This is a genomic window from Actinomadura sp. 3N407 (assembly GCF_052245875.1).
Classification (GTDB): Bacteria; Actinomycetota; Actinomycetes; order Streptosporangiales; family Streptosporangiaceae; genus Spirillospora.
In genome coordinates, this window is record NZ_JBQQBP010000003.1 from 283161 (window position 1) to 339271 (window position 56111).

The window sequence follows — 56111 nt, forward strand, 5'->3', positions numbered from 1 at the left end:
GCGAAGGTTGTGATTGGGCGGAGACGAGCACACGGGGAGGACACCGATGGCGAGCAGCGACGTGATGCGGGGCCGGATGCGGCCACTGGTCACCGAGGTGGGGCTGCTGGCGGTCCTGTTCGCCTTCTACAAGTGGGGGCGGGCGCTGTTCGACCACGGTCCCGCCGAGGCGATGGCGAACGCGGCGCGCCTGTGGGAGTTCCAGCGGTCGTGGCTGCCGAGCGAAGTGGATTTCCAGCAGTGGGCCCTCGGATGGGACCAGACGGCGTTCCTGGCGAATGTGTATTACGTGGGCATGCACTTTCCCGGGACGGCGTTGCTGCTGGTCTGGCTCTATGTTCGGCACCGGCCGTCCTACGGCAGGGTGCGGAACCAGCTGGTGGCGCTGACGGCGGCCGGGCTGGTGGTGCATGTGCTGTTCCCCTTGGCGCCGCCGCGGCTGGCGCACATCGGTGCCGTGGACACGATGCTGACCGTGGGGCCGTCCGCGTATCCACCGGAGGCCGACGGGATCGCCAACCAGTACGCGGCGATGCCGTCGCTGCACATCGGCTGGGCGATTCTCGTCGCCGTCACGGTGGTGCGGGTGTCGCGGAGCCGGTGGCGGTGGGTCATCGCCATGCACGCGCCGGTCACGGTGCTGGTGGTGGTCGTGACGGCGAACCACTACTGGACGGACGGGCTCGTCGCGGCCGCCCTGCTGGCGGGCGCGATGGCGCTGGTCTCGGTCGCCGAGCAGGTGCGGCGAGGTGACGTTCTCGCCGCCGGCGCACACGCGCCGCGGAGCTCCGGTCGTCCCGGCGGCCCGGTGCCACGAGCGGCGCGGCCCGTGCAAGCCGCGGGCGACGGGCGCCTTGATCACCTGCACGAGCGCGATGGAGATCGCGAATACGCACCCGGTGCGGACGCCCCCGCCCGTGAAGATCTCGTGCCCGCCTGACCGCGCGCCGACCGGCTCGGGAAGGCGCCGCGCCGCACCGGGTGACGGCCCGGACGCCGGCGGCCGGCGTCGACTCCGACCGGCTCCACCCGCTGCCGCAGCAGGCCGGGCCGGCGTCCGGCGTTCCGGGCTCGGACCGCCTGCGGGTGATCGAGTCGTCCAGCGGGCACGACGGCTTCCTCACCGAGACCGGCCAGGTCGGCGCCCTCGTCCGAGAACTGCCGGACGGCTGAGCCCGCCCGGTCCGGGGCGGGATGCGGCAGAGTGTGGGCATGTTGCCGATGCACACGAGTTCCGAGGAACCGGACGTCCCGGTGGCGGTCCTGCCGATCGGGAGCCACGAGCAGCACGGCCCCTTCCTGCCGCTCGCGACGGACACGGTGATCGCCTGCACGATCGCGCGTGAGGTCGCGAAGGCTCATCCGGTTCGGACGCTCCCGCCCGTGACGATCTCGTGCTCGCACGAGCACGCGGCCTGGCCCGGGACGGTGAGCATCTCGGCGGCGACCCTGCACGCGGTGGTCCGGGACATCGCCGAGTCGCTGCGCAGGTCCGGTGTGCCGAAACTGGTGCTGGTGAACGGGCACGGCGGCAACTACGTGCTGGGCAACGTCGTCCAGGAGGCGCACGGCGACATGGCGCTGTTCCCCGGCCCCGACGAGTGGACCGAGGCGCGGAAGGCGGCGGGCATCGAGACGTCGAACGACGGCGACATGCACGCCGGGGAGCTGGAAACGTCGATCCTGCTGCACGCCCACCCGGAACTCGTGCGGGACGGGTACGAGACCGCCGATCACCTGGCCGACGACCGGCGGCACCTGCTGACGGCGGGGATGGCCCCCTACACCGCGTCGGGCGTCATCGGGCGGCCGTCACTGGGCGGCGCCGGCAAGGGCCGGGACGCTCTGCGGAGCCTGGTCGCGGCCTTCGGGGACTGCCTCGCGGCGCTTCAGCAGCAGGGTGGCGGCGCCGGGCAGGCACGCGACGAACGTGAGCACCCCGTACACGACGGAGACGGTCAGGCCCTGCGCTGACCCGAGCCCGGCGGCGCCGAACGCGACGGCGAGGACGGCCTCGCGGGGACCCCAGCCGCCGACGTTCACCGGCAGCACCATCACGAGCAGTGCCAGCAGGAGCAGCGGCACCAGGGTGACGAGGGGCGCCGCCGCGCCGACGAGGCGGGCGGCGACCACGAACAGGGTCAGATGCCCGGCCAGGGCGGCGACGGACAGCACCACGACGGCGGGCCAGATGTCGAGGACGGCGCGCGCGTCGGCGACCATGGCCGCCAGGGCGCGGTGGCGCCAGCGCGCCAGGACGAGCAGCACGCTCAGGACGACCGCGATCGTGACCAGGGCCGGGGTCATGACCGGCGCCATGGCCGACAGCACGGCCGGCTGGGTGAACAGGACGGCGACGCCCACGACGACCGGGACGACCTGGCCCGTCACCCTTTCGAGGAACACGGCCCTCACCCCGCGGGCGACGTCACCGGACCGATGACCGTGGCTGACCGCGCGGTGGACGTCGCCGAGAACCCCCGCGGGCAGCACCGCGTTGAGGAACTGGGCCTTGTAGTAGTTCGAGACGGCCTCGGTCATGGGCAGCCGCAGGCCGAGGCGCCGGGCGACCAGGCACCACCGGGCCGCGCTGAGCGCGGTCGTCAGCAGCCCGATGGCGAGGGCGATGACGACGGACCGGGCGTCGATGGCCTGGAACGCGTCCACGAACGCGTCGGTGCTGTGCCACCACAGGAGCCCGGCGAGGATGCCGACCCCGGACAGCAGGCGCAGCCAGGGCCACAGCTTCTTCACGATGAACCCCCGGGGAGAGCGAGCAGGTCGACGTGGTGGATCTCGACGGTGAGCCCGCCGGCGGCGCATTCGGCGAGCCGCCGGCGCAGGTAGCCGCCGGCGACCCGGTCCAGGCCGGGACGCTGCTCGGCGGCGGCCGCGACCCAGCCCCGCAGCCACTCGGCGGTCAGCGCGGCCTGGTCGGGGCCGAGCCGCCACGGGCTCGGGCGCGTCCGGACCGACGCGCCGCGCCGCCCGAACGCCGCGGTCGCGGCGGTGACGGCGTCCGGCCCGAGGAGGCCGTCGCGGCGCTGGTGGGCGTCGAACGCGGCGGCGATCTCGGCGTCGAGCGGGTCTGCCGGCGACAGCCGGACCCGTCCGACGACCGACAGGGTCAGCAGCGCCGGGCAGGCCGTCGCGGCGGCGAGGGCCTCGACCTCGGCGGCGGTCAGCACGTCCAGCAGCGCGGACGCGGTGACCAGCGACGCGCCGACGAGGTCGGACGCGCGCAGCGATCCGAGGTCGCCCTTGCGGGTCTCGATCGTCGCGGGCAGCCCGTCCGCGGTGACGTAGACGTTGTCGCGGGCCCGGTCGAGCAGTTCGGGATCGTGGTCGTACAGGATCCAATGCTGCGGTCCGCGCAGCCGGCCCGACAGCCAGCGTCCCAGGGAGCCGGTGCCGCAGCCGAGATCCCAGATGACCAGCGGCTCACCCGGCGGGAGCGCGTCCCGGAGCGGGTCGAGCAGCTCGGAGGCGCGGGCGGCGGCGTCGGCGCCCTCCCGCAGCGCCAGCCATGAGGGATCGAAACTCATCGGGTCTCCCTGCGCAGGCGGGACAGGACGGTGGCCATGCCGCGGGCGGTGTCGTCCCAGCCGGGCAGCATGCCGCGGCGCAGCCGGGCGGCGGCGCGCAGCCGGCTCCGCAGCTCGGGTTCCACCAGCCAGCGGCGCAGCGCCGCGGCCAGCGCCGCGGGATCGTCCGGCGGGACGAGGAGCCCCGGGACGGCGCCCGTGGGGTCCCAGCCGAGCGTGTCGGGGACGCCGTCCACCGACGTCGCGACGACGGGGACGCCGCGCGCGAGGGCCTCGGTCACGACCATCCCGTACGTCTCGGCGCGGGACGCGAGGACGGCGAGGTCGGCGCCGGCGTAGGCGTCGTCAAGCCGCTTGCCGGTCAGCGGCCCCTCAAGGTGGATCCGCTCGCCGAGGCGGTGCCGGGCGATCAGGCGGTGCAGGCGCGTCACGTACTCCGGGTCGCGGCGCAGCGGCCCGACGAACTCGCAGTGCCACGGCAGGTGCGCGAGAGTGGCGAGGGCCTCGACGAGGACGTCGTGGCCCTTGCGCGGCGTCACCGACGCGACGCACAGCAGGCGGGTCGTCCCGTCGGTGCCGGCCGCGAGCGACGCGGGGTCGGTCCCGGGGGTGACGGCGTGGACGCGGGACGCTTCGAGGCCGTGGTGGGAGATGAGGTGCTCCTTGGCCCACGGGCTCGTCGCCACGACGGCCCCGGCCGCCTCCAGCACCCTGCGCTCGCCCGCGTTCAGGTCGTCCTGCCCCGGTTCGTCCGCCAGCGGGAGGTGGACGAGGACGGCGAGCCTGAGCCGGCTCGCCTCCGGGACGACGATCTCCGGGACGCCGCACGCCACCAGGCCGTCCAGCAGGACGACGGCGCCGTCCGGCAGCGCCGCGAGCGACCGGGCGAGACCGGTCCGGGCCGCGGCGTCGGGGCGCGGCCACGCCCCCGGCATCGCCATCTCCCGGACGGTGCGCCCCGACGCCGTGAGCCCGTCGCGCAGCCGCCGGTCGTAGTGGTTGCCGCCGCTCGGCACGTCGGCGTCGTCGATGTCGCCCGGGACGACGAAGCGGATCTCGTGACCGCTCACAGCGCACGCTCGTAGTCGGCCCACGCGACGTGCGACTCGTGCAGTGCCACTTTGATGCCGGCCAGGCCGCGGGCGTTCTCGCCGAGCGCGCCCGCGTGGACCCGTTCGGCGAGCCGGTCGGCGATGACCTTGGCGAGGAACTCCGTCGAGGTGTTGACGCCCGCGAAGTCCGGCTCGTCGTCCAGGTTGCGGTAGTTCAGCCCGCCCAGGACCTCGCCGAGCTCGCGGGTGGCGAGCCCGATGTCGACGACGAGGCCGTCGGGGTCGAGGCCGCCCCGGCGGAACGTCGCGTCCACCACGTACGTCGCGCCGTGCAGCCGCTGCGCCGGGCCGAAGACCTCGCCGCGGAAACTATGGGCGATCATGACGTGGTCGCGGACGGTGATGCCGAACAAGGTCGTCCTCCAGGTGGTCGGGTTCGAAAGGACTCAGTAGGTGATTCGGTGGCAGAGGGCCGGAAGTTCACCGCTCGCCAGGCGCGGCATGATCCGCGGCAGGTCGCCGAAGGCGCTCTCGCCGGTGATCAGCGCGTCGAACGCGGGGTCCGAAAGCAGCCGCAGCGCCAGCGCCAGCCGGTCGGCGAAGCTCCGCCGCGCCCGGCGGGCCGGCGGCACGGCCCCGACCTGGCTGCCCCGGACGGTCAGCCGCCGCGAGTGGAAGAACTCGCCCAGCGGGACGCTGATCCGCCGGTCGCCGTACCAGCTCAGCTCCACGACCTCCCCCTCCGGCGCGAGCAGTTCCAGTGACCGGGCCAGCCCCGCCTCGGTGGCGCTGGCGTGGACCACCAGGTCGCAGCCGCTCTCGGCCTCGTCCGGGAGGACGAACCGGACACCGAGCGCCCGCGCGACACCGGCGCGGGACGGGTCGGTGTCGACCAGCTGGACGTCGGCGCCCGGGAACCCGGCGAGGACCCCGGCGACCGAGCAGCCGACCATCCCGGCGCCCACCACGGCGATGCGGTCGCCGACGAGCGGCGCCGCGTCCCACAGCGCGTTCACGGCGGTCTCCACCGTCCCGGCCAGGACGGCCCGCTCCGGCGGCACCCCGTCCGGGACCGGGCAGACCGCGCCCGCCGGGACGACGTACCGGGTCTGGTGCGGGTAGAGGCAGAACACATGCCGGCCGGCCAGCCCGGACGGGCCGTGCTCGACCACGCCGACGTTCAGGTACCCGTACTTGACCGGGCCCGGGAACGTCCCGTCCTGGAACGGCGCCCGCATGATCGCGTGCTGGTTCGGGGGGACGCCGCCGCGGAAGACGATCGACTCCGTCCCCCGGCTCACCCCCGAGCGGACCGTCCGGACCAGCACCTCACCCGGCCCCGGCTCCGGCAGGACGACGTCACGGATCTCCCCCTCACCGGGCGACCGGATCCAGAAGGCGCGGGCGTCGCGCTCCATCCGTGCTCCTCCCCCGACTCGACCGGGCCCCCGGCCGGCTCGTGTGCCGCCGCGTGAACAGCCACGCGACGTCCCGTCCGAACGACCACAGCAGCAGCGCGAGCGCCGCCGCCGCCAGCAGACCCGCGTACGGGACGACGCCCGCCGCGGCCACCGTCAGCGCCACGCCCTGCACCACCGCGACGCCCTTGCGCGCGACGCTCGGCCGCAGGTCCGCACGCAGCCACGGCGCCGCCCACGCGGCCGCGCCGAACACGTACCGCATGGCCCCGATCGCCAGCACCCACGCCCCGGCGGACCACGCGACCTGCACGCTCAGCACCAGCACGAGGAAGGCGTCGACCTCCATGTCGAACCGGGCGCCGAGCTTCGACGCCGTCCCGGTGCGCCGGGCGACCTGCCCGTCCACCCCGTCCAGGACGAGCGCCACCGACGCGACCGCGACCAGCGTCCACGTGTGTCCGTCACCCATCAGATGCCCCGCCACCAGGGCCGCGACACCGCCCGTGAGCACAACGCGCCCCAGCGTGACGTGATCGGCGGGCCCCAGCGTCCGCCGCCCGCGGAACGCCGCGCTGAGGACGCCCCACGACGCCAGCGCGTACACGACGCCCACGGCCACGCCCGCGATCCCGGGCCGCAGCAGCGCCAGCAGCGCGAACTGCAGGCCGGCCGCGGCCGCCAGCTCGACGTTCCGGGTCGGCGGGAACCGCTTCGCGCGCGGTGACCCGAAGGTGTACCGGGCGGGCGGCGGGGCGGTACGGATCGGCCGCGTCACCGGCTGCGGCCGCGTGACCGCCATCGGCCGCGTCATCCGTGGACCTCGCTGACCGGTGCCTCACCGAGCGCGGCGGCGTCGAGCCGGGGGCCGTCCAGCTGCGGGAGGTCGTGGCCGAGGCGGTCGCGTTTGGCGGTGAGGTAGCGCACGTTGTCGTCGCTGACCGGGACGAGGAGCGGCACGCGCGCCGCGACGGCGACGCCGTAGGACTCCAGCGCGCTCACCTTGACCGGGTTGTTCGACAGCAGCAGCACGGACCGGACCCCGAGATACCCGAGGATGCGCGCCGCCGGCCCGTAGTCGCGGACGTCCACCGGCAGGCCGATGGCCGTGGCGGAGTCCACGGTGTCGAGCCCCTGGTCGTCCTGCAGGATGTGGGTGCGAACCTTCGCCACCAGCCCGATCCCGCGCCCCTCGTGCCCGCGCAGGTACACCAGGACACCGGCGCCCTCGCGGACGATCGCGTCCAGCGCCGCGCCGAGCTGGTCCCCGCACTCGCAGCGCGTGGCGGCGAAGATGTCGCCGGTCATGCACTCGGAGTGCGTTCGCACGAGCACGTTCTCCCGGCCCCGGATGTCGCCCCGGAAGAGCGCCATGTGCTCGTGCCCGTCGACCGGGTCCCGGAACGCGACGGCGCGGAACACGCCCCGCCGGGTTCTGAGATCCGCCTCCGCGATGTCCTTCTGGTCGATGCCCTGGTCCCGCATCGCTCCCCTTCCTCGGCTCCGCAATCACCCGTGGTACGTGGCGGACGCACCAGGTGGTTGCGTTGAACAGTCCGTATATCCCAGTGGCACGGAGGGGAGACGCCGCAAGGTTCAGCGTAGGCGCGTTCGGACCACGAGGTCGTGCAAGGCACGGAAGTTCGCGGTGTGTTCTGGGAGGTCGCTGCGGTCGCGTTCCTCTTTGAGGCGTGCGGTGAGCGCGGCCGTGTCGGCCTGGAGGCGGGACGGGGCGGGCGCGTCCCCGGGCAGCGCGCCGTGCTCGGCGGCGCGCTTGGCCTCGATCAGGTCGGGCAGGTAGGCCGGCCCGTCGCCGGCGAGGCGCGTCAGGTCGGCCTCGATCTCGCCCGCCCGCATCAGGTGGATGCCCGTCAGCAGGACGCGGAACGTGTAGAGGAGCGGCTTCAGCTCGTTCGTCTTCTCGAACGCCTTCCACTGGGTTCGGGCGAAGCCCAGGTAGTGGTGCGCGTGGTGGAAGGTGAGAAGTCCCGGGACGAGTTCCTTCAGTTCTTCGTGCACCGGCGACGTGGTGACGACGAGCGGCGACATGACCTGTTCCAGGACGTACCCGTTGCGCCGCAGGAGGAGGCCGCAGAACTTGCCCAGGTCGTGAGTGACGGCGTCGGCCTCCACGCCCGCGTGGTCCCACATGAGGGTGACGGTCTCGTCTCCCGTCTTCAGGCCGACGATCTCTTCGAGGGGCAGCAGGTGCACGCCGCGCAGGTCGACGTCGGAGTCCTCCGAGGGGAACCCGTACAGGTGGGCGCCGCTGACCGTGACGAACGCGCGGGGATAGGGGTGGCCGGCCGCGAGACGGTCGAGCATGCCTTCGGGGAGGTTCACCGGTCGACGCTCCTGCGTCGTACGGAGATCAGCAGTTCCTCGACCTCCGCGCGGCCGGGTTCGGGGGGCAGCGGGCTGCCGTCCAGGGCCTGGTCCAGGTCGGCGGCGAGGGCGGCGCGCCAGGCCTGGATCTCGTCCCAGCCGACCTCGCCGCGCCGGACGGCGAGGAGCCGGTCGCGCTGGTCGCCGACGTCGACGCGCGGCTCGCCGTGCCGGACGAGGTCCAGGCCGCTGATGAGCAGCCGCAGCATGTGCATGACGTGCTTCCAGCGCGGCAGGCCGCCGTTGCGCAAGTCGCCTTCGAGCTTGCGGAACTGCGCCTCGGCGTAGCGGCGGAAGGTGCGGTGCGCGTGCCGGGACAGGAAGGCGGGCCGGACGGCGAGAAGCTCCTCGCCGACCGGGGTGACCTTCTCGACCAGCGGCGACCACAGGCACTCCAGGACGGTCGGGTTGGCGGCCAGGGCCAGCTCGCAGAACCTTTCCAGCTCCCAGGAGAACTGCTCGGGCAGCGGGCCGTCCAGGTGGGTGGGCGGCTTAATGAAACGCCAGAACAGCGGGGCGGGCGCCGCGTAGACGCCGCGCCGGTCGACGTCACTGTCATCGGTCGCCAGCCCGTAGGCTCGCGACCCGGTCACGACCGACAGGACCGTGTGGTCGCGGACGAGGTCGAGTGCGCTGTCGTTCACGGGGGCAGCCTGGCGCAGGCGCCGCGGCATGTCGACCCGGTTTGCCCGGAGCCGTTGTAAAGAGTTACAGATCGGCCACGGACTTGCTGAAAGTTTCTGCAAGGTGTTTACGAGACTGAAACGCGTTGCTAACGTCCCGCTCCAGCCACCCCAATCCCCGACCTGCGGGACGACGGCCCCCGAAGGGGCGTCCCGCTAAGGAGGACACCATGCGGCGCATCCCCCAGATCGGCGGCGCCCCTCTCGTCGGCACCGTCGTCTGCGCCGCCCTCGCGCTCTCGCTCACCGCCTGCGGCGGCGATGACGACGGCGGCTCGCAGGGCGGTACGAGCGCGGAGAGCCTGCGGGGCCGCGGGCCGATCACGTTCGTGACCGGCAAGGACCGGTCCGGCAACCTGCAGAAGCAGGTGGACGGCTGGAACGCCGACCACCCGGAGGAGCAGGTCCGCGTCATCGAGCTGCCGGACGAGCCGAACGACCAGCGTCAGCAGATGATCCAGAACGCCACGACGAAGTCGGACGCCTACTCGGTGCTGAACCTCGACGTCGTGTGGACCGCCGAGTTCGCCGCCAACCGGTGGCTGACCGAGCTTCCCAAGGACAGGATCGACCTGGCGGCGATGCTGCCGGCGACGATCAAGACCGGGCAGTACCGGGGCCGGCTCTACGCGGTGCCGTCCACGTCGGACGCCGGGATGCTGTACTACCGCGAGGACCTCCTCGACAAGGCCGGGATCTCCGAGCCGCCGAAGACCTACGACGAGATGTGGGACGCCTGCGACAAGGTGCGGGAGCTGCCCGAGGGCGAGGACGTCGACTGCTACTTCACCGAGGTCAACAAGACCGAGAGCATGACGATCAGCGCGGTCGAGGCGATCGCCGCCGCGGGCGGCTCGATCATCGGCGAGGACGGCAAGCCGACGCTGAACACCCCGCAGGCCGAGCAGGGCGTCGAGTTCCTGGTGAACGCCAAGAAGACCCGGATGCCGGACGAGGCCGTCACGCTCGACACCGAGGGCGGGCGCCGCTACTTCCAGTCAGGGAAGCTGCTGTTCCAGCGGCAGTGGCCCTACCAGTACGCGCTGGCCGACTCCGACGACGGCTCGTCGGAGGTGGCGGGCGACTTCGCGGTCGCGCCGCTGCCCGGACCGGACGGCCCCGGCGTCGCGAACCTCGGCGGGCACAACCTCGCGATCTCCGCGTTCGCGAAGAACAAGGCCACCTCGCTCGACTTCATCCGGTACCTGACCGGCGAGGCGGCGCAGCGCGCCAACCTGCTCGCGACCTCGCAGGCCCCGACGATCGCCGCGCTCTACGACGACCCGGAGATGGTGAAGAGGTTCCCGTACCTGCCGGTCCTCAAGCAGGCCATCACGACCGCCAGGCCGCGTCCCGTCGCGGTGAAGTACGGCGACGTGACCGCCGCGATCCAGGGCGAGATGTACGACGCCGTCACCGGTGAGAAGACCGCCGAGCAGGCACTCTCCGACCTGCAGGCGAAGCTCCGGCCGCTGACCGCGCAGTGAGCGGCATGACCGCGACCCACGACGAGAAGCCGTCCGCCGCGGGAGCCCCCGCGGCGGACGCGCCGCGCGGACGCCGCGCCAAGGGCGACGTGCAGGGGACGAGGCGGCTCGCGGCACTGCTGCTGTCCCCGACGCTGCTCGTCCTCGCGCTGGTCATCGGCTACCCGGTCCTCGCCGGCTTCCGCGAGTCGCTCTACGCGCGGGGCGAGGGCCTCGACGCCCAGGGGTTCGTCGTGGAAGGCGACCGGTTCGTCGGCCTCGGCAACTACACCGCGATCTTCCAGGGCGACCGGGCCGAAGCGTTCTGGAACGCCTTCGGCAACACGACGTTCTTCACCGTCACCACCGTCGTCCTGGAGACCGTGATCGGCGTCGCGATGGCGCTGATCATGCACCAGATGTTCCGGGGACGGTCCGTGGTGCGCGCCAGCATCCTCGTCCCGTGGGCGATCCCGACCGCGATCTCCGGCCTGCTGTGGCGGTGGATCTTCCAGGCGGACGGCGCCGCGAACGCGCTGCTGCGCGAGCAGATCCTGTGGACCGCCGACGGGTTCCCCGCCAAGATGGCCGTCGTCGTCGCCGAGGTGTGGAAGACCTCCCCGTTCATCGGGCTGCTGGTCCTCGCCGGGCTGCAGATGATCCCCCGGGACGTCTACGAGGCGGCGCGGGTGGACGGCGCCGGCGCGGTCCAGCAGTTCTGGCGGATCACGCTGCCGCTGGTCAAGCCCGCGCTGCTGGTCGCCGTGCTGTTCCGCATGCTGGACGTGCTGCGCATGTTCGACCTGCCCGCCGTCCTGATCGGCGTCAACCAGAAGTCCGTGGAGACCCTGACGATGATCGCCTGGTTCGAGGCGTCCAACCTGCGGTACGGGTCGGCGGCGGCGTACGCGACCGTCCTGTTCCTGTACATCGCGCTGATCGCGTACCTGTTCGTGAAGCTGCTCGGCGCCGACATCATCGGCGAGGCGCGCCGGCACCCCGGACGCGGCGGCAGGCGGAAGAAGGTGGCCGCGTGAACGGCTCCCTCACCCGCCGGACGCTGTCCTACCTCGGGTTCGCACTGGTGGCGGTCTACTGCCTCGCGCCGTTCTACTGGATGACGATCTCGGCGTTCCGCCGGCCGCAGGACCAGTTCGACAACACGATCATCCCGGTGCGGTGGTCGTGGGAGAACTTCTCCGCGGTGTTCTCCGGCGACAACGGGTTCGGCCGCGCGCTTGTGAACAGCCTCATCGTGGCCGGCAGCACGACCGTGCTGACGCTGCTCATCGGCACGTTCACCGCGTACGCGCTGGCCCGGCTGGACTTCCGGTTCAAGAACGCGGTCCTCGGCCTGATCATCGCGACCACGATGTTCCCGGGAATCTCCCAGCTGGTTCCGTTGCTGAAGCTCTTCACCGACATCAAGTGGATCAATACCTACCAGGCGATGGTGCTGCCGAGCCTCGGGTTCGCGCTGCCGCTGTCGGTCTGGCTGCTCACGGCGTTCTTCCGGCAGCTGCCGTTCGAGCTGGAGCAGGCGGCGATGGTGGACGGCTGCACCCGCGGCCAGGCGTTCCGCAAGATCATCATTCCGCTGGCGGCGCCCGGGGTGTTCACCACGGCGATCCTGACCTTCATCGCCGCGTGGAACGAGTTCCTCATCGCGCTGTCCATGGTCAACAAGAAGGAGATGCAGACCGCCACGGTCGCGATCTCCAAGTTCACCGGCGTCTCCGGGTTCGACCAGCCGTTCGGCACCCAGATGGCGGCGGGCGTGATCGTGACCGTCCCGCTGATCGTCGTGGTGCTGGTCTTCCAGCGCCGGATCGTCGCCGGCCTCACCGCCGGCGGAGTCAAGTGAACCGAAGTGAACCGAGTGCACGCCGACAGCTACCGATCCGAAGGATGTTCATGACCCAGGACACCCTTATCGTCCCCGCCGAGAACCTCGCCGCGCCTGGCCACACGGGGGGCGGCGCCCGCTGGTGGCGCGACGCCGTCATCTACCAGGTGTACGTGCGCAGCTTCGCCGACTCCGACGGGGACGGCGTCGGCGACCTGCCGGGCATCAGGGCCAGGCTGCCGTACCTGGCCGGCCTCGGCGTCGACGCGCTGTGGCTGACCCCGTTCTACGTCTCCCCGATGGCCGACTTCGGCTACGACGTCGCCGACTACCGCGACGTCGACCCGCTGTTCGGCACGCTCGCCGACGCCCGCGACCTGATCGCGGACGCGCACGCCCACGGCCTGCGGATCATCGTGGACGTCGTCCCCAACCACACCTCCGACCGGCACGCCTGGTTCCGGGCCGCGCTCGCCGCGTCCCCCGGCTCCCCCGAGCGCGCCCGCTACATCTTCCGCGACGGGCGGGGACCGGACGGCGCCGAGCCGCCCAACGACTGGGAGTCGGTGTTCGGCGGGCCCGCCTGGACCCGGCTGCCGGACGGCCAGTGGTACCTGCACCTGTTCGCCCCCGAGCAGCCCGACCTCAACTGGGAGAACCCCGAGGTCCACACCGAGGTCGCGGACATCCTGAAGTTCTGGCTCGACCTCGGCGTCGACGGCTTCCGGGTGGACGTCGCGCACGGCATGGCCAAGGCGCCGGGGCTCCCGGACGTCGGCCACACCGACCAGGTCGAGATGCTCGGCACGGCCGTCCTGCCGTACTTCGACCAGGATCCCGTCCACGACATCCACCGCGCGTGGCGCCGCCTGCTCGACTCCTACGACGGGGAGCGGATCGCCGTCGCCGAGGCGTGGGCGCCGACCCCCGAGCGCCTCGCCGCCTACACCCGCCCGGACGAGCTGCACCAGGCGTTCAACTTCCACTACCTGACCGCGCCCTGGGAGGCGTCCGGGATGCGGAAGGTGATCGACGAGTCGCTGCGCACCGCCGGGGCGGTCGGCGCGCCCGCGACCTGGGTGCTGTCCAACCACGACGTGAAACGGCACGTCACCCGGTACGGCGACGGGGAGCGGGGCCTGCGGCGCGCCCGCGCGGCGGCGCTGCTGACGCTCGCGCTGCCCGGCTCGTCCTACGTCTACCAGGGCGAGGAGCTCGGCCTGCCCGAGGTGCTCGACCTGCCGGAGGAGTTCCAGCAGGACCCGCAGCGGCTGCGCGGCGAGGGCGCGGGCCGCGACGGCTGCCGCGTCCCGATGCCGTGGGAGGGCGAGGAGCCCCCGTTCGGGTTCGGCGCGGGCGCCGACTCCTGGCTCCCGATCCCCACCGAATGGCGCGACCTCACGGTCGCCGCGCAGCACGCCGACCCGGGCTCCATGCTGTCGCTCTACCACGAGGCGCTGCGCGTCCGGCGGGAACATCCCGCGCTCGGCGACGGCTCGCTGCTCTGGCTGGCCAGTCCAGCGGGCACACTGTTGTTCGTCCGGGAAACGGCGGACGGGGACCGGCGGCTCGCGTGCGCCGTCAACATGGGCGGCCGTACCGCCCGCGTCCCCGCGCACGGGACCCCGCTCCTCGCGAGCGGACCGGTCCACACGGACGGGGACCACGTCGAACTGCCCCCGGACACCGCACTGTGGTGGGACGTCAAGGAGGACGGCTAATTTGAAACCCATGACGACACGCCTGGCGGACATCGCGGTACACGCCGGGGTGAGCGAGGCGACCGTGAGCCGCGTGCTCAACGGCAAGCCGGGCGTGTCCCCGACCACGCGCCAGGCGGTGCTGACCGCCCTGGACGTGCTCGGCTACGAGCGCCCGGCCCGCCTGCGCCAGCGGCGGGCCGGGCTGATCGGGCTGATCATCCCCGAGCTGACCAACCCGATCTTCCCGGCGTTCGCCGAGGTCATCGAGAGCGCGCTGGCCCGGCACGGGTACATGGCGGTGCTGTGCTCGCAGGCGCCGGGCGGCATCGCCGAGGACGACTACATCGAGATGCTGCTGGAACGCGGCGTCGCCGGGATCATCTTCGTCAACGGCCTGCACGCCAACGCCAACTCCGACCGGGCGCGGTACGCGCGGCTGCTGGAGCAGGCGCTGCCGATCGTCCTGGTGAACGGGTACCGGCCCGACATCGACGCCCCGTTCATCTCCAATGACGACGTCGCGTCGCTGGAGGCGATCGTCGCGCATCTGGCCGCAATGGGCCACCGGCGGATCGGGCTGGCGATCGGCCAGGACGTGTACGTGCCGACGCGGCGCAAGACCGAGGGCTTCCGGCGCGGCATGGCGGCGCACACCGACCTGACGCCCGACGAGGTGGACGGGCTGATCGTCAACACCATGTACACGGTCGAGGGCGGGCAGGCGGCGGCGACCCGGCTGCTCGACGCGGGCTGCACGGCGATCTGCGGCGGCAACGACATCATGGCGCTCGGCGCGATCCGGGCCGCCCGGCAGCGCGGCCTGCGGGTGCCCGCGGACGTCTCGGTCACCGGCATGGACGACTCGCCGCTGACCGCCTACCTCGACCCTCCGCTGACCACGGTCCGGCAGTCGGTGCGGGAGATGTCGATGGCCGCCGTGAGCACCGTCCTGGACGAGATCCGCGGGGCCCGCGCACCCCGCACGGAGCTGCTCTACCGGCCGGAACTCGTCGTCCGGCGCTCGACGGCGCCGGCCCCGGCGGCGGCCCGGCTGGCACCCGCCGAGAAGAGTTGACCGGGGGCTGACCACGGGTCGGGACGGGCCTGACCAGCCTCGCTCCTCGGCTAGCTTGTTGTAACGGTTCTATTTCGGCGCATTGACAGTGAGCCCGGTCACGGTCTTTCATCCGTGGGAGCGCTCCCACACACCTGGAAGTCACCAACCTGAGAGGGGTCCGCCATGAGGGCCATCATGCGGCGCGGACTGAGTACGGCGATGGCTGCGGTACTCGTCGGCGGCCTGGTCGTCGCCTGCGGCGGGGACGACGACGGCGGCGGCTCGGACGGCGGTCCGGTCGAGCTCACCGTCGACGTCTTCGGCGAGCCGGGCTACGACGCGCTCTACAAGCAGTACGAGCAGTCCCACCCCAACGTCAAGATCAAGCAGCGCAAGGTCTCCAGCCTCGACGAGTACAAGCCGCGCATCCAGCAGTGGATGGCGACCGGCAGCGGCGCCGGCGACGTCGTCATGCTGGAGGAGGGAATCCTGCCGCTCTACATGCAGCAGGCGGCCAAGTTCGTCAACCTCTACGACCACGGCGGCAAGGGGCTGCAGCAGAACTTCCTGCCCTGGAAGTGGCAGATGGGCATCAGCCCCGACGGCAAGCGGCTCGTCGGGCTCGGCACCGACGTCGGCCCGCTCGCCATGTGCTACCGCAAGGACCTGTTCGAGAAGGCCGACCTGCCGACCGATCGCGAAGAGGTCGGCAAGCTCTGGGCGACCTGGGACGAGTTCCTCGCCACCGGGCAGAAGTTCCAGGAGAAGATGCCCGACAGCAAGTGGCTGGACGGCCCCACGGCCGTCTTCCGCGCCACCGTCCTGCAGAACGCCGGCAACGGCCCCGGGCACAGCTTCTTCGACAAGGAGAACAACCTGGTCTACGAGTCCAACCCGGCCGTGAAGCAGGCGTTCGACACGACGCTGAAGTTCGAGCAGAACAAGCTCACCGCCGACATGTCGATCTTCACGCCGCCGTGGCAGACGGCGCTCAAGCGCGACACGTTCGCCACCGTGCCGTGCCCGTCCTGGATGCTCGGCGGCATCGAGGAGTTCTCCGGTGAGGCCGGCAAGGGCAAGTGGGACGTCGCGACCACCCCGGGCGGCTCCGGCTACTGGGGCGGCTCGTGGCTGGCCGTTCCCGAGCAGACCAAGCACGCCAAGGAGGCCGCGGAGCTGGCCAAGTTCCTGACCTCCCCCGAGGGCCAGGTCGGCGCGTTCAAGGAGGCGAAGGTCTTCCCGTCCTCGCCGCAGGCCGCGCAGGACCCGGCGGTCGCGGGCGCCAAGAGCGAGTACTTCAACGACGCCCCGATCGGCAAGATCTTCGGTGAGCTGGTGGCCTCGGTGAAGCCGGTCCACCTCGGGCCGAAGAACGAGGACGTGCGGGCCGCGGTCGAGAACGTCCTGGTCTCGGTGGGCCAGGGCAAGCAGGACGCCGGCGGCGCATGGGGCAAGTCCGTGGAGGAGGCTGAGAAGGCCGCCAGGTAACCCCCGGCGACCTCCAGACCACGGCGGCGGCGCCGTGCCGTTACCTCCCCGCCGGCGCCGCCGCCGTACCCATCTCCCGCTCAGTCCCGTCCTCGGAAAGGAGGCGCACGACGTGACCACCGATCTGCGCCCCAGCCGGAACGGCCCCCCGCCCTCGCCGGCGAAGGCCCGTCCGCGGCCCGGCCGCACCTGGCGGGCACGGCTGGCCAAGCTCGACGTGAAGGGCGCTCCCTACGCCTTCATCTCGCCGTTCTACCTCGTCTTCCTGATCTTCGGCGCGTTCCCTCTGGTCTTCACCCTCTGGGTGTCCCTGCACGACTGGGAACTGGCGTCCGGGACACGCGAGTTCGTCGGGCTGGACAACTACGACTACCTGCTGACCGACGCCGACTTCTGGCACGCCACGGTCAACACCATCGGGATCTTCGTCATCGCGACCGTCCCGCAGCTGCTGCTCGCGCTGATGGTCGCCAACGCCCTGAACCGGCGGATGCGGGTCCCGACCCTGTTCCGGATCGGGATGGTCGCCCCGCTGGTGACCTCGACCGCCGCCGTCGCGATCGTGTTCACCCAGATGTTCGACAAGGACTGGGGCATGATCAACTGGGCGATCGGTCTGGTCGGGATCGACCCGATCGCCTGGAGCAGCAGCCGCGGCTGGTCCTGGCTGGCCATCGCGCTGATGGTCGACTGGCGCTGGACCGGCTACAACGCGCTGATCTACCTGGCCGCCATGCAGGCGATTCCGAAGGACCTCTACGAGGCCGCCGCGATCGACGGCGCGTCCCGGATCCGGCAGTTCTGGCAGATCACCGTCCCGCTCCTGCGTCCCACGATCCTCTTCACGGTGATCATCTCGACGATCGGCGGGTTGCAGCTGTTCACCGAGCCCGTCCTGTTCAGCATCCACACGCCGAACAAGATGGACGGCGGCCCGTTGCACCAGTTCCAGACGATCACGATGTACATGTACGACAACGCGTTCGGCAGTGACCGGTACGGCTACGGCGCCACCGTCGCGTGGGCCCTGTTCGTGATGATCATCGTGTTCTCCCTGATCAACTTCATGGCCGTGCGGCGCACGGGAGGCACCAAGTGACCACGCTCCTGGCCGGCCCCGGCAACCGGCGCGCCGAGGGCAAGCACGCCGCCGCGCGCCCCGGCCGCTTCCGCGGCCTGTGGAACGCCAGCCCGCTGACCTACCTCACGCTGATCGTCGCGCTGGTGCTGTCGATCTTCCCGATCTACTGGATGATCGCCGTGGCGACCCGCACCAACGACGTGGTCGCCGACGTCCCGCCGCCGATGCTGCCCGGCGGCAACGGCGCCGAGAACGTCGACCGGCTGTTCGGCAACCCCGACGCCTACTTCGCGCAGGGCCTGCTGAACTCCGCGATCGCCTCCGGCGCGGTGACGATCTCCACGGTGTTCTTCGCCTCGCTCGCCGGGTTCGCGTTCGCCAAGCTGCGCTTCCGCGGCAAGAACGGGCTGCTGCTCATCATCATCGCGACCATGATGATCCCGGTGCAGATGGGCATCATCCCGCTCTACATGATCATGGTGGAGCTGGGCTGGCAGAACCAGCTGCAGGCCGTCATCGTCCCGTTCCTCGTCACCGGGTTCGGCGTGTTCATGATGCGGCAGTACGCCGAGCAGGCCGTCCCCGACGAGCTGATCGAGGCGGCCCGCGTCGACGGATGCAGCACGTTCGGCATCTACTGGCGCGTCGTCCTGCCGGCGCTGCGGCCGGCCGCGGGCGTCCTCGGCCTGTTCACGTTCATGCAGACCTGGAACGAGTTCATGTGGCCGCTCGCGGTGCTGAACCCCGACAACCCGACCGTGCAGCTGTCCATCAACAACCTGGCGAACGCGCACTTCCAGGACTACACGCTCATGTTCGCCGGCACCAGCGTGGCGGTCCTGCCGCTGCTCATCGTGTTCATCATTTTCGGCCGCCAGATCATCGGCGGAATCATGGAAGGTGCTGTTAAGGCGTGACCTCCCTCAAGCACGACACCAGCGCGGCCTCCGCCGCCGCACCGTTCCCGACCGGGTTCCGCTGGGGGGCCGCCACCGCCGCTTACCAGATCGAGGGCGCCGCGAGCGAAGGCGGGCGCGGCCCGTCCATCTGGGACACGTTCTGCCGCACCCCCGGCAAGGTGCTCGGCGGCGACACCGGCGACGTCGCGGTGGACCACTACCACCGGTTCCCCGAGGACGTGGCGCTCATGTCCGACCTCGGGCTGACCGCGTACCGCTTCTCGATCTCCTGGTCCCGGGTGCAGCCGTCCGGGACCGGGGCGTTCAACCAGGAGGGCCTGGACTTCTACCGGCGCCTGGTCGACGCGCTGCTGGAGGCCGGCATCGAGCCGTGGCCGACCCTCTACCACTGGGACCTTCCGCAGCCCCTGGAGGACAAGGGCGGCTGGCCCGAGCGGGAGACCGCCCACCGGTTCGCCGAGTACGCGGCGCATGTGCACGCCGCGCTCGGCGACCGGGTCCACCACTGGACGACCGTGAACGAGCCGTGGTGCGCGGCGTTCCTCGGCTACGCGTCCGGGGAGCACGCGCCCGGGCGCCTCGACCCGTCCGCCTCCCTGATGGCCGCCCACCACCTGATGCTCGGCCACGGCCTCGCGGTCGAGGCGATGCGGGCCCGCCACCCCGACAACCGGTTCGGCGCCGCCGTCAACCTGTACGCGGTCTCCCCCGCGACCGACGACCCCGCCGACGTCGACGCGGCGCGCCGCATCGACGGGCTGCAGAACCGGCTGTTCCTCGACCCGCTGCTCCTCGGCCGCTACCCCGAGGACGTCCTCGCGGACACCGCCCGGTACGGGTTCGTCCCGGCGGACGGCGACCTGGCCGTGATCAGCCGGCCGATCGACCAGCTCGGCATCAACTACTACTCGCGGCACACCGTCGCGGGCACGCCCGGCGAGGCGGCGCAGACCGCGTCGTCGCCGTTCTCCACGCACTCCCCGTGGGTCGGCAGCGACCATGTCCGCTTCGTTCCCGCCGGGCGTCCCGTCACCGGTATGGGCTGGGAGATCGACGCGGACGGCCTGCACGAGGTCCTCACCCGGCTGCACCGCGAATACCCGGAGATCCCGCTGTACATCACCGAGAACGGCGCGGGCTACGACGAGGCGCCGGACGGAAATGGCACGGTCCAGGACGAGGGGCGCATCGCCTATATCGACGCACACTTGCGGGCATGCCACGACGCCATCGCCGACGGCGTAGCGCTTCGCGGCTACTTCACCTGGTCCCTGCTGGATAATTTCGAGTGGGCTTGGGGTTACTCCAAGCGTTTCGGGCTGGTCCACGTCGACTACGCCACGCAGCGCCGGGTGCCCAAGGACAGCGCACGGTGGTACGCAGGGGTGATCCGGCGGGGCGGTCTGCCGGAACGGGGCTGACCCGCACGGGGCGGACGGTACGGACGAAGGGGGCCAGATGACGGGCAGCAGCACCCGTCCCACGCTGGAGGCGGTCGCGGCGCGGGCCGGCGTCGGGCGTGGCACGGTATCGCGGGTGGTCAACGGATCACCGCGGGTCAGCGCGCAGGCCCGCGAGGCGGTGCTGAAGGCCATCGACGAGCTCGGGTACGTGCCGAACCGCGCGGCCCGCACGCTCGTCACCCGCCGCACCGACACCGTGGCGCTCGTCGTCGCCGAGTCCGACCAGCGGCTGTTCGACGAGCCGTACTTCGCCGGGATCATCCGGGGGATCAGCAACGGCCTCGGCGACACCGGGCTGCAGCTCCTGCTCGCCCTCGCCCGCTCCCCCGCCGAGTACGGGCGGCTGGAGGAGTACCTCACCACCCAGCACGTGGACGGGGTGCTCCTCACCTCCCTGCACGCCGAGGACCCGCTGCCCGCCAGGCTGGAGGCCAACGGGGTCCCGACCGTCCTCGGCGGCCGCCCGCCGGGCCTGTCGCCGGTCAGCTACGTCGACGTCGACAACCGCAGCGGCGCCCGCGAGGCCGTCGGCCACCTGATCTCCGGTGGCCGGCGGCGGATCGCCACCATCGCCGGCCCGCAGGACATGGGGGTGGGCATCGACCGGCTGGCCGGCTACCGGGAGGCCCTCGCCGCCGCGGGCCTGCGCGAGTACGTCGAGTACGGCGACTTCGGGGAGGCCAGCGGCATCGCCGCCGCGGAGAAGCTGCTGGCCGCCGAGCCGGCCCTGGACGCGGTGTTCGCGGCCGACGACCCGATGGCGCTCGGCGCGCTGCGCGTCCTGCACCGGCACGGCCGGCACATCCCCGACGACGTCGCGGTGATCGGCTTCGACGACTCGGCCGCCGCTCCCCTGGCCGACCCGCCGCTCAGCACCGTCCACCAGTCGCCGGAGGAGATGGGCCTGGAAATGGCCCGCCTCCTGGTCTCCCGCATCCGCGGCGAGACGGTCGAGGACCCGGTGGTCATCCTGCGCCCCCACCTGGTCATCCGCGAGTCCGCGTAGCTTATTGCAGTGCCCTTGGCGTCAGGCGCTGGAGCGCCTTCCTTCGGCGGGCACTGCGTGCGATCGCTGCATCGCTCCGAACTCGCCTTGCGGCTCGCTGCGCGATCAGGTTTCTCGCTTCGCTTGAAACCTGCCTTCGGACGCGATCGCGACGATTGAGGTTGTTGCTTGGTCGGGGTGGTGGCTGGGCGGTGTCTAGCTGGGGAGATGCCTATGATCGGTTGATGGGTTATGAACCGACAGCTGCTGAACTCGTCCACTTGAACCGCTGTGTCGAGCTGGCGGCCGAGGCGCTGGAGGCGGCCGACGAGCCGTTCGGGTCCGTCCTGGTCTCCGCGTCCGGCGAGGTCCTGTTCGAGGACCGCAACCGCACCGCGGACGGCGACCAGACCCGCCACCCCGAGTTCGAGATCGCCCGCTGGGCGGCCCGCAACCTCAGCGCGGACGAGCGTCGCGCCGCCACGGTGTTCACGTCCGGCGAGCACTGCCCGATGTGCTCGGCCGCGCACGGCTGGGTCGAGCTCGGCCGCATCGTCTACATCCTTTCGTCCGCGCAGCTGACCGCGTGGCGCACCGAACTCGGCGTCCCGCCGGGGCCGGTCACGCCGTTCCCGATCCAGCAGGTCGTGCCTGGTATCCGGGTGGACGGCCCGGTCGCCGCCCTGGAGTCCACGATGCGGGACCTGCACGTCCGCGCCTGCACCCCGTGACGTGCGGCGTGCCGCCCCCCATGGTCGGCGGACGGGGACGGCACGCCGCGGCTCAACCGGTCACCGCCTTGTCAGCGCCTCGGGCCGGATGGTCAGCGCCTCCAGCCGCTCGACCGCCGCGCGCCAGTCGCACGGGATCCGGCACCGCGTCGTCCGGTGCCCGCGGTAGGTGAGCGTGTAGGTGAAGTGGTCGGCGACGTCGCACCCCGCCGCCGAAGACCTCGTGGTGACGACGCGGCCCAGCGCGTCACGCAGGCCGCGCATTTCCTCGTCCTTGAGCGTGATCTTCGCGCCATTGACGACGGCCGTCCCGGTGGCACCGACGGTCACCCGTTCCCGAATTCCGGCGAATCCGCCGGTGCGCTCGTAGGTGACGAGAACATCCGGCCCGGTGAAAGCGAGCATTGTGGCCCTCCATTCGATGCGGGCCGCCGGACAGCTCCCCGCTCCCATCCCGGCGGCCCGCGGTCCGTGGGTTACTCGCCGAAAAGAATTCCGCCGGTGTCGCGCATGGCGGCGCACCGGTTCGGATAGGTCCGCGCGAAATGGCGCGGCTCGCCGCGCCAGGTGCCGTCGGCGCTCACCCGGACGGGCGCGTACTCCAGCGTGCACGGCCCCTCTCGCACGGGGATCCGCGCCACCCGCCCGTCGGCGGATTGAAGCTGGTCACAGGCCTGTGATGCGGCACGGAGCGTCCCTCCGTCCGGGTCGCACCACAGGGTCCGCGCGGTGACGGGGCCCTCCTGCGGCGCCACCATCAGCAGGTAGGCGCCGACGGGCTCCGCCGCCCGCGCCTGTGCCGGCGCGGCGTGCGCGAGGATCGCCATTCCGGCCAGTACGGCGGCCCACCGGAAACGGGCACGCGACATGTGCATGTCTTCCTCCCTGGATTGCCCGCCGCGATCTGCGGCAATGGCCGGCGGGACGTCGATTTGTGGTGGACGTCCCGCCGCATCCAGACATTAGGCGCCACAAACTCCCACAAACAAGGCCATCTTCCGTCCCAACCTGGCCACCCGTTAACACTTAAATCAAGTCTGCCCAACCGTGCAATGCACATTGCCGCTGAATGACCAGAAAATGTGCTATCGGGAGGCGGGACGCACTCGCGCGTCCTGCTCAACGGGATCGGGCGCGGAACCGCGTCGCGCGAGGACCATGATCGGACGGCGAGCCCGAACCGGAGGCGATCATGTCCACTGCTCCCGCCGACCAGCCGAGCCACCAGGCCGTCGCGAACCTCGTCTTCCGCTACGCCGAATGCGTGGACGGCGCGGACTTCGCGGGAATCCGCGACCTGTTCGCCGACGCCGTGTTCACCGGCGGCGGCGGCTCACTGCGCGGCGGCGACGCGATCGCGGCCATGTTCGAGAGAACGGTGATCGTCCACGACGACGGCACCCTGCGCACCAAGCACATCACCACCAACCTCGCGATCGAGGTCGACGAGGAGGCCGGCACGGCCCGCTCGACGGCGTACTACACCGTCCTCCAGGCCGTACCGGCCCTCCCGCTGCAACCCATCGCCTGCGGCACGTACGCCGACACCTTCGAGCGCCGGGACGGCCGCTGGCGTTTCGCCGAGCGCCGCATCACCCTCGACCTCGTCGGCGACGTCAGCCACCATATGCGCCACCCCGAAAAGCTCCCACCCCACGTACGCCCGACCGGCTGATCCGCGGGCCGGAGAGCGCCGAGTCGCGCGACCTGCGGGCCGAGCAGGACGTCGAGGTCGAGCGCTCCGCGCACGAGCGCATCCGTCATCCGCTCGTCGGGTGGCTCGATGAGCCATCCTGCCCGGCACCGGTTGTCACGGTGTCATCTGCGCGCCTCCCCGGACGTTTCCGGCGGCGGTCAGGGATACGGCGCCGGGCTTGGAGTCGTCTTCCGTGATCAGGGCGAGGGTCAGGGTGTTGTGGCCGCGGGGGTCGAGGATTCCGTTCGGGAGGGCGAAGTCGTGCTGGATCTCGCCGTTGACGTACTCGCCGAGGTTCCAGCCGTTGACGAATATGAGGGCCCGGTAGCGGCCTTTTCCTTTGTTGAAGTGCAGGGTCACTGGGACGTCCTGAGTTCTGGGTAGGGCCAGGCGCACCTTTGTGGTGTACCAGTGGACGCCCGGGGTCGTTGGACGGCTCGGGGACGTGCGCGTCCACGTTCTGGTGGGTGCGGAAGGCAGGTGCCAGCCGTTTCGTTCGCCGTACAGGCCGCCTGTGCTGAGGGGGCCTCGGAGGGGGTCCTGGGCGCGGGTTCCTTGGATGCGCCAGGTGACCGGGTTCGTGGTCATGTCGGCGTTGACGAGGCCGCGGGGTTGCTTGTGGCGGACGTCGTCGGCGGTCCAGTCGTCGTTGTGGCCCATGTTCTCGACCAGGACGGAGAGGACGGCCTTCTCGCCCTTGCCGAGGAGGTCGGGCGGGATTTCGAAGGTGCCCGGACCCGGGTTCTCGTTGACGGGGGCGTCGGCGTCCTTCTGTTCCCCGCCGGCGGCCGAGCCCAGGTAGCGGCCGTTCAGCCAGACCTGGTAGATGCCGCCTTTGCCGGTGATGGCGTTGAGTTCGACCGATGATTCGGAGCCGGTCGCGGTGAAGTGGCCGCGGTACCAGACGTGGCCGTGGTGGAAGCCGTAGTCGTCGGCGTAGAGGACGGGTGGTTTCTTCGGCTTGATGGGGCTGACCGTGGTGGTGCGGTCGGCGATTCTCCAGTCGGAGTCGTCGAAGCCGGGGGCGGATTCGGGGGCGCCCTGTTCGCCGCGCCAGTACTTCAAAGCGGGGAGTTTCACCGGTCTCGGACCTTTGGCCCGGGCCACGAGCGTGCCGCTCGGAGTCGTCCGGGTTCGGGTTCCGCGGCCGTTCAGGGTCACGTGGCGGGCTGAGGTGAAGACCTCGAATTCGGTCGTCTTGGCCAAGTCCGCTCTGATGGCCACGGTGTCGCCCTTGGTCTGGGCGGAGCGGACCAGGTGGGTGCCGCGTATGAGGGTGTTTCCCGAGCGCCAGAACTCGGCGGCCTCTTCGTCCGTGCCGAGGAGGAGCAGGAGGGGCTTTCGGCCGCCGCCGGTTATCTCGACGCGGGCCAGGCCTTTGTGGGTGTAGTCGAGTTTCAGGTCGCCGTCGGTGAAGGACGTCTTCACCGAACCGCTCAGGACTTTGACGTCAGGGCGGGTGCCGTAGCGGAGGACGGTCGTTCCGGCCACGCCTTCGGTGCCGTAGAGGACGGCGATGTCCCGTCCGTCGGCCGCGGTGTGGGTGAGGAGTTCGGAGGTCGTCGCCGCGAGGCGCTGGCCGCCCATGTCGTAGCCGGCCATGAGGATTTTGGCGTCTCGGCCTTCCAGTCGTACGGGGAGGTCGTAGGTGCCGTCGGGAGTGGTCCAGGTGAGGTCGGCGGATTCGTCGCCGTCGGTTTTGCGGTCGGCGTGCCTGACGAGGACGAACTGCGTGCCGGTGTCGGGGTTGGCCCGGGCCTCGGTGCGGACGGACGGATTGTCGGAGGCGGGTGCGGTGGCCGGGTCCGTCTTCGTCAGGGGCGCCACGGTCGTGACGAAGAGGCCCTGGCGCTTGAACTCGTCGTACTTGGCGGTCAGTTGCCGGTTCTCGGTGATGGGGGCGCCGTAGTCGTAGGACGTGTAGACGTCGTTGGGCTGGCCGAGCCGTCCCCAGTTCGTGCCGCCGAACGCCATGTAGTAGCCGAACATCGTGGCGCCGGAGGCGGCGAGGTTGGACTTGTAGTAGACCTTCATGAAGCCGGGTCCGGTGAGCTCACGGCATTGGCCGTAGCCGGCCCGGTTCACGTCGATGGCGCCGGCCTGGTATTCGGCGGCATAGACCGGGGAGTCGGGGCTGAGCCGTTCGGTGACGCCCTCGCCCCAGGTCCCCCAGGTGTCGGGCTCGCGGCATTCGAACGACTGCGGATAGTCGTCCACGCCGGGGATCTGCACGGCTCCCAGACCGGACGCCCAGGTGGGGGTCCAGGAGGCGTCGCAGCATTGGTTGTGGGTGATGGGGACGTCGATTCCGTGTGCGCGGGCCTGGCGTTGGATGTCCTCCATGTAGGCGGCGTCGGTGTTCGCGGCGTATTCGTTCTCGGCGTTGTAGGCGATGACCGATCCGCCGCGCGTGACCTGGTGGCGGGCGATGATGGGGTCGATGTGCGCGAGCCATTCGCGGTAGGCGCGGGTGTAGCCCGGGTCGCTGGAGCGGGCACGTCCGGGGACGGTCTTCAGCCAGGCGGGAAGGCCGCCGCCGGTGGTCTCGGCGTTGATGTACGGTCCGGGTCGCGCGACGACGTAGAGGCCGAGTTCTTCGGTGAGGCGCAGGAGCCGGTCGACGTCCCTGATTCCGCTGAAGTCGTACTCGCCGGGGGCCGGTGAGTGGTAACCCCAGTTGAAGTAGAGCGACACGCCGTTGAAGCCGGCGGCCCTCATCTTCTCGAGGACGTCCCGCCACAGGGCGGGGCCGGGGAGCCGGAAGTAGTGGAATTCACCCGTCCACAGCAGGACGCGTTCTCCGTCCACGATGAGTGAATACCGGTCGTAGCCGACGTCGTGGGTTTCGGCCTGGGCGGGGCCGGCGGGGGCCGGGATGCAGATGAGTGCGGCGGCGGTGAGGGTGGCGGCGATGGCGGCGATTCTGCTTCTGGCACGCATGGGTGGCGTCCTTTGCAGCGGGATGGCCCGCCCCGGCCGGGGCCGGGGCGGGCCGGGGTTTCAGCGGGTCAGGGAGAAGGTGCTCAGGCGGGTTTCGCCGGTGAAGACCAGATAGACGTCGTGGTCTCCGCGGGCGCCGGTGAGCGGTGCGGTGATCTCCTTGTAGGTGTACTTCCCGCCGGTGGACGGGACGTTCAGGGTTCCCGCCACCGGACCGCCGGGGCCGTCCAGGCGGACCTGGATCGTGGTGGCGTTCGTGCCCGCGACACGTGCCGTGATCTTGCCGGTGGACCTGCCGAGGTCGGCGTCCGCGAACTTCAGCCAGGAGCCCGGCGCGCCGGCGACCGCGTCGCCCTTCGCCTTCGATTCGTCGACCATTTCGATGCCGTCGTGGTCGTCGAAGTCCGCGGCGCGGGTGGTCTCGGACAGGTCCCGGTCGGGGATCCTTTCGCCGCGCACGTTGAGGTGGGCGCGCCGCCGGATGTCGGCGGATGAGGAGCCGATCAGCAGGTCGTGCTTCGACCTCTCGACCGTCCACTTGTTGCGGGTGACGTCCCAGATCGCGAGGTCCGAGGCGCGCAGCCGGAACTTCGCCGTCGCGGTCTTGCCGGGTGCGACGTGAACCTTGTCGAAGGCGCGCAGCGTCTTCAGCGGCTGCTTCACCCGGGACCGCCGCTGGTGCGTGTAGAGCTGGACGACCTCGTCGCCGGCCTTCCCGCCCGTGTTGGTGACCGGGACGGTGACCGTCACCGTTCCGTCACGGCCGACGGAATGGCTGCTGAGGCGCGGTTCGCCGTAGCGGAACGTGGTGTAGGACAGGCCGTGGCCGAACGGGTAGAGCGGCTTGCCCTTGAAATACTGGTAGGTGCGGTCGGATTTGATGATGTCGTATTCGAGGATGTCGGGCAGGTCGTTCTCGGAGCGGTACCAGGTTTGCGGGAGTTTCCCCGACGGGCTTTCGTCGCCGAAGAGGATGGACGCGAGGGCGTTGCCGGTCTCGGCGCCGGCGTGGCTCGTCCACAGGATCGCCGGGACGTTCTCCTGCTCCCAGTTGAGCGTCGTCGGGTAGCTGTTCTCCACCACGACGACGGTGTTCGGGTTGGCCTCGCGGACGGCCTTGATGAGTTCCGACTGGCCTTCGGCGAGCGCCATCGTGGTGCGGTCGTGGTCCTCGCGGCCGTTGATGAACGGCATGCTGCCGACCACGACGACGGCGGTGTCGGCGCTGGTCGCCGCCTTGACCGCCGACTCGATGCCGCTGGTGACGACGTCCTTGGCGAACCGGCCCGCGTCGTCCTTGGTGGTGAGGACGAGCGTGCCGTCGTCCTGCGCCTTCAGGTAGATCTTGGAGGGGTCGGCCCAGTCGTACGCCTTCTCGTAGCCCGCGTAGCGGAGCAGGTGGTCGCCGTCGTCCTGCTTCTCGAGCTTGAACATCTGCTGGACGAACCAGTCGTTCGGCTGGTCCTGGTCGTTGGCGAACGTGTCGCCCCAGTTGTGGCGGCCGACGACCTTGCCGTTGGCGGCGCTGCGCAGGGTCACGATGCCCTGGCCCCAGTCGAACACGTCGAACTGGGTCGTCGCGTCTGCGGCCGTGGTGGGCCCGGTCTTGAGGACGGCACCGGCACCGGTTCCGCCGGCGATGTACTTGCCGGTCTCGACGTCCTTGAGCGCGATCCGGTCGACGCCTTCGCTGGAGGTGACGTTGCCCGCGCCGGCCTTGTTCTTGATGCCGTCCAGCGGGGTGACCTCGTACGGGAGGTCACCCGAGTACCAGTCGGTGTAGAGGGTGTCGGAGAGCTGGCCTACGACGGCGACCTTGCCGGACGAGATGGGCAGCGCGGCGCCCTCGTTCTTGAGCAGCACCATCTGCTCGGCGGCGGCCTTGCGCGCCAGGGCGCGGTGGGCGGGGCTGTCCACGACCTCCTTGGTGATCTTCCCGTAGGGGCCGCCGCCCGGGTCGAACTCCCCGAGCCGCACCCGGATGCTGAGGATGTGGCCGACGGCGCGGTCGATGTCTGATTCGGCGATCAGCCCGCGCGACAGTGCCTCCTTGACCGCGTTGATCGTGATGGAAGAGTTCGTGTTGTCGGTGGTGAAGCTGTCCGTGCCGGACTTGAGGACGGCCGCGTCGGCGGTGGCGAGGTCGGGGAAGTACTGCTGGGAGCCGACGAGGTTGTTGGGCCCGCCGGCGTCGGTGACGTTGAACAGCGTCCGGTCCGTCCAAGAGCGGATGAGGCCCCCGGCGTCGGGGGTGACGGTCGCGGGACGTCCGTTGATCAGGTTGTAGGCGGTCATGACGCCGGTGGAGGCGTCACGGGTGATCGGGATCCTGAACGGGACCTCGTCGTACTCCTTGCTCACCCGGGGCCGCAGGCTGGAGGACGTCCGGTCGCGGCGGATCTCGTTGTTGTTGGCCATGTAGTGCTTCAGGACCGGGGCCGCCTTGAGGCGGGCGGGGTCGTCGCCCTGCATGCCGTGGCCGTAGGCGGTGGCGAGGAGGCCGGTGAGCAGCGGGTCCTCGGAGTAGCCCTCCTCGTTGCGGCCCCAGCGCGGGTCGCGCAGCAGGTTGACGACGGGCGCCCACAGCTGCAGGCCCCAGACGTCGGGGTTCTCGCTGTGGTAGCCGCGGGCCTCGGTGCCGACCGCCGAGCCGATCTTCTTGAGCAGCGCCGGGTCCCAGGTCGCGCCGAGCCCGACCGACTGCGGGAACACCGTGCCCTCGGCGGTCACGACGGCGCCGTCGTTGTGGACGTCGGTGGACCACGCGACCCCGTGCAGCGCCTCGGTGCCGGTCTTGAACCGGTCGATGCCGAGGCGCGGGATCGCGGGCTGGTACTGGTGGAGCAGTGAGATCTTCTCGTCCAGGGTGAGCCGCCCGAGCAGGTCGCCGACCCTGGCCTGCACGGACAGGCCCGGGTCGCGGAACGGGAGGGTCTCGCGGGCGGCGGCGGGCGCCGTCCACGCGATGGGGGCCACCAGCGCGGCGGCCAGGACGAGGGTCAGGGGCCGGCTGCGCCGGCCGGGCGGACGGGGGTTTCGATGGTGTCTGAGCATCGGTACTCCTCTGGACTGGCCCCCGAGCAGTGTTTATCGAAGCGCTTCGACAAATGGGCCGTGCGGGCCCTCTCCGTACCTCCTTGTCGGGTCAGCCTGCGGCGGCGGGCGCGGTGCTGGCGCGCCGGGTCAGGGTCGGCGGGAGCAGGGTCGCGGCCGGGACCGGGGCCCCGTCGAGCTTGGACATCAGCAGGTCCACGGCGCGTCCGCCCACCTCGTCGGCGGGGATCGCGACGGACGACAGCGGCGGCTCGGCGTGCTCGGCCAGCTCGTCCGGGCAGATCGCGACGACCGACACGTCCTCCGGGACGCGGCGCCCGGCGGCGCGCAGCGCCCGCACCACCGGGCCGACGATCGGCTCATTGTGGACGAGGACGCCGGTGAGGCCGGGACGCTCGGCGAGGAGCCTTTCCACAAGGTCGCGGGCCGCGTCCGCCGTGGCCTCGCACGGCAGGACGTCCCCGGTCAGGCCGCCCGCCCGCACCGCCCCGGTGAACCCGTCCGCGACCCGCTGCGCGAAGCCCGTCTGGCGGGCGTAGACCTCGGGCGGCGAGCCGATCATCGCGATCTCGCGGTGTCCGAGCTCCGCCAGATGCTCGACGCAGACGGAGCCGGCGGCGTGGAAGTCGAGGTCGATGCAGGTCAGGTCGTCGGCGTCGGCGGGGAAGCCGATGAGGACGCTCGGCCGGTCCAGGGTGCGCAGCAGCGGCAGGCGCGGATCCTTCATCTGCACGTCCATCACGATCAGCGCGTCCACGAGCGCGCTGTCGGCGACGCGGCGCAGCCCGTCCTCGCCCTCCTCCTGGGTGAGCAGCAGGACGTCGTGGTCGTGCCGGCGGGCCGCGGTCACCACCGACACGGCGAACTGCATGACGACGGGCACCGCGATGCCGGAGCGCAGCGGGATCATCAGCGCGAGCACGTTGGACCGGCTGCTGGCGAGCGCGCGGGCGCCCGCGTGCGGCCGGTAGCCGAGCTCGCGGATGCTCTCCCGGACGCGGTGCCGGGTCTCCTCGGAGATCGAGCGCTTGCCGCTCAGCACGTAGGAGACCGTGCTCGGCGAAACCCCCGCGTGCCGCGCCACATCAGTGATCTTGACCACGGACCGTCCCGTCGTCCTCGAAGCGATTCGGAGTGCGATCGATGCTAGCCGTGCCCGGGCCGGCCGGAGCCCGCGCGCGGAACGCCGCCGGCCGGACCGGGCGTTCCACGCAGATCACGGCGAGCGCCGCGGCGGCGGCGACCGCACCCGCCAGGGCCGTGCCGCGCACGCCGGTGAACGGCAGCAGCGCGCCGCCGAGCAGGGCGCCGCCCCCGATGCCGACGTTGAACGCCGACGCCGCCCACGCCGAGGCCACGCCGGTGTCGCCCGGCGCCGACTCCAGCACCCTGGCCTGCATGGCCGTCACGAAGGCGGGCAGCCCGAGGCCGAGCAGGACGAGCCCGGCGATCGCCGGTACCGCCGCGGCGCCGAACGTGAACAGGCCGAGCATGGCGATCGTGAGCACGGCCGTGGCCGCGGCGAGCAGGGCGCGCGGGCCGCGGTCCACCACGACGCCGGCGATGGCGAGGCCGCAGATGTCGGCGGCGCCGTTCGCCAGCAGCAGCGGGCTGATCGCGGCCCCGGGGAAGCCGCTGACGCCGGTCAGGAACTCGGTGATGTAGGTGTAGCAGGCGAACACGCCGCCGACGGCCAGCACGACGGTGGCCATCAGCAGCCGGAAGCGCCGCCGGTCCGGCCGGGCCGCGGGGACGGCGGCCGCGCCGCCCGCGTTCCCGCCGGGCAGCAGGACGGCGACGGCCGCGAGCGAGACCAGGCACAGGGCGCCGAGAGCGGCGAACGAGGCGCGCCAGCCGACGGCCTGGCCGAGCCAGGTGCCGAGGGGGATGCCGATGACGACGGCGAGGGACCCGCCGGCGAACACGTAGGCGGCGGCCCTGCCCCGGCGACCGGGCGGGAACAGCGCGGCCGCCGCCACCGCGGCGACCGGCCAGAACACCGCCTGGGCGAGCGCGGTGACCAGCCGCGAGCCCAGCAGCGCGCCGTAGCCGGGGGCCGCCGCCGCGGCGAACGACATCGCGACGAAGACGAGCATCACACCGGTGAGCAGCCGGCGCCGTCCCACCCGGGCCGTGACCCGGACGAGCGGGACGCAGACGATCGCGACCACGGCCGCGTAGCCGGTGACGAGCAGGCCGACGGCCGAGGGCGAGACGTCCAGGTCGTCCGCGATGAGGCGGAGCAGCCCGATCGGCAGGCTCTCCGTCGTGACGAAGCAGAACGCCGCGAGGGACAGCGCCAGCACGGCCACCCGCGCGCGTCCGGTGCTCATGGGCTCCCGCGACGGGCGGTGATGGCGTCGCGATACCAGCGGGCGCTGTCCTTCCAGGTGCGTTCGCCGGTGGTGTAGTCGACGTGGACGAGGCCGAAACGCTTGGAGTAGCCGTAGGCCCATTCGAAGTTGTCCAGCAGCGACCAGGCGAAGTAGCCGCGGACGTCGGCGCCGGCGTCGCAGGCCCTTTCCACGGCGGCGATGTGGTCGCGCAGATAGGTGACGCGGCGGTCGTCGTGGACGCGGCGCTTCCCGTCCGACGCGCCGTCCACCACGTCGTCGAACGCGGCGCCGTTCTCGGTGACCATCAGCGGTGTGTGCGGGTAGTCGCGGTGCAGCCGCAGAAGGAGCTCCTCCATGCCGGTCGCGTCGATCGGCCAGTTCATCGCCGTGCGGGGGCCGGGCTGCCCGGCGAACTCGACGTCGTCGCAGCCGACGAACGGCGACGCCGCGCCCTGCCGGTGGCCGTCCGCGTGTTCGCGCGGGGAGACGCCGTCCCACTGCCGGACGAGCGTGGGCGAGTAGTAGTTGACGCCGAGGACGTCGATGGGCGCGGCGATGATCTCGGCGTCGCCGTTGCGCAGGAAACCCCAGTCGGTGAGGGACGCCGTGTCGTCCAGGAGGTCGGCGGGGTAGCCGTTGCCGAGCATCGGATCGAGGAACACGCGGTTGGAGACGGCGTCCACCCGCCGGACGGCCTCCGCGTCGCCGCGCAGATGGTGGACGTTGAGGGTGACCGAGTGCCGCGCGGACGGGGAGACCACGCCGCGCAGTGCCCGCACGGCCAGGCCGTGCGCGAGGTTGAGGTGGTGGGCGGCGGCGAGCGCGTCCGCCGGGTCGGTGCGGCCCGGGGCGTGGACGCCGGACGCGTAGCCGAGGAACGCCGAGCACCACGGCTCGTTCAGCGTCGTCCACGTGTGGACGCGGTCGCCGAGGACGCGTCCGATCCGTTCGGCGTAGTCGGCGAACCGGCGTGCCGTGTCGCGTTCGGGCCAGCCGCCCGCGTCCTCCAGGTCCTGCGGGAGGTCCCAGTGGTAGAGGGTGGCGACCGGGGCGATGCCGTGTTCGAGGAGTTCGTCGACCAGTCTGGAGTAGAAGTCGATGCCCTTCTGGTTGGGCGTCCCGTCCGGCAGGACGCGTGACCAGGAGATGGAGAACCGGTAGGCGTCGAGGCCCAGGTCGGCGATCGTCGCGACGTCCTCTTGCCGGCGGTGGTAGTGGTCGGTGGCGACATCGCCGGTTTCGCCGTTGAGGACCTTGCCGGGCGTGTGGCTGAAGGTGTCCCAGATGGACGGTGCACGTCCGTCCTCCTGGGCCGCTCCCTCGATCTGGTAAGCGGCGGTGGCCGCACCCCACAGGAACCCTTCGGGGAAGCCCATCAGTTCTCCCTTTCCAGAGTGATGACCAGTTCGCCGCCGGCCGCCTTGACCAGAACGCCTTGCGGATGTTCTGAGGGCTCGCCGCCCTCGACCGCGGCCGCACGCGCGTTGACGAGGAGAACGTTCCAGGCTCCACCGCCTGTCACGCGCAGGTTTTCACCGTTTCTCGTCGTGCTGAACGTGGTGTCGCCGATCTGTGTGGTGACGGTGGCTCCATCGGACGGCTCGTAGACGCGCAATGTGACGCCGTCCGCGTGGTCGTAGTCGGGACGGTCCTGCACGGCGCCCTCCGGGATCACCGCCCCGGGACGGACGAGCAGCGGCACGCTGCCGAACCCGTGCCTTTCACGCACCCAGCGGCCGCCTTCGACGCGTTCGCCGGTGAGGTAGTGAGTCCACACACCCTCCGGCACGTAGTAGGAGACTTCGCCGTCGGACGAGAACACCGGCGCCACGAGGAGGTCGTCGCCGAGCATGTACTGGCGTTCCAGGTGGGTGCAGGCGGGGTCGTCCGGGAATTCGACGACCATTGCCCGCATCATCGGCAGCCCTTCCCCGGACGCCTGGCGGGCGGCGCCAGAGAGATAGGGCATCAGCCGCATCTTCAGCCGGGTGAAGTCCCGCAGGACGTCCACCGACTCCTCGTCGAACAGCCACGGAACCCGGTAGGAATGGCTTCCGTGCAGACGGCTGTGCGAGGACAGCAGCCCGAACGCGATCCACCGTTTGAACAAGGCCGGGTCGGGCGTCCCCTCGAAACCGCCGATGTCGTGGCTCCAGTAGCCGAACCCCGACATGCCCAGGGACAGACCGCCGCGGAGGCTCTCCCCCATCGCCTCGAACGTCGATTCGGCGTCGCCGCCCCAGTGCAGCGGAAAGCGCTGCGCACCGGCCGTGGCGGAACGGGCGAACACCACCGCGTCCCCCTCACCGCGCCTCTTGCGGAGCAGGTCGAACACGGTCTGGTTGTAGAGGTAGGTGTAGTAGTTGTGCGCCCGTTCCGGGTCGGAGCCGTCGTGGTAGGCGACATCGGTGGGAATGCGTTCGCCGAAGTCCGTCTTGAAGGAGTCCACGCCCATGTCGAGCAGCGCGTCGAGTTTGCCGGCGTACCATTCCCTGGCCTCGGGGTTGGTGAAGTCGACCACGGCCAGGCCGGGCTGCCACTTGTCCCACTGCCACACGTCCCCGTTCGGGCGTTTCAGCAGGTAGCCGCGTGAACGTCCCTCCTCGAACAGAGGGGAGCGCTGCCCGATGTACGGGTTGATCCAGACGCAGATCCGCAGGCCGCGATCGCGGAGCCGGCGCAGCATCCCCGCCGGGTCGGGGAACACCCGCGGGTCCCATTCGAAGTCGCACCACTGGAACTCGCGCATCCAGAAGCAGTCGAAATGGAAGACGCTGAGCGGCAGGTCGCGCGAGGCCATCCCGTCGATGAACGACGTGACGGTCTCCTCGTCATAGGACGTGGTGAACGACGTGGACAGCCACAGCCCGTACGACCATTCGGGGAGCCGGGCGGGCCGTCCCGTGAGCGCGGTGTACTTGCGCAGGATCTCCTTCGGCGTCGGCCCGTAGATGACGAGGTACCGCATCGACTGGCCCTCGACGCTGAACTGCGTCCGGGCGACGGCCTCCGAAGCCACCTCGAAGGACACGCGTCCCGGATGGTCGACGAAGACGCCGTAGCCCGCGTTCGTGAGGAAGAACGGCACGTTCTTGTACGCATGCTCGCTGGCCGTCCCGCCGTCGGCGTTCCACACGTCCACGGACTGGCCGTTCTTCACCAGCGGCCCGAACCGTTCACCGAGCCCATAGACGAAGTCGTCGACGGCCAGATCGAGCTGTTCCCGCACGTAATGGCGTCCGTCGTCGGTGTCGATGACGGCCTGCGCCTTGGGTGCGCTGCCGGTGAGGCGCCGTCCGTCCACCAGGAAATCGACGCCCCATTCCCCTATGCGCCTGACCCGCACCGACAAAGCACCGGACGTCAGCGTCGCCGCGTCGTCGTCCACGGCCACGTCGCCGGTGGGGTCCGTCGCGAGTTCGAAATCCGGGCCGCGCCGCCGCTCCCCCGCGAAATGGGTGAGGGTGACGCCGACGACGTCCGGCATCGGCGACTCGCACGTCACCGTGACCACCGGCCCCTTGAGCAGATCGCCCCGGTGCCGGATCCGCTGGACCGGCGCGTACACCGTGAACGAATTCGGCCCGGTGTCGACGTCGAGGACCTCCACCGGATGAGACGCGCGCACGCCGTCGCGCATCATCCAGTAGCCGTCGCTGAACTTCATTATTTGATAGCCCCCGCGGTCAGTCCGCGCGACAGAGTGCGCTGGAAGATGAGGAAGAAGAGAACGGTCGGGAGGAGGCCGAGCAGCGACGCGGCGCTGGACATCGTGGCGTCCATGAGCCGCTGTCCCTGCAGGACGCCGAGCGCGACCGAGACCGTCTGGTTCTCGTTGGAGATCAGGAAGACCATGGGGATCAGGAACTCGTTCCAGGTCCACACGAAGAAGAACACCATCAGCACCGACAGCGTCGGCCGCACGACCGGCACGACCACCCGCCACAGCACCTGCCACCGGCCGGCGCCGTCGATCCGCGCCGCCTCCAGCAGCGGACGCGGGAACGCCGACAGCACCGACGCCAGCAGATACGTCCCGAACGCGCTCTGGATGACCGTGAACACGATGATCACGCTGATCCGGGTGTCGTACAGGCCGACCTGCTTGGACAGGTAGTACAGCGGGTAGACCAGCGCCTCCTGCGGCACCGTGTTCGCCATCAGCAGCAGGACCAGCACCCACATCCGCCCCTTGATCCGGCCGATGCCGAGCGCGTAGGCGTTCAGCACCGACAGCAGGACGGCGAGGACGGCGACGGAGCCGCTGATGAACACGCTGTTCAGCAGTACGTTCCCGAAGTCGGTGCGCTCCCAGAACGCGCGGACGGCGTCCAGGTTGAACCCGTCCGGCGGCGCCAGCGGGCCCTTCGAGGAGTACTCCTGCGGCGTCTTCAGCGCGTTGAAGAGCACCACGACGAACGGGATCAGCATCACGCCGGCGAACGCGACCAGCGCCACCAGCACCGCGTAGGCGGACGGTCCGCGGCGGCGCGCACGGCGCGTTCCGCCCGGCCCGTCGCGCGGCGGCGTCCCGGCCTTCTTCGTCAGCGTCGCGGTCACCGCGCCTCCCCCAGCTCACGTCCCTGCATGCGCAGGAAGACGACGGTCAGCGCGATGATGACGAGCGTCAGCACGGTCGCGATCGCCGAGCCGTAGCCGACCTCGGACTTCTCGAAGAAGTGGACCCACGAGTAGTACGCCGGCACGTTCGTCGCCCCGCCCGGGCCGCCCTTCGTCAGCACGAAGATCTGCGCGAACGCCTTCAGCGCGGCGATCGTCGTCCACAGCAGCACCACGAAGATCTCCGGCCGGATCTGCGGGACCGTGATGTGCCAGAACCGCCGCATCCAGGAGGCGCCGTCGATCTCCGCCGCCTCGTACAGCGACGGGTCGACCCGCTGCAACCCCGACATGAAGATCACCAGAGGGAACCCGATCTGGATCCAGACCATCACCGCGATGACGCTCCACAGGGCCGTGGCCGGGTCGCCGAGCCAGTCGTGCGCGAGCGACCCGAGGCCCACGGCGTCCAGCAGCGCGTTGACCGCGCCGCCCTCCGGGGCCAGCAGCCAGCTCCACACCACGCCCGCGATGACGATCGGCAGCACCTGCGGCAGGTAGATGCAGGCGCGCAGGACGCTCGCGGTCCGCGCTCCGAAATGCCGGCCGATCAGGTCGGTCAGCACCGAGGCCAGCACCAGCCCGATCATCGTCGGGACGATCGCCATCCCGACGATGATCAGGCCGTTGTGCCCGAACGACGACCAGAACCGCTCGTCCTTGAGCAGCTCCCGGTAGTTGTCGAGCCCGACCCACTCCGGTGTGCCGACGCCCGTCCACTCGGTGAAGCTCGTCCCGATGTTCATCAGGAACGGCACCCCGATGACGGCGGTGAAAAGGAGCAGGCCGGGGAGCAGGTACGGCACGTACGCCCACTGCTCCCGCGACCGGCCGCGGCCCTGCGTCGTCACTTCGGCAGACCGCTGTCGTAGGACTGCTGGATGCCGCCGAGCACCTCACCCGGGGCGGTGCCGTTCATGAGCTTCTGCGTCTGCGACACCAGGACGTCGTAGAAACCGGCGACCGGCCAGTCCGGGTAGTAGGCGAGCCCGCCGGACTGCGCCAGCGCGTCGAAGTCGTCGATGAGCTTCTTCGCCTTCGGCTCGGTGATCGCGGACGGGTCCGCCGCGACCGGGATGCCGCCCGCGTTGCCGAGGGTGTTCTGGATCTTCTTCTTCATCGTGATGTCGATGAAGTCGTAGGCGAGCTGCTTGTTCTCCGACCCCTTGGGGACGACCCACAGGTTCCCGCCCGAGCCGAGCGTCATCTTGGCGCCGGGCCACACCGAGGTCTCCCAGTCGAACGTCGCCTCGGCGGCGACGCGCCCGAACCACCAGCTTCCGGAGAACATCATCGGGAACTCGCCCTTCATGAAGGCGACGCCCGCGTCCTCGGCCTTGAGGCTGACGGAGTTCTTGGCGATGTACCCCTTCTTCACCCAGTCGGCGAACGTCGTCGCCCCGTGCGTCCAGGCGGCGTCGTTGAAGTCCGCCTTGGCGGTGTAGCGCTGGAAGGCGTCCACCCAGCTCTGGTCGGCCTTGTCGAGGGCGAGCTGGTAGACGAACTGGTGCGCCATGTACTCCGCGCCCGCGTTGGTGAACGGCGTGACGTCCTCGGCGACGAACGCGTCCATCGCGGCGACCAGCTCGCCGAACGTCGACGGGATCTCGACGTCGTGCTTCTCGAACAGGTCCTTGTTGTAGTAGACCTGCAGATACTCGGCGTAGTTGGGGACGCCGAACCACTTGTCGCCGCCCATCGTCCCCTTGGCGTCGTACTTGGCGGTGACCTGGACGTTCGGGCTGATCATCTTGTCCCAGCCGCGCTTTTGCACCTCGGCGGTGAGGTCGGCGAGGAGCCCCTGCTTGGACAGCAGGCCGGCGGTGGCGTTGCCCTTGTTGTACTCCATGACATCGGGGGCGTTCTTGGAGTTCAGGACCATGGGCGCGGTCTTCTGGATCTGCTCGAAGCCCTTCTCCTCGAACTTCACCGTGACGCCGGGGTGGGTGGCCTCGAACTCCTTGACGGCCTCGCTCCACGCCTTGCCCATGGCGCTGTCGGGCGACTCGTAGTGCCAGAGCTTCAGCTCCTTGCCGCCGGAGCCGCCGTCGTCGCCGCCGCACGCGGTCAGCGACAGGGCGGCCGCGGCAAGGGCGGCGAGCACCGCCGCACTCCTGCCTGCCTTGATCATGGTCTCCTCCGGGGTGGGATCGAGCCGATTGTCGAAGCGCTTCGATTGCCGGGATGCTAAGCCTTGGAAGAGCCGCGACACAATAGGTCGCACCGCATCAATTCGGTCCCGAACATCATGACCTGCGACGATACTCTGGGAGCGCTCCCATTGACCCGGCGGGTCAGGTCCGGCACTCCCCGCCGTTGAGGGTGAACCGGGACGGGCGGCCGTCACCGCCGTCCTGCCGTCCGATGAACCCGAACTCGGCCGTCCCGTCCGGCGGGATCGACCGGTTCCAGTCCGCCGCCGTCACCGTGACCGACGAGCCGTCCTGGACCTGGCTGCCGTTCCAGAGCTGCGTGATCGCCTGGCCCTCCGGCAGCTCGAAACCCAGCCGCCAGCCGTCGATCTCCCCGTCGCCGAGGTTCGTGATCCGGACCGTGGCCTGGAAGCCCTGCGGCCACGTCCCGTCGACCCGGTACGACACCGAGCACGCCGCCGGCCCCGTCTCCGACGGGCTCGCCGTCGGCGGCGGCACGGCCGCCTGCCGGGGCGAATCCGGGGACAGCGCCGCCAGCAGCACCGCCACCAGCGCGACGGCACCGGCCGCCGCCCCCGCGATGATCAGCGGCTTGCGCGCCGGCGCCGGCGGCCCGCCGTGCGGGACGGGGTCGTCCAGGACGCGTGTCGGTGCCCGCGGCGGGTCGGGTCTCCAGCGGCCGTCCGGAGTTCCGGCAGGCTGCGGCACCGGGAACGGGGCGAGCTGGACGCCGGCCGCGTCGGCGAGAACCCGCGCCGCCTCGGAGGCGGTGGGACGGGCCTCCGGATCCTCGTCCAGACAGCGGTGGCAGAGGGCGGTGACCGCGTCGGGAACGTCGTCATCCAGGCACTCCTGAAGGACGACGCCGAGGGAGAACAGGTCGGCCGGCGGGGCCGGGGGCGTGCCCGACAGGAGTTCCGGGGCGACGTAGGCGGGGGTGCCGAGGAGGGGGCCGCCGGGCGCGGACGGGCCGGTGAAGGCGATGCCGAAGTCGAGGACCTTCACGCCGACCCGGGTCAGGAACACGTTCGCGGGCTTGATGTCGCGGTGGACGATCCCGGCCGCGTGGGCGGCGGCCAAGGCGTCGGCGACACGGGCGCAGATCCCGGCCGCCTCACGCCAGGGCAGCGGCCCCCGGGACAGGCGCAACGACAGGGTCTCGCCGTCCAGCAGCTCCATGACCACATACGGAACGCGCTCGTGCTCACCGTAGTCGTACACGCCGGTGATGCTCGGGTGCGTGAGGCCCGCGGCGGCCTTCGCCTCCTGGCGCAGCCGCCGCGTGAACTCCTCGGGCCAGCCCTCCTTGGGGACCTTGACCGCGACGGCGCGGTCGAGGACGAGGTCGACCGCACGCCAGACGGTCGCCATGCCGCCGGCGCCGAGGGGGCGCTCCAGGCGGTAGCGCTCCCCCAGAAGGTCGCCCGGGGCGACGATCTCGGCCATGAACGAAGCCTATGCCGTGTCGCGGAACCTCTGCCGTGTCAGGGAACGAGGTACCGGCTGTCGCGGGCGTCGGTGATCGCCATGTGGCCGGGTGCGTGCCCGATGGCCAGCTTGGGACGGGACGCCATCACGGCCGCCTGCGGCGTCACCCCGCACGCCCAGAACACGGGGATCTCGTCCACCCGGATCTCGACCGGGTCGCCGAAGTCGGGCGCGCCGATGTCGTCGATGCCGAGGTCGAGCGGGTCGCCGATGTGGACGGGGGCGCCGTGGACGGACGGGTACCGGGACGTCACCCGGACGGCGTCGGCCACCTGCGCGGCGGGGACGGGACGCATCGAGACGACGAGGGGGCCGCCGAACTCCCCGGCGCGGCGGCACATCCGGTTCGTCCGGTACATCGGGACGTTGCCGTTCTGCTCGATGTGCCGGACGGGGACGCCGGCGTCGCGGAGCGCGTCCTCGAAGGTGAAGCTGCACCCGATGAGGAACGAGACCAGGTCGTCCCGCCAGAAGTCGGTCACGTCGGTCGCCTCGGCGACCGGTTCACCGCGCTCGTAGACGATGTAGCCGGGCAGGTCGGTGCGCAGGTCCCCGGCGAACAGGGGCGTGGACACCTCGCCGGGTTCGGCGACGTCGAGGACGGGGCACGGCTTGGGGTTTCGCTGCGCGAACAGGAGCAGGTCGTACGCCTGCTCTCGGGGCACGGCGATGAGGTTCGCCTGCGTCCAGCCCGCGCACCAGCCCGAGGTGGGGACGCGGAGGCCGGCCCGGAACAGCGCCCTGGCCTGATCCGGCGACAGCGCGCCCGGGTCGATGGGTGCGGTCATGGTCTCTCCTCTCGAAGGTCCGGCGCGGGATGCGGCTGGAAGCGGAGCCGCTGTCCGGGACGGGCCTGGGCGGCGCGTCCCACATGCGCGGAGGCGACCACCGCGATGACGGGATAGCCGCCGGTCAGCGGATGATCGGCGAGGAACAGCACGGGCCGCCCGGACGGGGGCACCTGCAGCGCACCGGTGACGGTCCCCTCGCTGGGTAGCTCGCCGCGTTCCGCATGGGTCAAACGCGGTCCGTCCAGCCGCATCCCGACCCGGTCGATCTCGCTGGTCACCGTGTAGGCGGAGGTGAACAGCGTGGTCAGCGCGGTGGGGGCGAACCAGTCGTCGCGGGGTCCGGGTATCGCGCGCAGGCCGATGTCGCCGGTCCGCGGCGGGCGGACGGGCAGCACGTCCAGCGGCGGGACGGCCCGGCGGGGCGGCGGGCCGACGTGCAGCAGGTCGCCGGGCTTGAGCGGGCCGGGGCCGAGCCCCGCGAGGGTGTCGGTGGAGCGGGAGCCGAGGACGGGCGCGACGGCGAGCCCGCCGCGCACGGCCAGGTAGCTGCGCAGCCCCGCCGGCGGCACCGCCATCCGGAGTTCGGCACCGTCCGGAATGTGGAAGATCGAATAGGGCGCCTCGGCGCGACCGCCGATCGTGAGCGGGGAGGGCGCTCCGGTGACCGCGGCGAACACCCCGCCGCGGCAGCGGACGCGGAGCCCGCCCAGCGTGACCTCGATCGCCGCCGCGTCTTCGGGGTTGCCCAGCGCCCGGTTGGCGAGCTTCAGCGAGTCCGGGTCCGCGGCGCCCGACACCCCCACGCCGAGCGCCGCATGACCCGGACGGCCCAAATCCTGGACGGTCGCCAGGGGACCTGTGTCGAGAACGTCCAGGCCCCGCTTCATGGTTCCCGCCGCACGAAACGGACCCGGACTCCGGGGCGGAGCAGGGCGGGCGGGTCGCGGTCCAGGTCCCATAGGACGGCCTCCGTGCGTCCTATGAGCTGCCAGCCGCCGGGTGATTCGACCGGGTAGACGCCGCTGAAACGTCCGGCGAGACCGACCGCGCCCGCGGGGACGCGGACGCGCGGCGTCGCACGGCGCGGGACGTCCAGCCGGGGGTCTCCGCCCTCCAGGTAACCGAAGCCGGGCGCGAACCCGGTGAACGCGACCCGCCAGGGGGCCGCGGTGTGGGCGGCGACGACCTCCGCGGGCGTGAGGCCGGTGAGGCGGGCGACCTCGCCGAGGTCCTCGCCGTCGTAGACGACGGGGACCTCGGCGGCGCCGGCGGCGCCGTCCGCCGCGCCGGGCCGGGCGGCGCGGACGGCGGCGGCGACCGCGGCCGGGTCGGCGGACGGGCCGAGCAGGAGGGTCAGGGTGCGGGCCGCCGGGACGATGTCGGCGACGCCGGGCGGCGGGGACGCGGCCAGCGCCGCGTACAGGGCGAGCATGCCGGGCAGGTCCGGCAGTTCGACCAGGACGGCCGCGTCGCCGCTCGGAAGTATCCGCACCCGGTCGTCACCCCCAGAGGTCGTTCAGGCCGGACAGGGAGTTCCAGCCCAGGTAGAGGGAGAGCAGCCAGGCGGCGGCGCCGAGGACGAGCAGCCAGGCCGGGTACCGGTAGCCGCCGAGCAGGTCGCGGCGGCGGCCCGCCGCCCACAGCACCACGGCGAGACCGAACGGCAGGATGAGCCCGTTCAGCGCGCCCGCGAGGATGAGCAGCTTGGCCGGGGCCGTCCCGATCGCCAGGTAGATCGAGGCGGAGACCAGGATGAACGCCACGACCAGGCGGTTGCGGTGCCGTTCGACGAAGGAGGAGAACGAGACCAGGAACGACACGGAGGTGTAGGACGCGCCGATCACCGACGTGATCGCGGCGGACCACATGATCAGGCCGAAGACCCGCAGCCCCGCCTCGCCGGCCGCGTGCTCGAAGGCGGAGGCCGGGGCGTTCTCCTTGGCGAGGGTCACACCGCCGGCGACGACGCCGAGGACGGCGAGGAACAGCAGCACCCGCATCAGGCCGGTGACGATGATGCCGGTGACGGCGCTCCGGTTGATCTGCTTGACGTTCTCACTGCCGGTCACCCCGGACTCGATCATGCGGTGCGCGCCGGCGTAGGTGATGTAGCCGCCGACCGTCCCGCCGATCAGGGTGGTGATGACGAGGAAGTCGACCGTCTCGGGTGCGACGCTCTGCCTGAGCGCGTCGCCGAGCGGCGGGTCGGACACCAGCGCCACGTACAGCGTCAGCAGGATCATGACGCCGCCGAGCACGATCACGATCCGGTCCATCGCGACCCCGGCGCGCCGGATCAGGAAGATCCCGATGGCGACGAGGGCGGAGATCCCACCGCCGATCTTGACGTCCAGGCCGAGCAGCGCGTTCAGCCCGAGGGCCGTGCCGGCGATGTTGCCGATGTTGAAGACCAGGCCGCCGAAGACGTCCAGCGCTGCGAGGCCGTAGCCGGCGCCGGGCAGGACGCGGTTGCCGAGTTCCTGGGCGCGCATGCCGGAGACGCCGACGACGCGCCACACGTTCAGCTGGATCGCGATGTCCACCAGCACCGACACGACGATCGCGAACGCGAAGGCTGCGCCGAGCTTGGCGGTGAACACGGTGGTCTGGGTGATGAAGCCGGGGCCGATGGCGCTGGTGGCCATCAGGAACATGGCGCCGAGGAGCGCGCTGCGACGTGAGCGTGCGGCGGGGGCCGGGGTCTCTGCCAGGGTGGTCCGGTCCGTCATGGGGGTGACCCTTCTGGGCGTTCGACTTTCCGTCAGCGTAGAGATTGTTCAACAATCCATCAAGAGACCTGTTGATGCATCCTTCGATCGCTGGGGATAGGCTGAGGTCGCACACGTTCCGCGCGGCAGCCCCGCGCCGATCCGGAAGGTGGTCGATGCCCGTGCCGGCGCAGGGCTCATGGCTGACCGACATAGCGGCCGCCCGGCACGACCTCGACCGGACCAGCACCGCCGCGAGGATCGCCGAGTTGCTCCGCGAGAAGATCACCGACGGGCGGCTGGCCCCCGGCGAGCGGGTCCGCGAGGAGGAACTCGGCGACGCGCTCAAGGTGTCGCGCAACACCGTGCGGGAGGCGTTCCGCCTGCTCGCCCAGGAACGGCTGCTCGTCCACGAGTTCAACCGCGGCGTGTTCGTGCGCCGCGTCACCCCCGACGGCCTGGCCGACCTCTACCGGGTCAGGCGGATCCTGGAGTGCGAGGGCGTGCGGTCCGCGCCGGACGCCCCCCGCGCGGCGCTCGGCCGGGTGGAGGCCGCCGTCCTCGACGGCGAGCGCGCCGCCGCGGACGGCGAGTGGGCGGACGTGGGCACCGCCGACATCCGCTTCCACCAGGCGATCGCCGCGCTGGTGGGCAGCCCGCGCGTGGACGAGATGACCCGGCTCCTGCTCGCCGAGATGCGCCTGGTCTTCCACGAGATGGGATCGCCGCGCGAGTTCCACGAGCCGTACCTCACCCGCAACCGCCGCCTGTACGACCTGATCGCGCGGGGCGACCTCACGGCGGCCGAACGGGAGCTGCGGTCCTACCTGGACGACGCCGAGGCGCAGCTCACGAAGGCGTACCGCGAGAAAGAGTGAAGATCTTCGTCCGGCCTGTCGCGAGCCGCCACCTGGTCGCGGGCCGCCGAGCATGGAAGGTGCTCGGTCAGGGCGCGTAGTTCATGACGTGCTCGTGCAGCAGTTGCGGCGTCTGGGGGTCGCAGCGGCGCAACGCCTCGATCAGCTCGGCGTGCTCGGCCGACTTGGAGTAGATCTCGGTGTGGTGGAGGCGCAGGGACAGCGTCGTCCACAGCTCGATGCCGAGGCCCTCCCAGACCGAGACGAGCAGCCGGTTGCCCGCCGTCTCGACGATCTCGCGGTGGAAGGCGATGCTGAGGCGCATCTGCTCGTGCAGGTCGCCCTCCCGCGCGGCCTCGCCGAGCAGCCGGTTGTGCTCCTCCAGCGCGTCCAGGCAGCCGTCCGAGAGGCGGGGCATCGCCAGCTCCGCGGCCGTCCGCTCCAGCCCGGCCCGGACGGGGAAGATCTCGGCCAGGTCCCGCTCGGTGAACTCGCGGACCCGGGCGCCCCGGTTCGGCAGCGACTCGATCAGCCGCTGCGCCTCCAGCTGACGCAGCGCCTCCCGGACGGGCCCCTGGCTGACTCCGAGTTCGGCGGCGATGCGGCGCTCGACGATGCGTTCGCCCGGCTCCCAGCGCCCCGAGCTGATGCCCTCCACGATGAACGCCCGGATCTGGTCGGCGAGTCCGGTGCGGAGCAGCTGGGCGGGAATGGGCGCGTTCACGGGACCACATGTTAGACGCAGATTCGGTAAGTGACTCTTGACGGATAGAATATGATCGATCATAGATCAATGATGATCGGTGAGCGTCGTGGCGATCCTACGGCGTCTCCCCCGACGAAGGAAGGTCGCCGATGGCTGAGACCGTCCAGGCCGCCCCGGCCCGCAACCGGAGGACGACCGGCACCAGGCCGCCCAAGACCCGCGCGTCATCGTCGAAGACCACCGGGGCGTCTCCGGCGGCCACCGCCACGTCGCCGGAGGCCCCCGTCCCGGAGGGGGACGCCGAGACGCTCGTCGGCTACTACCGGCAGATGCTGCTGATCAGGCGGTTCGAGGAGCGGGCCGCCCGCGCCTACACCGAGGCCAAGATCGGCGGCTACTGCCACCTGAACCTCGGCGAGGAGGCCACGGTCGTCGGCCTGATGGCCGCGCTGCGGCCCACCGACTACCTGTTCACCAACTACCGCGAGCACGGCTACGCCATCACCAAGGGCATCGAGGCGAACCGCGTCATGGCGGAACTGTACGGCCGCTCCACCGGCGTGTCCAAGGGCTGGGGCGGGTCGATGCACCTGTTCGACGCCGAGGCGCGGCTGCTCGGCGGGTACGGCATCGTCGGAGGGCAGCTCCCCCTCGCCACCGGCGCGGCGCTCGCCGTCTCCTACAAGGGCGGCGACGAGGTCGTCATGTGCCACATGGGCGACGGCACGACCGCGATCGGCGCGTTCCACGAGTCGCTGAACATCGCCGGCCTGTGGGACCTCCCGGTCGTCTTCGTCGTGGTCAACAACGGCCTGGGCATGGGCACGACCGTGGAGAACTCCTCCGCCGAGCCCGAGCTGCACCGGCGCGGCGCCGCCTACCGGATCGAGAGCGCCCGCGTGGACGGCACCGACGTGATCGCCGTCCGGGACGCCGCGCGCACCGCCGTCGAACGCGCCCGCGCCGAGAGCAAGCCGTACCTGCTGGAGACCACCAGCCCCCGGCTGAAAGGCCACTCCGTCGTCGACCCCGCCCGCTACCGGTCCAAGGAGGAGAAGGAGACCCTCAAGGCCGCCGACCCCCTGGCCCGCATGGCACTGGAACTGGAGGAGGCCGGGATCCTCTCCGCCGACGAGCGCGACCGCCTCGACGCCGAGGTCAAGGCCGAGATCGACGCCGCCGCCGCGTTCGCCGACGACAGCCCCGAACCCGACGTGTCGACGCTGTTCGACTACACCTACGCCACCCCCGTCCCCGGCGAGATGCGCCGGCTGCCCGCCGACCCCGTATTCGGTTCCTGAGGAGCACGCTCATGGCAACCATGACCTACCGCCACGCCCTCCGGGACACCCTCCGCGCCGAGATGCTCCGGGACGACGACGTCTTCCTCCTCGGCGAGGAGATCGGGCTCTTCGAAGGCTCCTACAAGATCACCGAGGGGCTGCTGAAAGAGTTCGGGCCGCGCCGCGTCCGCGACACCCCGATCGCCGAGGAGGGCTTCGTCGGCGCCGCGATCGGCGCCGCGATGCTCGGCCTCCGCCCCGTCGTGGAGATCATGACGATCAACTTCTCGCTGCTGGCGCTGGACCAGATCGTCAACCACGCCGCGAAGATCTACGGCATGTTCGGCGGGCAGGCCAGCGTCCCGATGGTGATCCGCACCCCGGGCGGCGGCGGCCAGCAGCTCGGCGCCACCCACTCGCAGAACGTGGAGCTGTTCTACTCGTTCATCCCCGGCCTGAAGGTCGTCGCGCCGTCCACGCCCGCCGAGGCGTCCGCGATGCTGAAGGCCGCCGTCCGCGACGACGACCCGGTGCTGTTCCTGGAGAACCTCGCCCTCTACAACACCAAGGGCGAAGTCCCCGCGATCGAGGACGTCGAGCCCGCCGAGATCGGCCGCGCCGCCGTCACCCGCCCCGGCACCGACATCACGATCATCGGCTACTCCCGGATGGCCCGCGTCGCCACCGAGGTCGCCGAGACCCTGGCCGCCGAGGGCGTCTCCGCCGAGGTCGTGGACCTGCGCAGCCTCCGCCCCCTCGACCGGCGGACCATCGTGGAGTCCGTCCGCAAGACCGGCTCCGCCGTCGTCGCCGAGGACGACTGGCTCACCTACGGCATCGGCGCCGAGATCGCCGCGACCGTCCAGGAGGGCGCGTTCGACTGGCTGGACGCGCCCGTCCGGCGCGTCGCGATGGCCGAGGTGCCGCTCCCCTACGCCAAGTCCCTGGAGACGGCGGCGCTCCCGTCCGCCGAATCCCTGCTCACCGCCGTCCGCGACACGCTCCGCGCGACCGGCCGTCCGATCCTGGAGCCCGCGTCATGACCGAGATCCTCATGCCCCGCCTCTCCGACACCATGGAAGAAGGCGTCATCAGCTCCTGGCAGAAGCAGCCGGGGGACGAGATCGCGGTCGGTGACGTCATCGTCGACATCGAGACCGACAAGGCGGTCATGGAGTACGAGGCGTACGAGGCCGGCGTCCTCGACAAGATCCTCGTGGCCGAAGGCGAGACCGCCGCGATCGGCGCCCCCATCGCCGTGATCGTCCCGGCGGGCGGCGCGGCACCCGCGGCCCCGGAACCGGCCGCCGAACCGGAACCGGCCGCCGCCGCGGAGCCGGCACCCGCGGCCGGGCCGGAACCGGCCGCCGCTCCTCCTGCCGCACCCGCGACTCCCGCGCCCGCCCAGCGCGCCGCCGGGGCGTCCCGTCCGCCGTCGTCGCCGCTGGCGCGCAGGCTCGCCCGCGACCACGGCATCGACCTGACCACGCTGAACGGCTCCGGCCCGGGCGGACGCATCGTCCGCGCCGACATCGAGGCCGCCATCCGTGCCGAGGCCCCGGCCCCGGCACCCGCCGCGGCTCCCACAGCGCCGCCCGTCCAGGCGCAGGCCGAGGACCCGGACGTCGAGGCCGTCCCCCTGAACCGCTTCCGCAAGGTCGCGGCCAAGCGGCTCACCCAGAGCAAGCGCGAGGCGCCGCACTTCTACCTCAACCGCGAGGTGGACGCCGAGGCCCTGCTGGCCTTCCGCGCCACGCTGAACGAGGCGCTCGCCCCGTCCAAGGTCAGCGTGAACGACCTGATCGTGAAGGCCGCGGCGACCGCCCTCCGCGAGCACCCGGCCGTGAACGTGTCCTACACCGAGGAGAACCTGCTCTTCCACAAGCGCGTCCACGTGGGGATCGCGGTGGCGGTCGAGGACGGCCTCGTCGTGCCGGTCATCAAGGACGCGGACCGCAAGAGCGTCTCGCAGATCGGCCAGGAGACCCGCGAGCTGGCCGGCAAGGCGCGCGACGGCAAGCTCTCACTCCGGGAGATGAGCGGCGGCACGTTCAGCGTCAGCAACCTCGGCATGTTCGGCGTCGACTCGTTCTCCGCGGTGATCAACCCGCCGGAGGCGGCGATCCTCGCCGTGGGCGCGGTCCGCGACGAGCCGGTCGTCCGCGGCGGCCAGGTCGTCCCCGGAAAGCGCATGGCGGTCACCCTGTCGGTCGACCACCGCGCCACCGACGGCGCGACGGCCGCCAGGTTCCTGGACCGCCTGGCCACCCTGCTCCAGAACCCGCTCCTGATCGTGGCCTGAGCGGCCCGGCCTCCGGCGGGTCAGGGCTTGCGGGCGACGGCGCAGAACTCGTCGACCTCGGGCGGCGCGTCGAAGGGGGTGTGTTCGGGGCGCCACCGTGTCAGCGGGACAAGGCCGGGGTCGAGGGGTTCCAGCCCGTCCAGGAAGCTCATGATCGTCTCGGGGCCGCGGACCGTCATGGGGACCGAGCCGCCTTCGTTCCAGACCCGGACGGCCTCGTCGGTGCGCTCGCCGTGGACGGCGTTGGTGGTGTGCGTGATCGCCAGGTGGCTGCCGGGGGGCACGGCGTCCATCAGCCGCCGCACGATGCTCCTGACCTCCTCGTCGTCTTCGACGAAGATGAGGATCCCGAGCATGGTGATCGCGACCGGCCGGGTGAGGTCCAGCGTCCTCGCGGCCTCGGCGATGATCCTGCCGGGGTCGTGCAGGTCGGCGTCGACGTAGTCGGTCGCGCCCTCGGGAGTGCCGGTGAGCAGGGTACGGGCGTGGACGAGCACGAGCGGGTCGTTGTCGACGTAGACGATGCGGGATTCCGGGGCGACCCGCTGGGCGACCTCGTGGGTGTTGTCGACGGTGGGCAGGCCGGCGCCGATGTCGAGGAACTGCCGGATGCCGGCCTGGCCGGCCAGGAAACGCACGGCGCGGCCGAGGAATGCGCGCTGGTGCCGGGCCAGCTGGACTATTTCCGGATAGATGTCCGTGGTCTGGTCGCCGATTTGACGGTCGACCGGGTAGTTGTCCTTACCGCCCAGCCAGTAATTCCATATCCGGGCCGGATGTGCGGCGGTGGTGTCGATCTCGGGCGAGGCGCCCCCTGGGGCCGAGTTGTCGTCCACCGACGTCCTCCTGTACCAGCCGGCCGGGCCTTGCTGACCATCCGTACCGTAATGCCCCGCCCTATTGCTGATCTCCGAAATTGCCGATCGAGGCCATTTTGAGTGCGCGGCGAGTGATCAACACTTCGCCGCCACATCGGCCTCGGCGCGTAGACGCCGAGGCCACCGCCTACGCCATGGCGGACGGTGACGGTGGGCACCCGCTCCGTCAAAGCTCGGCAGTGTAGGCCTCAGCGAGGCGTTCCATGACGCTCGGGCCGTCCCGTTCCGGTGCCGGTTCACCGAGATGGATGGTCCGCAGCTCGGACATGAACTCCTCCCACAGCTCCGGCCCGCCGGCCGCGAGGAGTTCCGCCCGCACCCGCAGGCTCCTGGTGGTGGGGCGGTGCCGCAGGCCCCACTCCCCGAGCTGGGCGAAGACGGGCACCAGCCGAATCGACGCCTCGGTCAGGCTGTAGGCGGCGCGCCGTCCCGGCCCCGCGTCCTCACGGGTCAGGAGACCGGCGTTGACCAGCCGCTTCAGCCGGTCGGCCAGGATGTTGGAGGCGATCCCCTCCTTCGAGCCGCCGAGCAACTCCCGGAAGTAGCGCCGGTTTCCGAACATCACGTCCCGCAGCACGAGCAGGCTCCAGGCGTCGCCGAACGCCTCGACCGCGGCGTTGATCGGACATCCCGAACGCGCCGGTTTCCCCACTCGCAGCCACCTCCATCTGGTTGCAATCTACCACCGGTAGGGTCTACCGTGGCGATACCGATTGCAGTTCGCAACCAGATGGCGGAGGCGACGAATGAGCGACACCGAACCGCAGACCGCAGCCGGGAAGGTCCTCTTCCACTTCACGATGTCCCTGGACGGGTTCGTGGCCGGACCCGACCACGGGATGGACTGGATGACCGGCACCTCGCGTCCCGGCCTGATCGAGGAGTACACCGAGACCACCGGCGCCGTACTGGGCGGCCGAGACGGCTGGGACGCCTTCCCGGACGCCGGCGCCATCTACGGCGGCGCCTGGGACGGACCGGTCTTCGTGCTCACCCACCACCCCGAGGACGCCGCCCCCGCCGACCGGGTCACGTTCCTGAACTGCGACCCGGCCGAGGCGGTCCGGATCGCGCTTGAGGCCGCCGGCGGCAAGAACGTCGAGGTGTTCTCGCCCACCATCGGCCGCCGGCTCTTCGAACTGGGACTGGTCGACGAGATCGACCTGCACATCGCACCCGTCCTGCTCGGCGACGGCATCCGCCTGTACGACAGCCCTGGCGGCGCCCCGATCAACCTCCACCGGGTCGGCGGAGACGACCCCATGGCGGTGGTGAACGTCCGATACCGCCCCACCAAGACCGCCGCCCAAGTGAACGCCGGGAACTGAGGCGTAGAAGACTGCGGGCATGGAGTTCTTCTGCCACCACCGCGACCGGCCCGGCTCGTTGACGCTGCGCCACGAACTGCTGGAAGAGCACTGGGCCTACATGGACCGGTACGCGACCCAGATGATCGCCCGCGGCCCGACCTTCGCCCCCGACGGCGAGACGCCCGCCGGCAGCGTGCACATCCTCGACCTGCCGGATCCCGCCGCCGCCCGCGCGTTCGCCTTCGACGAGCCCAACTACCAGGCCGGCGCGTACAGGGACGTGCTGCTGCGCCGGTGGCGCAACATGCTGGGACGCACAATGTGGGACTTCCCCGGTGGCCGGACCGGCGGCAACCGGTACCTGGTGCTCGGCCTCGGCTCGGGACAGGCCGCCGACCTCGACGTGCCGCCCGACCGGGACGAGCTGATCGCGTACGGGCCGCTGCTGTCCGACGACGGCACCACCTGGCTGGGCACCGCGGCGCTGGTCCGGGCTCCGGACCCGGACACGGCACGCGCCGTCCTCACCTCGGACCGGTACGCCGGCGTCGAGGTCCACGACTGGGCGTTCGGCGGGCGGCCATGACGAGGCAAGTGCCACGCAGAACCCGGGAGCGCTCGAACACCCGAAGATAGTGTTCGGGAAGCGGCGTTATGCGTCGGAGCGGCGAGCCGGGCACCCGTCGGGCAAGGAGGCGCCATGGCCGAGGATGCGACGGGATGGGGCGGGGACCTGTGGGCGGCTGCCGACCTGGTGACGCCGATGGCCATCCGGGTGGCGGCGACGCTGCGGCTGGCCGACCACATCGCCGCCGGTACGCAGACGGGCGAGGCGCTGGCCGCGTCGGCCGGGCTACAGGTCGGCCCGGTCATGCCCGCCGGGTCGCGCTCGATCATCGAGTTGCGCCCATCCCACTGAGCCGTCCGGTCAGTAGGGGGTTTCGACACGGGTGCGAACTCGACCCCACCACAGCCATGTTCAAGGACACTCTCCCTCACGCGGCCGTCCCGCCGAGCAGCGGCACGTGAACGGTGCCGGACTACCGCAGGCGTTGCGCTCGCAGGACGGTGTCGCGGGTGTGGTGCGTGCCGGCGGGTGCGGGGGCGCTTCGCGGCCGGGTCTCGTTGATCAGGACCGTCCAGTCGTTGTCGAGGAGCCCGGCGATGTCGCCGGGCTGGTAGTAGTCGCCGGGGTCGAAGCCGTGGCGTGGGGAAAGGTCGGCGGGGTCGTGGCTGACGATGAGCAGGGTGCCGCCGGGTGCGACTGCGGCCGGCAGGCCGCGCAGCGCAGCATGGCCCGGCCGGTGCGGGAGCGGGACGTACTGGACGGACACCAGGTCGAATGAGCGGGCGGGAGGTGGCGTGGCGGTCAGGTCGGCGCGTGCCCACGCCACGCGGCCGGTGACGTCCGCGGCCGCGGCCCGTCGCAGAGCGGTCAGGGACACGTCGACCGCGGTGACCTGCCAGCCGTTCCGGGCCAGCCAGAGCGCGTCGGCGCCTTCGCCGCACCCCACGTCAAGTGCTTGCCCCGGCGTCAGGTCGGTGACCTCGGCGACGAGCACGGCATTGGGTTCCCCGCTGAAAACCTGGTCGCGGCTGCGATACCTCTCGTCCCAGAACTGGGCCTCCTTGGTCCTCTGGGGTGCCGGGCCGGGTTGCTGGGTCATCGTGACCACCTCCGCCCGCAACCTGCCTCCCCCATGGCGATCTGACAAAGTTCTTTGCAAAAAATGCAAATCCGCGGGCACAGTGAACCCATGAGCGACGAGTTCGATGACGTGCTGGCCGCGGTCGGACCACGGCTGCGCGAGTTGCGACGCCGCCGCGGAGCCACGCTCACCGCCCTGTCGGAGACCACCCGAATTCCGGTGAGCACCCTGTCCCGGCTGGAGTCCGGGCACCGCAAGCCGGGCCTGGAACTGCTGCTGCCCCTGGCCAGGGCCTACCAGATGCCGCTCGACGAACTCGTCGGCGCCCCGTCCGACGCCGACCCCCGGGTGTTTCCGCGGCCGATCAGCCGCAACGGCATGACGGTCATCCCGCTGACCCGCAAACCCGGCGGGCTGCAGGCGTTCAAGCAGATCCTCCCCGCCGGCCGGGCCGATCGCGAACCCGACCCCCGCTCACACGAGGGATACCACTGGCTGTACGTCCTCAACGGACGGCTGCGCCTCGTACTCGGTGACCGGGACCTCGTCCTCACCGCCGGCGAGGTCGCCGAATTCGACACCCATCTCCCCCACTGGTTCGGCAACGCCGGCACACGCCCGGTGGAGTTCCTGAGCATCCTCGGCCCCCAGGGCGAACGCGTCCACATCAAAGCCCGCTACCGCCCCACCGACCCCCGCCCCTGATCGGTCCGGGCAGGGGCGGGTGCGGGATGCGGGGGTGCGCCGGACGGGCGCAGGCGTACCGGGCGGCGGCCGAGCAAGCGGATGAGTGCTGATCGAATTCCTCGAACTGTGGGACGAGTACGAGCGGCAGGCCGGCGAACGCAGGTGATCTGGCGCGTGGACGCTCCTCCCCGGCGGCTTGTTCGGCGGTGGCCGTACGTGGCCAGTGCGGAGATGGGACCAATCAGGTGGGGGCCGGGCCTCGAAGCAACGGCGGGCATGGCGAAGAAACCGGTCGGTCCGGTGTCGCGGCAGTCGTAGCCCAGCGCCGAGGAAAGGCGCCGCCGCGGCTGGGGTCCGGGGGCCGGTGGGGGTTCCACGATGCCGACACTCCATCCGTCCAGGGCGCGGGTCGCCACGCTGGTCGTCGCCGGGGGCATGCTGCTCGCGGGCGGGCTCGCCGGGCTCGCGCCGCGGCAGGGCACCGCGTCCAGTCACCGTGAGGCGCCGCTCATCTCCGGGCAGCCGCAGTACGACAACACGGACGTGTACGCGTTCGTCAGTCCCGACAAGCCGGACACGACGACGCTGATCGCGAACTTCGTCCCGTTGCAGGAGCCGGCGGGCGGGCCGAACTTCTACAAGTTCGCGCGGGACGCCCGTTACGACCTCAACGTCGACAACGACGGTGACTCGCTGGCCGACCTCACATACCGGTTCGAGTTCCACGACCAGCTGAAGAACGAGAACACGTTCCTCTACAACACCGGGCCGGTGACGAGCCTCGATGACCCGGATCTCAACTTCACGCAGACCTACGATCTGAGCCTCATCCGGCGGGTGGACGGGAACGTGCGCAGCGTCCACAAGGTCGTCGAGCACGCTCCGGTCGCGCCGTCCAACGTGGGCAAGGCGTCCATGCCGGACTACGCGAAGCTGCGGGCGCAGGCGATCAAACCGCTGGGCGGCGGGATGACGTCGTTCGCCGGGCAGGCCGACGACTCCTTCTTCCTGGATCTGCGGGTGTTCGACCTGCTGTACGGGGCGAACCTCAAGGAGGTCGGCAACGACACCCTGGGCGGCTACAACGTGAACACCGTCGCACTGCAGGTGCCGACCCGGCATCTCGTCGAGGGCGGCGACCCGGTGATCGGCGTCAACTCGACCGTGCAGCGGCGCAACGCGGGGGGCCACTACACGCAGGTGTCGCGGCTCGGGAGCCCGCTGGTGAACGAGGTGGTCATCCCGCGTGGCAAGAAGGACACGTTCAACGCGTCCAGCCCGTGGCATGACGCGCAGTTCGGCGGGTTCGTCACCGACCCCGAGCTGCCGAAGCTGATCGAGAAGGTCTACAGGATCCCGGCGCCGCCCGGTCCGCGCAAGGACCTCGTCCAGGCGTACCTGACCGGCGTGCCGGGGCTGAACCAGCCGGAGGACGTGCGGCCGGCGGAGCTGCTCAGGCTCAACACGTCGGTCAAGCCCGTCCCGAACCCGGACCGGCTCGGGGTTCTCGGCGGCGACAAGGCGGGCTTCCCGAACGGGCGGCGGCTCACCGACGACGTCCTCGACATCTCGCTGCAGGCCGTCGAGGGCGAACTGCTCGGCAAGAAGAACGACCTCGGGGACGCGGTCAACGCCAACGACGTCGGCTTCGAGGAGACGTTCCCGTACGTGGCGCAGCCGCATTCCGGGTCGGACGTGCGGGGCGCGAAGAAGCCCGGGACGAAGGCATCCGGCGCGAAGACGAAGGACGGCGAGACCGTCGACCTGCTGAACGCCGGGGCGACCGAGGACGTCGCCGCCCCGGACGATGAAGGGTCCGGGGTGCTCGGCCTGCTGCCGGTCGCGGCGCTGTCCGGTGCGGGGGCTTTCGCACTGACCTGCGGGCTGCTGTGGTGGCGGCGCAGGCGGCCCGAGCCGGGACGGCACGAGAACTGATGCGTTCCCTCGTTACCGGGGCCTCGGTCGCTGGGCTGGTCGCGGCGCTCACCCTCGGATCGGCCGTCGTGTTCGGCGGCCCGTCCGAGGCGCCCGCCGCGACCGGCGCGGCAGCCGGGGCCCCGGCCTCCGGCATCGCGGGGCTGCAGGAGCGGCTCCGCGAGCAGCCGCACGATGCCGCCGGGTGGGCGTCGCTCGGGGTCGCGTACGTGGAGCGGGCCCGCGTCACCGGGGACACCACCTACTACCCGAAGGCCGACGGTGTGCTGCGGCGCTCCTTGAAGGAGGAGCCCGGGAACGATGACGCGCTGGCCGGTCTGGGATCGTTGGCGGCGGCTCGGCATGACTTCCATGAGGCGTTGCGGTACGCCGATCGGGCGCTCAGGACGAACCCGTTCGGGCAGCGGGCAGCGGCCGTCCGCGTGGACGCGCTTGTTGAGCTGGGCCGTTACGACGATGCCCTTGACGCGGCGCGGAAGGCGGATGCCAAGCGCCCCGGTGTCCCGATCTTCACGCGGCTCGCCTATGTGCGGGAGCTGCGCGGGGACGTCGGGGAGGCACGGCGGGTGCTGGGGCTGGCCCGGGACTCCGCGACCGATCGGGGTGACCTCGCCTACATCGCGACACAGCTCGGCGAGCTGGCCTGGAACGACGGCGACCTCGGCCCGGCGGGACGGGAGTACGCCGAGGCGCTGCGTCTGTCGCCCGGTTACGTGCCCGCTCTGGACGGGCGGGCGCGTGTCCGGGCGGCGAGAGGCGACATCGAGGGGGCGGTCAGCGACCGGGCCGAGGTCGTCCGGCGGATGCCGCTCCCCCGATACCCGACCGAGTACGGCGAGCTGCTGGAGTCGCGGGGACGCGCGGCCGAGGCGAAACGGCAGTACGCGGTCGCCGC

52 protein-coding genes and 2 pseudogenes (1 of these 54 only partly in view) are annotated in these 56111 nt (G+C 71.3%); 25 read left to right on the forward strand and 29 right to left on the reverse strand.

From position 1 onward, the window contains the following. Positions 1-46 precede the first annotated feature (46 nt). The 3 genes and pseudogenes from ACTWPP_RS09080 to ACTWPP_RS09090 all read left to right on the forward strand — a co-directional run bounded on the left by ACTWPP_RS09080 (position 47) and on the right by ACTWPP_RS09090 (position 1974). Entirely contained in the window at positions 47-940 is an 894-nt protein-coding gene (locus tag ACTWPP_RS09080) for a phosphatase PAP2 family protein (RefSeq protein WP_443103698.1), read from the forward strand. A 29-nt stretch (positions 941-969) separates the two neighbouring features. Then, positions 970-1173: pseudogene (locus ACTWPP_RS09085) on the forward strand (homoserine O-acetyltransferase); the annotation flags it as partial. A gap of 39 nt (positions 1174-1212) precedes the next feature. Continuing rightward, positions 1213-1974 carry a creatininase family protein gene (locus ACTWPP_RS09090; RefSeq protein WP_443103699.1) on the forward strand — a complete coding sequence of 254 codons (762 nt, stop codon included), beginning with the start codon at positions 1213-1215 and terminating at the stop codon, positions 1972-1974. A 3-nt stretch (positions 1975-1977) separates the two neighbouring features. On the opposite strand, the pseudogene ACTWPP_RS09095 reads toward ACTWPP_RS09090, so the two are convergent. From ACTWPP_RS09095 to ACTWPP_RS09135, 9 genes and pseudogenes are all read right to left on the reverse strand, one after another. Next, a pseudogene (locus tag ACTWPP_RS09095) lies at positions 1978-2823 on the reverse strand (lysylphosphatidylglycerol synthase domain-containing protein); the annotation flags it as partial. Then, the gene (locus ACTWPP_RS09100) at positions 2751-3545 is read right to left on the reverse strand and encodes a class I SAM-dependent methyltransferase (protein WP_443103700.1); all 795 of its coding nucleotides are present in this window, start codon (positions 3543-3545) and stop codon (positions 2751-2753) included. The pseudogene ACTWPP_RS09095 and the gene ACTWPP_RS09100, both read right to left, overlap by 73 nt. Further along, the gene (locus ACTWPP_RS09105; RefSeq protein WP_443103701.1) at positions 3542-4615 is read right to left on the reverse strand and encodes a glycosyltransferase family 4 protein; all 1074 of its coding nucleotides are present in this window, start codon (positions 4613-4615) and stop codon (positions 3542-3544) included. Before ACTWPP_RS09105 ends, ACTWPP_RS09100 begins: the two co-directional genes overlap by 4 nt. Then, the gene (locus ACTWPP_RS09110) at positions 4612-5010 is read right to left on the reverse strand and encodes a 6-pyruvoyl trahydropterin synthase family protein (RefSeq protein WP_443103702.1); all 399 of its coding nucleotides are present in this window, start codon (positions 5008-5010) and stop codon (positions 4612-4614) included. Before ACTWPP_RS09110 ends, ACTWPP_RS09105 begins: the two co-directional genes overlap by 4 nt. Before the next feature lie 33 nt (positions 5011-5043). Further along, on the reverse strand, positions 5044-6015 hold the full coding sequence (locus ACTWPP_RS09115) for a zinc-dependent alcohol dehydrogenase (protein ID WP_443103703.1): 972 nt from the start codon (positions 6013-6015) through the stop codon (positions 5044-5046). Next, positions 5972-6829 (reverse strand): CDP-alcohol phosphatidyltransferase family protein, encoded by an 858-nt coding sequence (locus tag ACTWPP_RS09120; protein WP_443103704.1) that lies wholly within the window; start codon positions 6827-6829, stop codon positions 5972-5974. Before ACTWPP_RS09120 ends, ACTWPP_RS09115 begins: the two co-directional genes overlap by 44 nt. Continuing rightward, the gene (locus ACTWPP_RS09125) at positions 6826-7500 is read right to left on the reverse strand and encodes a GTP cyclohydrolase II (protein ID WP_443103705.1); all 675 of its coding nucleotides are present in this window, start codon (positions 7498-7500) and stop codon (positions 6826-6828) included. Before ACTWPP_RS09125 ends, ACTWPP_RS09120 begins: the two co-directional genes overlap by 4 nt. Positions 7501-7611: 111 nt before the next feature. Further along, complete coding sequence (locus tag ACTWPP_RS09130; RefSeq protein ID WP_443103706.1) at positions 7612-8358, reverse strand: nucleotidyltransferase domain-containing protein; 747 nt, start codon at positions 8356-8358, stop codon at positions 7612-7614. Next, the gene (locus ACTWPP_RS09135) at positions 8355-9044 is read right to left on the reverse strand and encodes a nucleotidyltransferase domain-containing protein (RefSeq protein WP_443103707.1); all 690 of its coding nucleotides are present in this window, start codon (positions 9042-9044) and stop codon (positions 8355-8357) included. The genes ACTWPP_RS09130 and ACTWPP_RS09135 overlap by 4 nt, the downstream gene beginning before the upstream one ends. Before the next feature lie 209 nt (positions 9045-9253). On the opposite strand from ACTWPP_RS09135, the gene ACTWPP_RS09140 reads away from it, so the two are divergent. The 11 genes from ACTWPP_RS09140 (at position 9254) to ACTWPP_RS09190 (ending at position 21823) form a co-directional block, all read left to right on the forward strand. Next, a complete protein-coding gene (locus ACTWPP_RS09140) occupies positions 9254-10570 on the forward strand; it encodes an ABC transporter substrate-binding protein (protein ID WP_443103708.1) in 1317 nt (438 codons plus the stop codon). A gap of 5 nt (positions 10571-10575) precedes the next feature. Next, positions 10576-11586: a carbohydrate ABC transporter permease gene (locus ACTWPP_RS09145; protein ID WP_443103709.1), complete on the forward strand. Its 1011-nt coding sequence runs from the start codon at positions 10576-10578 to the stop codon at positions 11584-11586. After that, positions 11583-12413 (forward strand): carbohydrate ABC transporter permease, encoded by an 831-nt coding sequence (locus tag ACTWPP_RS09150; protein ID WP_443103710.1) that lies wholly within the window; start codon positions 11583-11585, stop codon positions 12411-12413. The genes ACTWPP_RS09145 and ACTWPP_RS09150 overlap by 4 nt, the downstream gene beginning before the upstream one ends. A 50-nt stretch (positions 12414-12463) precedes the next feature. After that, a complete protein-coding gene (locus ACTWPP_RS09155) occupies positions 12464-14116 on the forward strand; it encodes a glycoside hydrolase family 13 protein (RefSeq protein ID WP_443103711.1) in 1653 nt (550 codons plus the stop codon). Between the two features lie 10 nt (positions 14117-14126). Continuing rightward, a complete protein-coding gene (locus ACTWPP_RS09160; RefSeq protein ID WP_443103712.1) occupies positions 14127-15173 on the forward strand; it encodes a LacI family DNA-binding transcriptional regulator in 1047 nt (348 codons plus the stop codon). A 201-nt stretch (positions 15174-15374) separates the two neighbouring features. Beyond that, positions 15375-16643: an ABC transporter substrate-binding protein gene (locus ACTWPP_RS09165; RefSeq protein WP_443103713.1), complete on the forward strand. Its 1269-nt coding sequence runs from the start codon at positions 15375-15377 to the stop codon at positions 16641-16643. 112 nt (positions 16644-16755) lie between these two features. Further along, positions 16756-17742, forward strand: coding sequence for a carbohydrate ABC transporter permease (locus ACTWPP_RS09170; protein ID WP_443103714.1), 987 nt, complete (start codon positions 16756-16758; stop codon positions 17740-17742). Continuing rightward, positions 17739-18641 carry a carbohydrate ABC transporter permease gene (locus ACTWPP_RS09175; RefSeq protein ID WP_443103715.1) on the forward strand — a complete coding sequence of 301 codons (903 nt, stop codon included), beginning with the start codon at positions 17739-17741 and terminating at the stop codon, positions 18639-18641. Before ACTWPP_RS09170 ends, ACTWPP_RS09175 begins: the two co-directional genes overlap by 4 nt. Beyond that, positions 18638-20065 carry a GH1 family beta-glucosidase gene (locus tag ACTWPP_RS09180; protein WP_443103716.1) on the forward strand — a complete coding sequence of 476 codons (1428 nt, stop codon included), beginning with the start codon at positions 18638-18640 and terminating at the stop codon, positions 20063-20065. Before ACTWPP_RS09175 ends, ACTWPP_RS09180 begins: the two co-directional genes overlap by 4 nt. A gap of 37 nt (positions 20066-20102) precedes the next feature. Then, complete coding sequence (locus ACTWPP_RS09185; protein WP_443103717.1) at positions 20103-21113, forward strand: LacI family DNA-binding transcriptional regulator; 1011 nt, start codon at positions 20103-20105, stop codon at positions 21111-21113. Between the two features lie 224 nt (positions 21114-21337). Beyond that, positions 21338-21823: a nucleoside deaminase gene (locus ACTWPP_RS09190; RefSeq protein WP_443103718.1), complete on the forward strand. Its 486-nt coding sequence runs from the start codon at positions 21338-21340 to the stop codon at positions 21821-21823. Positions 21824-21883: 60 nt separating this feature from the next. On the opposite strand, the gene ACTWPP_RS09195 is transcribed toward ACTWPP_RS09190, so the two are convergent. Then, a complete protein-coding gene (locus tag ACTWPP_RS09195; protein ID WP_443103719.1) occupies positions 21884-22228 on the reverse strand; it encodes a hypothetical protein in 345 nt (114 codons plus the stop codon). A gap of 71 nt (positions 22229-22299) precedes the next feature. Further along, positions 22300-22698 carry an SSI family serine proteinase inhibitor gene (locus tag ACTWPP_RS09200; protein ID WP_443103720.1) on the reverse strand — a complete coding sequence of 133 codons (399 nt, stop codon included), beginning with the start codon at positions 22696-22698 and terminating at the stop codon, positions 22300-22302. Positions 22699-23015: 317 nt separating this feature from the next. On the opposite strand from ACTWPP_RS09200, the gene ACTWPP_RS09205 reads away from it, so the two are divergent. After that, complete coding sequence (locus tag ACTWPP_RS09205; RefSeq protein ID WP_443103721.1) at positions 23016-23498, forward strand: nuclear transport factor 2 family protein; 483 nt, start codon at positions 23016-23018, stop codon at positions 23496-23498. A 135-nt stretch (positions 23499-23633) separates the two neighbouring features. Here ACTWPP_RS09205 and ACTWPP_RS09210 read toward each other — a convergent pair whose 3' ends face one another. The 14 genes from ACTWPP_RS09210 to ACTWPP_RS09275 form a co-directional block, all read right to left on the reverse strand. Then, a complete protein-coding gene (locus ACTWPP_RS09210) occupies positions 23634-26459 on the reverse strand; it encodes a beta-galactosidase (protein WP_443103722.1) in 2826 nt (941 codons plus the stop codon). Positions 26460-26519: 60 nt separating this feature from the next. Next, entirely contained in the window at positions 26520-29513 is a 2994-nt protein-coding gene (locus ACTWPP_RS09215) for a glycoside hydrolase family 3 C-terminal domain-containing protein (RefSeq protein WP_443103723.1), read from the reverse strand. Between the two features lie 91 nt (positions 29514-29604). Continuing rightward, positions 29605-30615 carry a LacI family DNA-binding transcriptional regulator gene (locus ACTWPP_RS09220; RefSeq protein ID WP_443103724.1) on the reverse strand — a complete coding sequence of 337 codons (1011 nt, stop codon included), beginning with the start codon at positions 30613-30615 and terminating at the stop codon, positions 29605-29607. Next, the gene (locus tag ACTWPP_RS09225) at positions 30599-31846 is read right to left on the reverse strand and encodes an MFS transporter (protein ID WP_443103725.1); all 1248 of its coding nucleotides are present in this window, start codon (positions 31844-31846) and stop codon (positions 30599-30601) included. The genes ACTWPP_RS09220 and ACTWPP_RS09225 overlap by 17 nt, the downstream gene beginning before the upstream one ends. Next, entirely contained in the window at positions 31843-33225 is a 1383-nt protein-coding gene (locus tag ACTWPP_RS09230; RefSeq protein ID WP_443103726.1) for a GH1 family beta-glucosidase, read from the reverse strand. Before ACTWPP_RS09230 ends, ACTWPP_RS09225 begins: the two co-directional genes overlap by 4 nt. Beyond that, a complete protein-coding gene (gene yicI, locus ACTWPP_RS09235; protein WP_443103727.1) occupies positions 33225-35516 on the reverse strand; it encodes an alpha-xylosidase in 2292 nt (763 codons plus the stop codon). The genes ACTWPP_RS09230 and yicI overlap by 1 nt, the downstream gene beginning before the upstream one ends. Further along, positions 35516-36409 (reverse strand): carbohydrate ABC transporter permease, encoded by an 894-nt coding sequence (locus ACTWPP_RS09240; protein WP_443103728.1) that lies wholly within the window; start codon positions 36407-36409, stop codon positions 35516-35518. The genes yicI and ACTWPP_RS09240 overlap by 1 nt, the downstream gene beginning before the upstream one ends. Next, complete coding sequence (locus ACTWPP_RS09245; protein WP_443103729.1) at positions 36406-37320, reverse strand: carbohydrate ABC transporter permease; 915 nt, start codon at positions 37318-37320, stop codon at positions 36406-36408. Before ACTWPP_RS09245 ends, ACTWPP_RS09240 begins: the two co-directional genes overlap by 4 nt. Continuing rightward, complete coding sequence (locus ACTWPP_RS09250; protein WP_443103730.1) at positions 37317-38600, reverse strand: ABC transporter substrate-binding protein; 1284 nt, start codon at positions 38598-38600, stop codon at positions 37317-37319. Before ACTWPP_RS09250 ends, ACTWPP_RS09245 begins: the two co-directional genes overlap by 4 nt. A 163-nt stretch (positions 38601-38763) precedes the next feature. After that, positions 38764-40068, reverse strand: a complete 1305-nt coding sequence (locus ACTWPP_RS09255; RefSeq protein ID WP_443103731.1) for a protein kinase domain-containing protein — start codon at positions 40066-40068, stop codon at positions 38764-38766. A gap of 38 nt (positions 40069-40106) precedes the next feature. Continuing rightward, entirely contained in the window at positions 40107-40898 is a 792-nt protein-coding gene (locus ACTWPP_RS09260) for a putative hydro-lyase (RefSeq protein WP_443103732.1), read from the reverse strand. Continuing rightward, a complete protein-coding gene (locus ACTWPP_RS09265) occupies positions 40895-41788 on the reverse strand; it encodes a biotin-dependent carboxyltransferase family protein (protein WP_443103733.1) in 894 nt (297 codons plus the stop codon). The genes ACTWPP_RS09260 and ACTWPP_RS09265 overlap by 4 nt, the downstream gene beginning before the upstream one ends. Further along, positions 41785-42393 (reverse strand): 5-oxoprolinase subunit B family protein, encoded by a 609-nt coding sequence (locus ACTWPP_RS09270; protein ID WP_443103734.1) that lies wholly within the window; start codon positions 42391-42393, stop codon positions 41785-41787. Before ACTWPP_RS09270 ends, ACTWPP_RS09265 begins: the two co-directional genes overlap by 4 nt. A gap of 7 nt (positions 42394-42400) precedes the next feature. Then, complete coding sequence (locus tag ACTWPP_RS09275) at positions 42401-43630, reverse strand: NRAMP family divalent metal transporter (RefSeq protein ID WP_443103735.1); 1230 nt, start codon at positions 43628-43630, stop codon at positions 42401-42403. A 155-nt stretch (positions 43631-43785) separates the two neighbouring features. On the opposite strand from ACTWPP_RS09275, the gene ACTWPP_RS09280 reads away from it, so the two are divergent. Continuing rightward, entirely contained in the window at positions 43786-44487 is a 702-nt protein-coding gene (locus tag ACTWPP_RS09280) for a GntR family transcriptional regulator (protein ID WP_443103736.1), read from the forward strand. Positions 44488-44554: 67 nt separating this feature from the next. Here the strand turns inward: ACTWPP_RS09280 and ACTWPP_RS09285 are convergent, their stop codons facing one another. After that, entirely contained in the window at positions 44555-45190 is a 636-nt protein-coding gene (locus tag ACTWPP_RS09285) for a GntR family transcriptional regulator (protein ID WP_443103737.1), read from the reverse strand. Between the two features lie 131 nt (positions 45191-45321). Between ACTWPP_RS09285 and pdhA the strand changes: the two genes are divergently transcribed. Genes pdhA through ACTWPP_RS09300 form a run of 3 tightly spaced genes read left to right on the forward strand, consistent with a single transcriptional unit; the run spans position 45322 to position 48757 of the window. Beyond that, the gene (gene pdhA, locus ACTWPP_RS09290) at positions 45322-46473 is read left to right on the forward strand and encodes a pyruvate dehydrogenase (acetyl-transferring) E1 component subunit alpha (RefSeq protein WP_443103738.1); all 1152 of its coding nucleotides are present in this window, start codon (positions 45322-45324) and stop codon (positions 46471-46473) included. Between the two features lie 11 nt (positions 46474-46484). Next, entirely contained in the window at positions 46485-47498 is a 1014-nt protein-coding gene (locus tag ACTWPP_RS09295) for an alpha-ketoacid dehydrogenase subunit beta (RefSeq protein ID WP_443103739.1), read from the forward strand. After that, entirely contained in the window at positions 47495-48757 is a 1263-nt protein-coding gene (locus ACTWPP_RS09300) for a dihydrolipoamide acetyltransferase family protein (protein ID WP_443103740.1), read from the forward strand. The genes ACTWPP_RS09295 and ACTWPP_RS09300 overlap by 4 nt, the downstream gene beginning before the upstream one ends. Before the next feature lie 20 nt (positions 48758-48777). On the opposite strand, the gene ACTWPP_RS09305 is transcribed toward ACTWPP_RS09300, so the two are convergent. Beyond that, on the reverse strand, positions 48778-49593 hold the full coding sequence (locus ACTWPP_RS09305; protein ID WP_443103741.1) for an SAM-dependent methyltransferase: 816 nt from the start codon (positions 49591-49593) through the stop codon (positions 48778-48780). Between the two features lie 208 nt (positions 49594-49801). After that, positions 49802-50287: a winged helix-turn-helix transcriptional regulator gene (locus tag ACTWPP_RS09310; RefSeq protein ID WP_443103742.1), complete on the reverse strand. Its 486-nt coding sequence runs from the start codon at positions 50285-50287 to the stop codon at positions 49802-49804. Positions 50288-50381: 94 nt separating this feature from the next. On the opposite strand from ACTWPP_RS09310, the gene ACTWPP_RS09315 reads away from it, so the two are divergent. The 3 genes from ACTWPP_RS09315 (at position 50382) to ACTWPP_RS09325 (ending at position 51864) form a co-directional block, all read left to right on the forward strand. Then, complete coding sequence (locus ACTWPP_RS09315; RefSeq protein WP_443103743.1) at positions 50382-50963, forward strand: dihydrofolate reductase family protein; 582 nt, start codon at positions 50382-50384, stop codon at positions 50961-50963. Positions 50964-50982: 19 nt separating this feature from the next. Next, positions 50983-51531: a YciI family protein gene (locus ACTWPP_RS09320; protein ID WP_443103744.1), complete on the forward strand. Its 549-nt coding sequence runs from the start codon at positions 50983-50985 to the stop codon at positions 51529-51531. Between the two features lie 114 nt (positions 51532-51645). Next, the gene (locus ACTWPP_RS09325) at positions 51646-51864 is read left to right on the forward strand and encodes a hypothetical protein (protein ID WP_443103745.1); all 219 of its coding nucleotides are present in this window, start codon (positions 51646-51648) and stop codon (positions 51862-51864) included. Between the two features lie 121 nt (positions 51865-51985). On the opposite strand, the gene ACTWPP_RS09330 is transcribed toward ACTWPP_RS09325, so the two are convergent. Further along, positions 51986-52612, reverse strand: coding sequence for a class I SAM-dependent methyltransferase (locus ACTWPP_RS09330; protein ID WP_443103746.1), 627 nt, complete (start codon positions 52610-52612; stop codon positions 51986-51988). A gap of 90 nt (positions 52613-52702) precedes the next feature. Between ACTWPP_RS09330 and ACTWPP_RS09335 the strand changes: the two genes are divergently transcribed. The 3 genes from ACTWPP_RS09335 to ACTWPP_RS09345 all read left to right on the forward strand — a co-directional run. Beyond that, positions 52703-53299 carry an XRE family transcriptional regulator gene (locus ACTWPP_RS09335; RefSeq protein ID WP_443103747.1) on the forward strand — a complete coding sequence of 199 codons (597 nt, stop codon included), beginning with the start codon at positions 52703-52705 and terminating at the stop codon, positions 53297-53299. Positions 53300-53659: 360 nt separating this feature from the next. Beyond that, positions 53660-55216 (forward strand): DUF4331 domain-containing protein, encoded by a 1557-nt coding sequence (locus tag ACTWPP_RS09340; protein WP_443103748.1) that lies wholly within the window; start codon positions 53660-53662, stop codon positions 55214-55216. Further along, positions 55216-56111, forward strand: the 5' portion of a protein-coding gene (locus ACTWPP_RS09345; protein WP_443103749.1) for a hypothetical protein. Its footprint extends 418 nt past the window's final position; only the first 896 of its 1314 coding nucleotides appear in the window; its start codon is at positions 55216-55218; the stop codon falls past the right edge of the window. The genes ACTWPP_RS09340 and ACTWPP_RS09345 overlap by 1 nt, the downstream gene beginning before the upstream one ends.

Coding starts and splice junctions, on each gene's coding strand:
- ACTWPP_RS09080 (WP_443103698.1), top strand. CDS start 47: ATGGCGAGCAGCGACGTGATGCGGGGCCGGATGCGGCCACTGGTCACC.
- ACTWPP_RS09090 (WP_443103699.1), top strand. CDS start 1,213: ATGTTGCCGATGCACACGAGTTCCGAGGAACCGGACGTCCCGGTGGCG.
- ACTWPP_RS09100 (WP_443103700.1), bottom strand. CDS start 3,545: ATGAGTTTCGATCCCTCATGGCTGGCGCTGCGGGAGGGCGCCGACGCC.
- ACTWPP_RS09115 (WP_443103703.1), bottom strand. CDS start 6,015: ATGGAGCGCGACGCCCGCGCCTTCTGGATCCGGTCGCCCGGTGAGGGG.
- ACTWPP_RS09120 (WP_443103704.1), bottom strand. CDS start 6,829: ATGACGCGGCCGATGGCGGTCACGCGGCCGCAGCCGGTGACGCGGCCG.
- ACTWPP_RS09125 (WP_443103705.1), bottom strand. CDS start 7,500: ATGCGGGACCAGGGCATCGACCAGAAGGACATCGCGGAGGCGGATCTC.
- ACTWPP_RS09140 (WP_443103708.1), top strand. CDS start 9,254: ATGCGGCGCATCCCCCAGATCGGCGGCGCCCCTCTCGTCGGCACCGTC.
- ACTWPP_RS09145 (WP_443103709.1), top strand. CDS start 10,576: ATGACCGCGACCCACGACGAGAAGCCGTCCGCCGCGGGAGCCCCCGCG.
- ACTWPP_RS09155 (WP_443103711.1), top strand. CDS start 12,464: ATGACCCAGGACACCCTTATCGTCCCCGCCGAGAACCTCGCCGCGCCT.
- ACTWPP_RS09160 (WP_443103712.1), top strand. CDS start 14,127: ATGACGACACGCCTGGCGGACATCGCGGTACACGCCGGGGTGAGCGAG.
- ACTWPP_RS09165 (WP_443103713.1), top strand. CDS start 15,375: ATGGCTGCGGTACTCGTCGGCGGCCTGGTCGTCGCCTGCGGCGGGGAC.
- ACTWPP_RS09185 (WP_443103717.1), top strand. CDS start 20,103: ATGACGGGCAGCAGCACCCGTCCCACGCTGGAGGCGGTCGCGGCGCGG.
- ACTWPP_RS09190 (WP_443103718.1), top strand. CDS start 21,338: ATGGGTTATGAACCGACAGCTGCTGAACTCGTCCACTTGAACCGCTGT.
- ACTWPP_RS09195 (WP_443103719.1), bottom strand. CDS start 22,228: ATGCTCGCTTTCACCGGGCCGGATGTTCTCGTCACCTACGAGCGCACC.
- ACTWPP_RS09200 (WP_443103720.1), bottom strand. CDS start 22,698: ATGCACATGTCGCGTGCCCGTTTCCGGTGGGCCGCCGTACTGGCCGGA.
- ACTWPP_RS09205 (WP_443103721.1), top strand. CDS start 23,016: ATGTCCACTGCTCCCGCCGACCAGCCGAGCCACCAGGCCGTCGCGAAC.
- ACTWPP_RS09210 (WP_443103722.1), bottom strand. CDS start 26,459: ATGCGTGCCAGAAGCAGAATCGCCGCCATCGCCGCCACCCTCACCGCC.
- ACTWPP_RS09215 (WP_443103723.1), bottom strand. CDS start 29,513: ATGCTCAGACACCATCGAAACCCCCGTCCGCCCGGCCGGCGCAGCCGG.
- ACTWPP_RS09225 (WP_443103725.1), bottom strand. CDS start 31,846: ATGAGCACCGGACGCGCGCGGGTGGCCGTGCTGGCGCTGTCCCTCGCG.
- ACTWPP_RS09230 (WP_443103726.1), bottom strand. CDS start 33,225: ATGGGCTTCCCCGAAGGGTTCCTGTGGGGTGCGGCCACCGCCGCTTAC.
- yicI (WP_443103727.1), bottom strand. CDS start 35,516: ATGAAGTTCAGCGACGGCTACTGGATGATGCGCGACGGCGTGCGCGCG.
- ACTWPP_RS09250 (WP_443103730.1), bottom strand. CDS start 38,600: ATGATCAAGGCAGGCAGGAGTGCGGCGGTGCTCGCCGCCCTTGCCGCG.
- ACTWPP_RS09255 (WP_443103731.1), bottom strand. CDS start 40,068: ATGGCCGAGATCGTCGCCCCGGGCGACCTTCTGGGGGAGCGCTACCGC.
- ACTWPP_RS09260 (WP_443103732.1), bottom strand. CDS start 40,898: ATGACCGCACCCATCGACCCGGGCGCGCTGTCGCCGGATCAGGCCAGG.
- ACTWPP_RS09265 (WP_443103733.1), bottom strand. CDS start 41,788: ATGAAGCGGGGCCTGGACGTTCTCGACACAGGTCCCCTGGCGACCGTC.
- ACTWPP_RS09275 (WP_443103735.1), bottom strand. CDS start 43,630: ATGACGGACCGGACCACCCTGGCAGAGACCCCGGCCCCCGCCGCACGC.
- ACTWPP_RS09280 (WP_443103736.1), top strand. CDS start 43,786: ATGCCCGTGCCGGCGCAGGGCTCATGGCTGACCGACATAGCGGCCGCC.
- pdhA (WP_443103738.1), top strand. CDS start 45,322: ATGGCTGAGACCGTCCAGGCCGCCCCGGCCCGCAACCGGAGGACGACC.
- ACTWPP_RS09295 (WP_443103739.1), top strand. CDS start 46,485: ATGGCAACCATGACCTACCGCCACGCCCTCCGGGACACCCTCCGCGCC.
- ACTWPP_RS09300 (WP_443103740.1), top strand. CDS start 47,495: ATGACCGAGATCCTCATGCCCCGCCTCTCCGACACCATGGAAGAAGGC.
- ACTWPP_RS09315 (WP_443103743.1), top strand. CDS start 50,382: ATGAGCGACACCGAACCGCAGACCGCAGCCGGGAAGGTCCTCTTCCAC.
- ACTWPP_RS09320 (WP_443103744.1), top strand. CDS start 50,983: ATGGAGTTCTTCTGCCACCACCGCGACCGGCCCGGCTCGTTGACGCTG.
- ACTWPP_RS09325 (WP_443103745.1), top strand. CDS start 51,646: ATGGCCGAGGATGCGACGGGATGGGGCGGGGACCTGTGGGCGGCTGCC.
- ACTWPP_RS09330 (WP_443103746.1), bottom strand. CDS start 52,612: ATGACCCAGCAACCCGGCCCGGCACCCCAGAGGACCAAGGAGGCCCAG.
- ACTWPP_RS09335 (WP_443103747.1), top strand. CDS start 52,703: ATGAGCGACGAGTTCGATGACGTGCTGGCCGCGGTCGGACCACGGCTG.
- ACTWPP_RS09340 (WP_443103748.1), top strand. CDS start 53,660: ATGCCGACACTCCATCCGTCCAGGGCGCGGGTCGCCACGCTGGTCGTC.